At 54.0% G+C, this 43,870-nt stretch carries 63 protein-coding genes and 1 tRNA gene; 37 read left to right on the forward strand and 27 right to left on the reverse strand.

What is annotated here, in order from left to right; genetic code table 11:
- Positions 1-50: 50 nt before the first annotated feature.
- Positions 51-323 (forward strand): hypothetical protein, encoded by a 273-nt coding sequence (locus VGA14_RS04895; protein WP_331002633.1) that lies wholly within the window; start codon positions 51-53, stop codon positions 321-323.
- Here the strand turns inward: VGA14_RS04895 and hisS are convergent.
- Positions 320-1,597, reverse strand: coding sequence for a histidine--tRNA ligase (gene hisS / locus VGA14_RS04900; RefSeq protein WP_331002634.1), 1,278 nt, complete (start codon positions 1,595-1,597; stop codon positions 320-322). The two genes, VGA14_RS04895 and hisS, sit on opposite strands and share 4 nt — an antisense overlap.
- A gap of 127 nt (positions 1,598-1,724) precedes the next feature.
- Between hisS and VGA14_RS04905 the strand changes: the two genes are divergently transcribed.
- Together VGA14_RS04905 and dps are read left to right on the forward strand one after the other, a co-directional pair.
- Positions 1,725-2,153 carry an archease gene (locus VGA14_RS04905; protein ID WP_331002635.1) on the forward strand — a complete coding sequence of 143 codons (429 nt, stop codon included), beginning with the start codon at positions 1,725-1,727 and terminating at the stop codon, positions 2,151-2,153.
- A gap of 45 nt (positions 2,154-2,198) precedes the next feature.
- Positions 2,199-2,783, forward strand: coding sequence for a DNA protection during starvation protein (gene dps / locus VGA14_RS04910; protein WP_331002636.1), 585 nt, complete (start codon positions 2,199-2,201; stop codon positions 2,781-2,783).
- Here the strand turns inward: dps and VGA14_RS04915 are convergent.
- From VGA14_RS04915 to VGA14_RS04935, 5 genes are all read right to left on the reverse strand, one after another.
- Positions 2,780-3,484: an MIP/aquaporin family protein gene (locus VGA14_RS04915; RefSeq protein ID WP_331002637.1), complete on the reverse strand. Its 705-nt coding sequence runs from the start codon at positions 3,482-3,484 to the stop codon at positions 2,780-2,782. The genes dps and VGA14_RS04915 overlap by 4 nt on opposite strands.
- A 55-nt stretch (positions 3,485-3,539) precedes the next feature.
- Entirely contained in the window at positions 3,540-4,565 is a 1,026-nt protein-coding gene (gene fen / locus VGA14_RS04920) for a flap endonuclease-1 (RefSeq protein ID WP_331002638.1), read from the reverse strand.
- 35 nt (positions 4,566-4,600) lie between these two features.
- Entirely contained in the window at positions 4,601-5,302 is a 702-nt protein-coding gene (locus VGA14_RS04925; RefSeq protein WP_331002639.1) for an ATP-binding protein, read from the reverse strand.
- Positions 5,303-5,384: 82 nt separating this feature from the next.
- Complete coding sequence (locus VGA14_RS04930) at positions 5,385-5,705, reverse strand: hypothetical protein (RefSeq protein WP_331002640.1); 321 nt, start codon at positions 5,703-5,705, stop codon at positions 5,385-5,387.
- Between the two features lie 5 nt (positions 5,706-5,710).
- Positions 5,711-6,022 (reverse strand): hypothetical protein, encoded by a 312-nt coding sequence (locus VGA14_RS04935; protein WP_331002641.1) that lies wholly within the window; start codon positions 6,020-6,022, stop codon positions 5,711-5,713.
- Between the two features lie 91 nt (positions 6,023-6,113).
- Between VGA14_RS04935 and VGA14_RS04940 the strand changes: the two genes are divergently transcribed.
- Positions 6,114-6,329, forward strand: a complete 216-nt coding sequence (locus tag VGA14_RS04940) for a hypothetical protein (RefSeq protein ID WP_331002642.1) — start codon at positions 6,114-6,116, stop codon at positions 6,327-6,329.
- Here VGA14_RS04940 and VGA14_RS04945 read toward each other — a convergent pair whose 3' ends face one another.
- Positions 6,330-6,737: a Mov34/MPN/PAD-1 family protein gene (locus VGA14_RS04945; protein WP_331002643.1), complete on the reverse strand. Its 408-nt coding sequence runs from the start codon at positions 6,735-6,737 to the stop codon at positions 6,330-6,332. It lies immediately after the preceding gene.
- Between the two features lie 91 nt (positions 6,738-6,828).
- On the opposite strand from VGA14_RS04945, the gene VGA14_RS04950 reads away from it, so the two are divergent.
- Complete coding sequence (locus VGA14_RS04950) at positions 6,829-7,143, forward strand: PqqD family peptide modification chaperone (protein WP_331002644.1); 315 nt, start codon at positions 6,829-6,831, stop codon at positions 7,141-7,143.
- Here VGA14_RS04950 and VGA14_RS04955 read toward each other — a convergent pair.
- A complete protein-coding gene (locus tag VGA14_RS04955) occupies positions 7,109-7,546 on the reverse strand; it encodes a hypothetical protein (RefSeq protein ID WP_331002645.1) in 438 nt (145 codons plus the stop codon). The genes VGA14_RS04950 and VGA14_RS04955 overlap by 35 nt on opposite strands.
- A gap of 81 nt (positions 7,547-7,627) precedes the next feature.
- Here VGA14_RS04955 and VGA14_RS04960 point away from each other — a divergent pair.
- The 4 genes from VGA14_RS04960 (at position 7,628) to VGA14_RS04975 (ending at position 9,399) form a co-directional block, all read left to right on the forward strand.
- Positions 7,628-7,749 (forward strand) — tRNA-Ser (locus tag VGA14_RS04960).
- A 50-nt stretch (positions 7,750-7,799) separates the two neighbouring features.
- On the forward strand, positions 7,800-8,393 hold the full coding sequence (locus VGA14_RS04965; RefSeq protein ID WP_331002646.1) for a uracil-DNA glycosylase: 594 nt from the start codon (positions 7,800-7,802) through the stop codon (positions 8,391-8,393).
- 8 nt (positions 8,394-8,401) lie between these two features.
- Positions 8,402-9,010 (forward strand): DNA-3-methyladenine glycosylase, encoded by a 609-nt coding sequence (locus tag VGA14_RS04970; protein WP_331002647.1) that lies wholly within the window; start codon positions 8,402-8,404, stop codon positions 9,008-9,010.
- Between the two features lie 53 nt (positions 9,011-9,063).
- Positions 9,064-9,399, forward strand: a complete 336-nt coding sequence (locus tag VGA14_RS04975; protein WP_331002648.1) for a hypothetical protein — start codon at positions 9,064-9,066, stop codon at positions 9,397-9,399.
- Here the strand turns inward: VGA14_RS04975 and cobT are convergent.
- From cobT to VGA14_RS04995, 4 genes are all read right to left on the reverse strand, one after another.
- Positions 9,386-10,474: a nicotinate mononucleotide-dependent phosphoribosyltransferase CobT gene (gene cobT / locus VGA14_RS04980; RefSeq protein ID WP_331002649.1), complete on the reverse strand. Its 1,089-nt coding sequence runs from the start codon at positions 10,472-10,474 to the stop codon at positions 9,386-9,388. The genes VGA14_RS04975 and cobT overlap by 14 nt on opposite strands.
- Before the next feature lie 3 nt (positions 10,475-10,477).
- Positions 10,478-11,098, reverse strand: a complete 621-nt coding sequence (locus VGA14_RS04985; protein WP_331002650.1) for an MBL fold metallo-hydrolase — start codon at positions 11,096-11,098, stop codon at positions 10,478-10,480.
- Positions 11,095-11,775: an NAD(P)H-hydrate epimerase gene (locus VGA14_RS04990; RefSeq protein ID WP_331002651.1), complete on the reverse strand. Its 681-nt coding sequence runs from the start codon at positions 11,773-11,775 to the stop codon at positions 11,095-11,097. The genes VGA14_RS04985 and VGA14_RS04990 overlap by 4 nt, the downstream gene beginning before the upstream one ends.
- A gap of 192 nt (positions 11,776-11,967) precedes the next feature.
- Positions 11,968-12,360 carry a hypothetical protein gene (locus VGA14_RS04995; protein ID WP_331002652.1) on the reverse strand — a complete coding sequence of 131 codons (393 nt, stop codon included), beginning with the start codon at positions 12,358-12,360 and terminating at the stop codon, positions 11,968-11,970.
- A 162-nt stretch (positions 12,361-12,522) separates the two neighbouring features.
- Here VGA14_RS04995 and VGA14_RS05000 point away from each other — a divergent pair, with 162 nt between their 5' ends.
- From VGA14_RS05000 to VGA14_RS05010, 3 genes are all read left to right on the forward strand, one after another.
- Positions 12,523-12,813: a transposase gene (locus VGA14_RS05000; protein ID WP_331002653.1), complete on the forward strand. Its 291-nt coding sequence runs from the start codon at positions 12,523-12,525 to the stop codon at positions 12,811-12,813.
- 2 nt (positions 12,814-12,815) lie between these two features.
- On the forward strand, positions 12,816-13,649 hold the full coding sequence (locus tag VGA14_RS05005) for an IS3 family transposase (protein ID WP_331002654.1): 834 nt from the start codon (positions 12,816-12,818) through the stop codon (positions 13,647-13,649).
- Positions 13,650-14,137: 488 nt separating this feature from the next.
- Positions 14,138-14,530 (forward strand): hypothetical protein, encoded by a 393-nt coding sequence (locus VGA14_RS05010; RefSeq protein WP_331002655.1) that lies wholly within the window; start codon positions 14,138-14,140, stop codon positions 14,528-14,530.
- A 96-nt stretch (positions 14,531-14,626) separates the two neighbouring features.
- Here VGA14_RS05010 and VGA14_RS05015 read toward each other — a convergent pair whose 3' ends face one another.
- Positions 14,627-15,055: a hypothetical protein gene (locus VGA14_RS05015; protein ID WP_331002656.1), complete on the reverse strand. Its 429-nt coding sequence runs from the start codon at positions 15,053-15,055 to the stop codon at positions 14,627-14,629.
- A 10-nt stretch (positions 15,056-15,065) separates the two neighbouring features.
- Here VGA14_RS05015 and VGA14_RS05020 point away from each other — a divergent pair, with 10 nt between their 5' ends.
- Positions 15,066-15,449, forward strand: coding sequence for a hypothetical protein (locus VGA14_RS05020; RefSeq protein ID WP_331002657.1), 384 nt, complete (start codon positions 15,066-15,068; stop codon positions 15,447-15,449).
- 488 nt (positions 15,450-15,937) lie between these two features.
- Here the strand turns inward: VGA14_RS05020 and VGA14_RS05025 are convergent, their stop codons facing one another.
- The 3 genes from VGA14_RS05025 to VGA14_RS05035 are packed head-to-tail and all read right to left on the reverse strand — an operon-like array spanning position 15,938 to position 17,494.
- Entirely contained in the window at positions 15,938-16,258 is a 321-nt protein-coding gene (locus VGA14_RS05025; protein ID WP_331002658.1) for a hypothetical protein, read from the reverse strand.
- Entirely contained in the window at positions 16,255-16,587 is a 333-nt protein-coding gene (locus VGA14_RS05030) for a hypothetical protein (RefSeq protein ID WP_331002659.1), read from the reverse strand. The genes VGA14_RS05025 and VGA14_RS05030 overlap by 4 nt, the downstream gene beginning before the upstream one ends.
- A gap of 19 nt (positions 16,588-16,606) precedes the next feature.
- Positions 16,607-17,494, reverse strand: a complete 888-nt coding sequence (locus VGA14_RS05035; RefSeq protein WP_331002660.1) for a site-specific DNA-methyltransferase — start codon at positions 17,492-17,494, stop codon at positions 16,607-16,609.
- A 140-nt stretch (positions 17,495-17,634) separates the two neighbouring features.
- On the opposite strand from VGA14_RS05035, the gene VGA14_RS05040 reads away from it, so the two are divergent.
- The 5 genes from VGA14_RS05040 (at position 17,635) to VGA14_RS05060 (ending at position 21,321) form a co-directional block, all read left to right on the forward strand.
- Entirely contained in the window at positions 17,635-17,844 is a 210-nt protein-coding gene (locus VGA14_RS05040) for a hypothetical protein (protein ID WP_331002661.1), read from the forward strand.
- Between the two features lie 124 nt (positions 17,845-17,968).
- Entirely contained in the window at positions 17,969-19,681 is a 1,713-nt protein-coding gene (locus VGA14_RS05045; protein ID WP_331002662.1) for a succinate dehydrogenase/fumarate reductase flavoprotein subunit, read from the forward strand.
- Positions 19,681-20,121, forward strand: coding sequence for a succinate dehydrogenase (locus VGA14_RS05050; RefSeq protein WP_331002663.1), 441 nt, complete (start codon positions 19,681-19,683; stop codon positions 20,119-20,121). The genes VGA14_RS05045 and VGA14_RS05050 overlap by 1 nt, the downstream gene beginning before the upstream one ends.
- Positions 20,122-20,143: 22 nt before the next feature.
- A complete protein-coding gene (locus VGA14_RS05055; RefSeq protein ID WP_349257137.1) occupies positions 20,144-20,473 on the forward strand; it encodes a succinate dehydrogenase in 330 nt (109 codons plus the stop codon).
- Between the two features lie 5 nt (positions 20,474-20,478).
- Positions 20,479-21,321: a succinate dehydrogenase iron-sulfur subunit gene (locus tag VGA14_RS05060; protein ID WP_331002665.1), complete on the forward strand. Its 843-nt coding sequence runs from the start codon at positions 20,479-20,481 to the stop codon at positions 21,319-21,321.
- Here VGA14_RS05060 and VGA14_RS05065 read toward each other — a convergent pair.
- Together VGA14_RS05065 and VGA14_RS05070 are read right to left on the reverse strand one after the other, a co-directional pair.
- Positions 21,318-21,665 carry an iron-sulfur cluster assembly protein gene (locus VGA14_RS05065; protein WP_331002666.1) on the reverse strand — a complete coding sequence of 116 codons (348 nt, stop codon included), beginning with the start codon at positions 21,663-21,665 and terminating at the stop codon, positions 21,318-21,320. The genes VGA14_RS05060 and VGA14_RS05065 overlap by 4 nt on opposite strands.
- Before the next feature lie 39 nt (positions 21,666-21,704).
- The gene (locus VGA14_RS05070) at positions 21,705-21,977 is read right to left on the reverse strand and encodes a hypothetical protein (protein ID WP_331002667.1); all 273 of its coding nucleotides are present in this window, start codon (positions 21,975-21,977) and stop codon (positions 21,705-21,707) included.
- 116 nt (positions 21,978-22,093) lie between these two features.
- On the opposite strand from VGA14_RS05070, the gene argH reads away from it, so the two are divergent.
- The 10 genes from argH (at position 22,094) to VGA14_RS05120 (ending at position 31,458) form a co-directional block, all read left to right on the forward strand.
- Positions 22,094-23,572: an argininosuccinate lyase gene (argH, locus tag VGA14_RS05075; protein ID WP_331002668.1), complete on the forward strand. Its 1,479-nt coding sequence runs from the start codon at positions 22,094-22,096 to the stop codon at positions 23,570-23,572.
- Positions 23,573-23,731: 159 nt separating this feature from the next.
- Positions 23,732-24,958 (forward strand): homocitrate synthase/isopropylmalate synthase family protein, encoded by a 1,227-nt coding sequence (locus VGA14_RS05080; protein ID WP_349257138.1) that lies wholly within the window; start codon positions 23,732-23,734, stop codon positions 24,956-24,958.
- Between the two features lie 4 nt (positions 24,959-24,962).
- A complete protein-coding gene (gene lysW/argW / locus VGA14_RS05085; RefSeq protein WP_292641174.1) occupies positions 24,963-25,130 on the forward strand; it encodes an alpha-aminoadipate/glutamate carrier protein LysW in 168 nt (55 codons plus the stop codon).
- Positions 25,118-25,990: a lysine biosynthesis protein LysX gene (gene lysX, locus VGA14_RS05090; RefSeq protein WP_414690227.1), complete on the forward strand. Its 873-nt coding sequence runs from the start codon at positions 25,118-25,120 to the stop codon at positions 25,988-25,990. Before lysW/argW ends, lysX begins: the two co-directional genes overlap by 13 nt.
- Before the next feature lie 5 nt (positions 25,991-25,995).
- A complete protein-coding gene (locus tag VGA14_RS05095) occupies positions 25,996-27,117 on the forward strand; it encodes a M20/M25/M40 family metallo-hydrolase (RefSeq protein ID WP_331002671.1) in 1,122 nt (373 codons plus the stop codon).
- A gap of 31 nt (positions 27,118-27,148) precedes the next feature.
- The gene (dph5, locus tag VGA14_RS05100) at positions 27,149-28,210 is read left to right on the forward strand and encodes a diphthine synthase (protein WP_331002672.1); all 1,062 of its coding nucleotides are present in this window, start codon (positions 27,149-27,151) and stop codon (positions 28,208-28,210) included.
- A 35-nt stretch (positions 28,211-28,245) separates the two neighbouring features.
- Positions 28,246-28,728, forward strand: a complete 483-nt coding sequence (locus tag VGA14_RS05105) for a pentapeptide repeat-containing protein (RefSeq protein ID WP_331002673.1) — start codon at positions 28,246-28,248, stop codon at positions 28,726-28,728.
- 57 nt (positions 28,729-28,785) lie between these two features.
- Positions 28,786-29,397 (forward strand): twin-arginine translocation signal domain-containing protein, encoded by a 612-nt coding sequence (locus VGA14_RS05110; RefSeq protein ID WP_331002674.1) that lies wholly within the window; start codon positions 28,786-28,788, stop codon positions 29,395-29,397.
- On the forward strand, positions 29,375-30,958 hold the full coding sequence (locus VGA14_RS05115; protein ID WP_414690226.1) for a cytochrome b: 1,584 nt from the start codon (positions 29,375-29,377) through the stop codon (positions 30,956-30,958). The genes VGA14_RS05110 and VGA14_RS05115 overlap by 23 nt, the downstream gene beginning before the upstream one ends.
- 41 nt (positions 30,959-30,999) lie before the next feature.
- The gene (locus tag VGA14_RS05120) at positions 31,000-31,458 is read left to right on the forward strand and encodes a cupredoxin domain-containing protein (protein ID WP_331002676.1); all 459 of its coding nucleotides are present in this window, start codon (positions 31,000-31,002) and stop codon (positions 31,456-31,458) included.
- Here VGA14_RS05120 and VGA14_RS05125 read toward each other — a convergent pair.
- Entirely contained in the window at positions 31,455-31,817 is a 363-nt protein-coding gene (locus VGA14_RS05125; protein ID WP_331002677.1) for a hypothetical protein, read from the reverse strand. The two genes, VGA14_RS05120 and VGA14_RS05125, sit on opposite strands and share 4 nt — an antisense overlap.
- Positions 31,818-31,918: 101 nt before the next feature.
- On the opposite strand from VGA14_RS05125, the gene VGA14_RS05130 reads away from it, so the two are divergent.
- Positions 31,919-32,125: a hypothetical protein gene (locus VGA14_RS05130; protein WP_331002678.1), complete on the forward strand. Its 207-nt coding sequence runs from the start codon at positions 31,919-31,921 to the stop codon at positions 32,123-32,125.
- A 68-nt stretch (positions 32,126-32,193) separates the two neighbouring features.
- Entirely contained in the window at positions 32,194-32,826 is a 633-nt protein-coding gene (locus VGA14_RS05135; RefSeq protein WP_331002679.1) for a hypothetical protein, read from the forward strand.
- On the opposite strand, the gene VGA14_RS05140 is transcribed toward VGA14_RS05135, so the two are convergent.
- Entirely contained in the window at positions 32,774-33,277 is a 504-nt protein-coding gene (locus tag VGA14_RS05140; protein ID WP_331002680.1) for a response regulator, read from the reverse strand. The genes VGA14_RS05135 and VGA14_RS05140 overlap by 53 nt on opposite strands.
- 417 nt (positions 33,278-33,694) lie before the next feature.
- Between VGA14_RS05140 and VGA14_RS05145 the strand changes: the two genes are divergently transcribed.
- A complete protein-coding gene (locus VGA14_RS05145; protein WP_331002681.1) occupies positions 33,695-34,492 on the forward strand; it encodes an alpha/beta hydrolase in 798 nt (265 codons plus the stop codon).
- Here VGA14_RS05145 and VGA14_RS05150 read toward each other — a convergent pair.
- Positions 34,489-34,791: an AbrB/MazE/SpoVT family DNA-binding domain-containing protein gene (locus VGA14_RS05150; protein ID WP_331002682.1), complete on the reverse strand. Its 303-nt coding sequence runs from the start codon at positions 34,789-34,791 to the stop codon at positions 34,489-34,491. The two genes, VGA14_RS05145 and VGA14_RS05150, sit on opposite strands and share 4 nt — an antisense overlap.
- An 81-nt stretch (positions 34,792-34,872) precedes the next feature.
- Between VGA14_RS05150 and VGA14_RS05155 the strand changes: the two genes are divergently transcribed.
- On the forward strand, positions 34,873-35,727 hold the full coding sequence (locus tag VGA14_RS05155; protein ID WP_331002683.1) for a DNA-3-methyladenine glycosylase 2: 855 nt from the start codon (positions 34,873-34,875) through the stop codon (positions 35,725-35,727).
- Position 35,728: 1 nt separating this feature from the next.
- On the opposite strand, the gene VGA14_RS05160 is transcribed toward VGA14_RS05155, so the two are convergent.
- On the reverse strand, positions 35,729-35,902 hold the full coding sequence (locus tag VGA14_RS05160) for a hypothetical protein (RefSeq protein ID WP_331002684.1): 174 nt from the start codon (positions 35,900-35,902) through the stop codon (positions 35,729-35,731).
- A gap of 144 nt (positions 35,903-36,046) precedes the next feature.
- On the opposite strand from VGA14_RS05160, the gene VGA14_RS05165 reads away from it, so the two are divergent.
- Entirely contained in the window at positions 36,047-37,207 is a 1,161-nt protein-coding gene (locus VGA14_RS05165) for a cation:proton antiporter (protein WP_331002694.1), read from the forward strand.
- Here the strand turns inward: VGA14_RS05165 and VGA14_RS05170 are convergent.
- Entirely contained in the window at positions 37,143-38,051 is a 909-nt protein-coding gene (locus VGA14_RS05170; RefSeq protein WP_331002685.1) for a Dam family site-specific DNA-(adenine-N6)-methyltransferase, read from the reverse strand. The two genes, VGA14_RS05165 and VGA14_RS05170, sit on opposite strands and share 65 nt — an antisense overlap.
- Before the next feature lie 402 nt (positions 38,052-38,453).
- The gene (locus VGA14_RS05175; protein ID WP_331002686.1) at positions 38,454-38,681 is read right to left on the reverse strand and encodes a histone family protein; all 228 of its coding nucleotides are present in this window, start codon (positions 38,679-38,681) and stop codon (positions 38,454-38,456) included.
- 60 nt (positions 38,682-38,741) lie between these two features.
- On the opposite strand from VGA14_RS05175, the gene VGA14_RS05180 reads away from it, so the two are divergent.
- The 4 genes from VGA14_RS05180 to cgi121 are packed head-to-tail and all read left to right on the forward strand — an operon-like array spanning position 38,742 to position 40,531.
- Positions 38,742-39,509 carry a TatD family hydrolase gene (locus VGA14_RS05180; RefSeq protein ID WP_331002687.1) on the forward strand — a complete coding sequence of 256 codons (768 nt, stop codon included), beginning with the start codon at positions 38,742-38,744 and terminating at the stop codon, positions 39,507-39,509.
- 29 nt (positions 39,510-39,538) lie between these two features.
- Positions 39,539-39,775: a hypothetical protein gene (locus VGA14_RS05185; protein WP_331002688.1), complete on the forward strand. Its 237-nt coding sequence runs from the start codon at positions 39,539-39,541 to the stop codon at positions 39,773-39,775.
- Positions 39,772-40,026 carry a MoaD/ThiS family protein gene (locus tag VGA14_RS05190; RefSeq protein WP_331002689.1) on the forward strand — a complete coding sequence of 85 codons (255 nt, stop codon included), beginning with the start codon at positions 39,772-39,774 and terminating at the stop codon, positions 40,024-40,026. The genes VGA14_RS05185 and VGA14_RS05190 overlap by 4 nt, the downstream gene beginning before the upstream one ends.
- Positions 40,019-40,531 (forward strand): KEOPS complex subunit Cgi121, encoded by a 513-nt coding sequence (gene cgi121 / locus VGA14_RS05195; RefSeq protein ID WP_331002690.1) that lies wholly within the window; start codon positions 40,019-40,021, stop codon positions 40,529-40,531. Before VGA14_RS05190 ends, cgi121 begins: the two co-directional genes overlap by 8 nt.
- Here the strand turns inward: cgi121 and VGA14_RS05200 are convergent.
- Genes VGA14_RS05200 through VGA14_RS05210 form a run of 3 tightly spaced genes read right to left on the reverse strand, consistent with a single transcriptional unit; the run spans position 40,528 to position 43,787 of the window.
- Complete coding sequence (locus VGA14_RS05200) at positions 40,528-41,052, reverse strand: THUMP domain-containing protein (RefSeq protein ID WP_331002691.1); 525 nt, start codon at positions 41,050-41,052, stop codon at positions 40,528-40,530. The genes cgi121 and VGA14_RS05200 overlap by 4 nt on opposite strands.
- Positions 41,039-41,668, reverse strand: a complete 630-nt coding sequence (locus tag VGA14_RS05205) for an L-threonylcarbamoyladenylate synthase (protein ID WP_331002692.1) — start codon at positions 41,666-41,668, stop codon at positions 41,039-41,041. Before VGA14_RS05205 ends, VGA14_RS05200 begins: the two co-directional genes overlap by 14 nt.
- Positions 41,661-43,787, reverse strand: a complete 2,127-nt coding sequence (locus VGA14_RS05210) for a hydantoinase/oxoprolinase family protein (RefSeq protein ID WP_331002693.1) — start codon at positions 43,785-43,787, stop codon at positions 41,661-41,663. The genes VGA14_RS05205 and VGA14_RS05210 overlap by 8 nt, the downstream gene beginning before the upstream one ends.
- Positions 43,788-43,870: the final 83 nt, after the last annotated feature.

The following is a 43,870-nucleotide window of genomic DNA, read 5'->3' on the forward strand; positions in this document are numbered from 1 at the left end:
CTGCAAGAACCTGCAAAAGATTATTAGATGCGCTCAGTCCGCTTTCATGCATGGACCTGAGCCAGTTTCTGATAAGCTCAAACCCCAAGGTGTTTCTTGCGCCAAACACCTCCGATCAGGACCTTGTTTACAGGGCAAAGGGGAGACTCGTCGAGAACGGCCTAAGGCAAGAGGTGATAGAGGTCAACTACGACATGCAGCAGCTGTCCCCAGGCGATCTGTACGTCAGCTACGACCCGCCCGACTTGGTGGTCAGGACTGTTTACGAAAAAAAGCCGAGCGGGATTGTCAAGATGAAGAGCGTGGCCATGATAAAGCTCTAGCCCTGTATGTTCCTGATCATTTCTACGATGCCTTCAAATGGCTGCTTGCTCTCAGTGCCGTCCTTCATCGATCTAACTACGACCTTATCCTCTGCCATGTCGCCTGCCGCGATGATGACTGCGACGGTCGCGCCCCTGCTGGATGCGTCGTCCAGCTGCTTGCGCAATGCCCTTCCAAGGATGTCATAGTCGGCTGGGATGCCGCTATTCCTGAGAAGGGACGCCATTTCAAGCGCCCGTCCCTTTATCTCCTCACTCGCATAGGCGACGTAGACAAGTGGCCTTGGAGACTGCTTGATCACACCGCGCTTTTGGAGCGCCATCAGGATGCGCTCGATGCCGCCGGCGGCGCCCGTCGCGCCGATGTCCTTACGCCCAAAGGCGTCTGTGAGCCTGTCATACCGGCCGCCGCCCACAAGGGCGCCGCCATCCGAGTTGGCATCGAACACTTCAAAGACCGTGCCAGAGTAATAGTCAAGCCCGCGCACGATGCCAAGGTTGAGCGCGGCGTTGTCCACTCTCCTTGATTTGAGCGAGTCCATCAACGAAGTAAGTTTGTCCCACCCTTCCAGGTTCTGAATATCTGGCGAAATCGCCGCATAATCAACGGGGCCCTTTATCTGCGAGAAGTCCAAGAGCGCTTGGAGTTTTACAGGATCGACTGCATCCTTGTATTCTTCCAGGACTGTCGGCGCGCCTTTCTTTGACACCTTGTCTACTGCGCGGAACATTGCAAGCACTCTTTCTTCCTCGGTTACGTCGAGCTTGGTCCTGATGAATTGCTCGACAAGCTGCCGGTCGTTCACCTGTATGGATACTTCCAGCGCAAGCCTTTTGAAAAACGAGGCGACAAAATCTATCACCTCTGCGTCAGATTCCTGCGACTTTGGGCCGTAAACTTCGATGTCCCACTGGTGGAAGTAACGATACCTGCCTGCCTGCGGCTCGTCGTAACGCCACACGCCAGAAAATGACGCGAGTTTCGCCGGCATTTTCATGTCCCGCCGCAAAGCGACGTAGCGCGTGAGGCCTATTGTTAAGTCGAAGCGCAGCGCAACGTCCCGCTCGCCCTTGTCCTTGAAAGCGTAAATCTCGTTTGAAATGGATGCCCCGCTCTTGGCTTCAAGCGTCGACAGCAACTCGATGGGCGAGGGCTCCATCATCTTGAAGTTGAAAAGCCGGGCAGTCTCAAAGAACCTGTCACGCACGTAGTTTATGCCGTCAAGGTCCCCCGGCTCGATGTCCCGCATCCCGCGGGGAAGCTCTATGTTCACACTTTAGGCACGAGTCTGTCTGCATTTAGATTTTGCGATGCATACATACGCGTTTCCAGTGGAAAGTTCCATGTTTAAAAGAGTCGATCCCGGTGCGTTATTATAACATCCCGCCAAATCATGGGTGATGACCGGGGGCTATCACTTTTTGGAGCACATGACAGACGCGGTCATAGAAGCTTACGGCGGGACGCTTGAAGAAGCGTTTGAGCAGGCCGCGCGGGGACTCAATGACACCATGATTGATCTCAAGGGCGTCACGCCAGACCGCGAACTGAGGATAAACGCCAAGGGCCACGACCTGGAGTCGCTCCTGTTTGACTGGCTCGACAAGGTGATGCTCATCCTGGTTGCAGACGGCATCGTGATGTCCGAGTTTTTAGTAAAGATTGACAAAACAAACTGCGACTATGTGCTTGCCGGCGCAGCAAGAGGGGAAAAGCTGGATTTGAAAAAACACGCGTACAAAGTAGAGATAAAGGCTGTCACCTACCACGAGATGTCGGTAAAGCAGGAAGCCGGCAAAACTACTGTAAGGTTCCTGCTCGACCTCTGACAATGCTTATTAGCGCCCCGGCACCGATTGTCCGGTGAAAACGCGATGACCGAGGACAAGATAAACGTCGTAGGAGTAAACGTTCTGAAGCAGAACGGAGTAAACGTTGATGAGGTAGTCAATCTGCTGGTGTACAACGCGTCGGTAGAGTTCACAGCATACTTTTATTTCACGAACCTGCGGGCGCACTGCACGGGACTCGAGGGCGAGGGCATCAAGGGCGTCATCGAGGACGCAAGGATGGAGGATCTAAGTCACTTCGAGTCATGCATACAGCGCCTCTACGAGCTTGGCGGAGCACTTCCAAATGACGCAATTGAATTCATACGGATGTCAGGCTGCGAGTTCTTGCAGCTTCCCATGCCGGCTACAAACCTGCAGGAGATACTGAAAAAGTGTCTACTAGCCGAGCAGGGGGCGATCGTCAACTGGAACAAGATGTGCAATTTGACTATGGGAAAGGACCCGGCGACCTACGACATCGCCAAGGACATACTGAAGGAGGAAATAGAGCACGAGGCGTGGTTCTTGGAACTGCTGTATGGGAGGCCGTCGGGGCACATGCGCAGAAAATACGCCGGCGAGCGGCCGCACACCCACAAGCACTCTAGGGCTCTCTCGCAGCTCTAGTTCTCTTTTTCTGCTTTTTTCACAAAGATGTAGTTCATGACAAACGCCGCGATGAGCGCGCCGATTATGGGGGCCGCCCAGTACATCCAGTGATAGTCCCAGTAGCCTGATACCACCGCGGGGCCGAAGGTCCTGGCTGGGTTCACACTCGCGCCCGTTAATGGGACGCCTACGAGGTGGATCAGGAATATCGTGCCTCCTATAGCTATTCCCGCGAAGCCGGCCGCGGCCTTCTTGTGGACTGCGACCATGAAGATGGTTGTAAGCAGGAAGAATGTGAGTATCAGTTCAACAACAAAGCCCGAGGCGACGCTCGAATCAAGGAATTCGCTTGGGCCTTCCTGCACGCCATAGTTGACTTGCGCGCCAAAAGTCGGGGCTATAGCCGCCAAAGTTGCAGACGCGGCAACTGCGCCTATCAGCTGGAACGCGACGTAGGCTCCACCGTCCTTGACGTTAATGCGCCTTGTAGCCATCATGGCTATGGTGACGGCAGGGTTAATGTGCGTGCCGGAGACGTGGCCAAAGACATAGACCATGAGGCCGATAACTGCGCCGTGGCTGAACGATATTATCAGCAGCGCCTCAGGCCCCATGCTGAGGCCAAACATCGCTATAGCAATAATGATTGAAAGCGGTCCAAAGAAGACCAGCGCGTACGTGCCAATGGCTTCTGCAAGCCACGCTCTTGGGTTTACCACGTGCAATTAACCTCCGGCCAGTCTATATAAAATAATCGACACGTTTCACCGTAGTCTACCCAAACCACTTTTCAAGCGATTGGCTCCTGTTGTACTGGGCTTTGTGCAGGCGGTCAAGGGTGCCGGCGACCCTGTCTGTCGAGAAGCTTTTCTGGACGCACAAGTAGTCCAGCACTTTCTCGCGGTCGACCGGACCAAAGTCGACCCTATCTACGCTTGGAACTTGTGGTCTCAAGAAGATGTCGCGTATCTCTTGGTACGGGATCGCTTGCAGCTGCTCTTTTATCTTCTCGATGTTCTCGATCCTGCCGCTTTCCTTTATCAGCTTGAGTGCGGTCTTGGGGCCTATCCCCTGAAACCCGCCAGGGTTAAAGTCAGTGCCAATCAGTATTCCAACGTCGACCAGCTGGTCGTGGGTAAGGCCGGCCTCTTTGAGAACATTGTCATGCTCGATTATCTCCGGCTCCACGTCGACGTACGCGTTGCGGTTTGGCACCTTGCGCCGGCCGCTCACCGCGAGGTTGCGCACAAGCCTTTTTGCCCCAAAGAGTATCGAGTCATAGTCCTGGCTTGCAGCCGCGTAGGCAAGGCCCGTCTTTGTCAGGTGCGCCGCCGTAGCTTCGCCGTCGGCAGGGGCTTGGATGTGCGGTATGCCAAGCGCCACTAGCAGCTTTTTCGACTCTTCAACCATGGTGTCGGTCAGGACGGAGGTGCGCTTGCCATACTTCACCGCGTCTTCCATCCTGCCTTCTTCTAGCGCCTGATTATACTGCTGCATGGCTTGCTGCTTGACCTGGTGGCGGCGCTCCACTTCCTGCTGCTTCAGCGCGTGCATCTTGCCGTCAAAGACGTAAACGGGCTTGATGTTCTCGATAAGCAGGTTGACATTGCGGTAGAAAAGCCCGCTCAAATGGCTGGTGATCTCGCCCCTTCCGTTCATGAGGGGCTCGCCCGTCGGGCCCCTGATTGTCGCAAGGAACTGGTAGATCGCGTTAAACGCGTCTATCGCAACCACCCTGCCGGAAAGCTCTGCAAGCTTTAGCGGCTGCGCTGTTACAAGCGGCTTTAAGTCGAGTCCCATGCCGCCGTTACTTGCGAAAGGGAAATCTATTATGTTTACTGCCTATAGTTGCGCAGCGTCTGGGCTATCCAGCCGACGTCCTCCCTGCTCTTTGCGAGCCGGCCCAGTTTTATGCAGTCACGAATGTCCCTTGATTTCAGCTTGTTCCACACGGCGTCTGCTATTGCTGCTGAAACGTCGCGAGTCACGCCGTCCCTGCCAAGGATATGGGCGCACACTTCTGCAAAACTTCCAAAGGAGTAGGGCTTGAAGTGGAGCACCATGAACCTCGAGAGAAGCGGAGTAAGCATCCTGTCTGTGCCGTTGCTCGTCGCAAACACCCATGTCTTTAGATGGGTGTTGCGCGTCTTCTGGAACTTGGTCTCTGCCAGGATTCCGGTCTCCATGAGGCTCAAGAGCACTGTCTGGTCCTTTGCCGGCATGTGCTCTATCTCGTCCACTATGAGGTACCTGGGCCTCTTGTCAAACAGGTAGTCTACCATGCCTGACTTGGTGCTGTGGCTTCCAAGCGTGAAAAACGAACGCTCTAGCTTCATGCACTCGAGCATGAAAAGCGTCTTTGCCGAAGCCGGCGGGCCGACAAGCAGTATGTGCACCGGCTTGTCAGAGGCAAGCGACATGCGGAAAAGTCGCTTTACGTCGTCGTAGCCTACTATGCTCTCAAATAATGGCTCGCTGCTCACCGCGCCCTCTACGCGGTACTCAGAGACATCCTCTACGCGCAGGTCTTCTGACACTTGCTTGTGTTCGCAAAGTGTGGTATTAGCGATTCCTGCTAAATATAGGTGCCAACAGGCTCTAATTTTCTAGACCCGAGTATCATGCCGCCGAAAACGAGCGTATCACGGCCAACACGCTCTCACTTAGCTTGAGCGTGTACGCTGCGGCATCGTCTGACGACATCTTTGACAGCTCCTCGAGGAACTGGGTCTTGTCGCGACCGCGCTCGTACATGCCTCCGGATTCTTTTATGCACAGGGGGAATTTCTGCATCTTGATGCCCCCTGAATTCAGGTGCTGGATGAACTTGCGGTACGCGTCCGCGTCGTACCATTCCCGCTTTTGCTCCTCACAGTATGCTATCCACACGTCTATGGTGTTCTGGAAGAACGCCTTGCTGCGTAGCTCTTCAAGAGTCATTCCTGCTAAAAGTCGGCACGCCTCATCTTGGAGCCGCACCTGGGGCAGGCGCCGCCCTTGAACTTGTGGCCGCACGCAATGCATACGTAGCTTATGCCGCTACCGCCGCCCAGCATGCCACCAAATCCGCCGCCCTGGCCGCCCATGCCCATACGGGCCATAGCGCGCCGGCGCACAAAGTACGAGATCCCGAGAAAGACGCCTATTATAGGTATGAGAGTGAGAAATCCGAGGTATGGCCAGAGCAGAAAGTTCAGGGCTATGCTTATCGCAAGCGAAACCATTATCCACATCATTGACTGGGCCATCCAGTTCATATGTCAGAGATAACTTGTCAAGTTTCTTTTATTAAGTTTTCCAAGTCGCAGCCCAAAAGCGCTTAAAAGGACGGCTGGTTCTACCTGCTCCATGCTCCGGGCCCCTGCGCAGCCGGCCATATTTCTGCTCTGCGAGTCGTGCCACTGGTGCGCGACGTTCCTTGACAAGACAAAGGTCAAGGACAGGTGCATAATCTGCTCGGGCGCGTCGCTGTCAAGCTTTCCAATCATGGCCGACGAATCGTTCACCCTCGGCTTTGATGCCAAGCGCGGCCTGGAAATGGACTTTGGCCGGCGCAGGAAATGATCAATTTTCTATCGTGACTTCCAGCCCGTTGCCTTCTCTGTCCCACGCTCCTATCGTCTTGTCCTCGTACGGGAAGCTGATGATTACGGAAACGAGACCGAAAAAGTGATTGAGGTCCTCAAGCGAGGGCCTGTTCGATGCTCCGGGGTGCGAGTGCGCTGTGCCGACGTAGGCTCCGTTCAATGGCAAATCGTATAGCGAGAAGCCGGAGTAAAAAGGCCCGTTTGCAGAAAAGGGCGGGATCACGAGGCCGTCTATTGTCACCACGTTCTCTTTCTTCTTCCCCTGCAGAATCAATATGGCCTCGTTCGGGTGCCAGGTCTTGGCAAAGGAGACGATGCCGTCGGCTGCCTGGCGCGTGATGACTACGCGCCTTCTTGGCCTCTCGCCCTTCTTTTTGAACACCACAAGGATTTTTCTTGCACTGGATATTTTAACATTGCAAAGCAGAATGGATAATAAGCAGAACATCTAAGGGGGAGCTGACGATGACGCGACGATGCTGTTGAAAAAAATAGAGAACAAGATAATCGTCAGAAGGGGCATGGTCGGAAACGACAGGGACGGCACTCCTCTTCTGATAAACGGCAGGGGCGAGGCCTACCGCGTCAACGACACGGCGATTTCATTGTGGCATCTGTGCAACGGCATCACCTTTGACGACCTCTTGCTTGAAGTTTTGCGCATTTCATCCGGCGATGAGGACGACGTGAAAGAGTCGCTTGAGGAAATGGTGTGGCAGTTTCACAAGATTTCTGTCGTGGAAATGAAGGACGGGCTCAGCGCTGCCCACAGATCTGAAACGCGAACATAAAGTAGCCGGCTATTTTTCCGCTGCGCCTGTACGGGTAAAAGTTGCCCCATTCCTTTGGAGCCAGCTCGTGCTTTATCTCCCTGGTCTCTGCCTTTTTCATAGACACCCTGGCAAGCCTGTCTCCAAGTATTGCAGACCACGGCAGCTGCGGCAGCGAATCTTTCTTGTTGACAATCACGGCGACCACGCGGTTGGGGTTTTCCCTGTCAAGGATGATAGAGTAGGCGCAGTCGTCGTTCTCTCCAAACGGGTCGGCGCCACCGAGGGTAAAAGGGTCTATCTGCACGTACTCGCGCAGGCGGTCTCTCAGCGAGTCGGCAAGCCCTGAGGCGATTGCAAGGTCTGTTAGCGTTAGTTTCTTGAGCTCATCAAATGTCGGCGGCCTGGTGGATGTCGCAAGCACGATAGTCCTCTTGAGCACTTGATTATATAATTTTTGAGCCTGCGACAAAGGCATAAATTGACTGGCAATATTACACCGCGTGCCGGGGTACCCAAGCTAGGTAAGTCACGGTAGACCCTAAAAGGGGTCAGCCTCGAGATCTAACAACAGACGCGCTAGCTGATGTCCTTCGGGACTCGAGGGTTCAAGTCCCTCTCCCGGCGCTTTTATCCACAATGAATACCGTTAAAAATGCCCGCGGCTTTGCAGATTCATGGCAAAGGCACCGGACTCGCTTGAGAAGATAGCCGAGGAAGTGACAGGGTGCCCGCTATGCAAGCTGGCAAGGACTAGAAAAAATGCTGTCCCGGGTGAGGGCCAGCTTGCAGCCAAGATAATGTTCGTCGGCGAGGCGCCGGGCAGAAGCGAAGACGACAAGGGCAGGCCGTTCGTAGGCTCAGCCGGGAAGATACTGGACGAGATGCTTGCAAAGGCCGGCATACAGCGATCGCAGGTGTTCATTACAAACGTGGTGAAGTGCCGCCCGCCAAACAACAGGGTGCCGGAAGACGATGAAGTTGCCGCCTGCATGCCGTACCTTGACAGGCAGATCGCGCTGATACGGCCAAGGATAATCTGCATACTTGGCCGGACCGCCTACTCATCGCTTCTGGGCGGGAGCTCTATAACCGCAAACAGGGGCAAGGTCATTGAAAAGGCGGGTCAGAAATATTTCCTGACTATACACCCGGCAGCAGCGATATACAACAAGAGCATGCTCTCGCTCCTTGAGGCCGACCTGAAAAAGCTCGCCAAAGAGGTGCGAAAGGAAGGAAGCGGCGGCTTTTCGCTGGAGGACTTCATGTGACTGCATGCTTGCCAAGCTCATTTTACGGGAGGAAAACGGAAGATGTCGCAAGGGACCTCGTGGGCATGGTTCTTGCCCACACTCTCCGGGTGGGGAGCAAGATGCACCGCCTTGCTGGCGTCATCGTAGAGACAGAGGCGTACGGCCATGCTGACGATGAAGCAAGCCACGCCTATCGAGGCGTGACTCGAAGAAACGCGGTGATGTTCGGGCCGGTGGGCAGGGCCTACGTCTATTTCACCTACGGCAACCATTTTTGTGTCAATGTCTCTGCAAGGCCGCCTGACGCGGCGGCCGGCGCCGTACTGATACGCGGGATAGAGCCCGTTGAAGGAATCGACGTGATGAAAAAGCTGCGCGGCATTGGCGACGTGCGCTTGCTTGCGTCGGGGCCCGGCAGGCTCACGCAGGCATTTGGCATTACACGCGTGCAGAACGGGACCGACATGACAGACTGTGGATCGGAATTGTGCATAGAGAAGGATGCCATGAGGGAGGCGGTAGCCACCCCGAGGGTGGGAATAACAAGAGCCACTGAAAAGAACTGGCGGTTTGTCGACCCCTCAAGTCCCTGCATCTCCCGCAGGATTGCAGGCGTTAGCTGGCAGGTAAAATAGAGCTCCTTTACAGGTTTTTTATGTCAGCCCGAAATGCAATGAAGGTGAAATGATTGACCGCATACAACCTTACAATGGACGACGAGAAATTGGGACTAAAACCTGAAACCCTCTTCAAGATATACGGCGCAATAGAGGCGCAAGCAAGGCAGTCAGCTAAGGCAGACATCAGGCACGAGCTGCGCATATCACAAGACGGCAGAATCAAGACAAGGTTCCACGTGGCCGTGTCTGACCGGATGGCGCCGCACCTGCTGGCTGCAGTGCAAAAGCAGGCAGAAGCCGAATACGGAATCGGATTAAAGTCGTACCTGCACAAGCTACAGGAACAATTGATGGGCCAGATGTTTGTCGGCGCAAGTGACCAGATAAACGTCAAGTTCGGCTAGACCTGCGTTCTATGGAGGACGCGTACTCTTTTTCTATGGCCGCAAGCAACATTTTCCCGTTTATCTTTCCTTTCGACTTTATCATGGCTGCTATTGAAACGCCACCTGCGCCAACTCCTTCCTTGACAAAGCCTTCGGCAAACGCCCTGAGACCCGGTTTTTTTGATTTTTCAAAATGCAGGTCGCACGACAGGACCGGCACTCCGGGAGCAACGGCCCTGACAAGCCCGGCAAGGTCAGACGACCTGTCGGCGGCGACGTATTTCGTGGTTCCGATGGAGATATTTTTCAACGGCAGGCTGAGCCCTTTCAGTAGAGCAAGCACGGCGGCCATCTGGGTGCCGCCTGCAAGCATCACCTTTGCGCCCGACCTGATTGCTCCTGCCGCTATTCCTGCTACCGACGGCATCATAGGGTCGCCGACGAGCGCCACTGCCTCCAGTGGCTTCATTCCACGTCTTGCTTTTGCGCGCGCAAGCGCTTCAACTACCACTTTGTTCTTCAGAGAATGCGGGTTTTCTGGCATGCTGCTGCTCACCTTGAATTTCGCGTTGACGCCAAGCGCCGTCAGGACTGCAAGCGCGGTGGTTGTGCCGCCGGGTATGCTCTCTCCTATCACAACAAGGTCTGACGCTTTTGCAAGCTGCGAGCCGAGCGCTCGGCCGTAGTCAACTGCACTGTGGACATCGTTGATGTCGATGGCATCTTCTGTTGTAATGTTGCCGCCGGGTTTTAGGCCAAAAGAGACTGCCGGGATTAACGGCTTGATCTCTGTCCCTGCCTCAACAACCAAAAGAGGGATTTCTGCCAACGCAAGCACGGCACGGGTTATTATCGCAGGTGTCGGCTTGCCATCTGGAGTAGCAGGCACACCGGGTATACACCTGCATCTGCCATAATGGAGGAACTCTGCGTCTGCCGGCGATGTGCGCTTTACAAGCTCGGGGTTTGCCCCGGCCACCGTCAGGCCGGGTATCTCGCTTGTTGCAGTGTGCGATACGACGCACACAAATGCTGGCCTTGATGCGGCAAACCTTGCAAGTGCATGCTTGGTGCCCTGTATGTCCGGGTACACCGGTCAGTCACCGTGGCCCATGAATTCCAAGAATTCCCTTTCTGTCCGGGGTTGCAGAACATAGTTGAACCTTTTCTCATGCCCTATGGTCGAAGTCGGCGTGGGCCCATAATTGTGCCCCGGATACACTATTAGCTTTTCGTCAAACCCCTTCACCTTTTCAAACAGGCTGCGGTACATCTCTTTTGGGTCGCTTCCCGGTAAATCCACTCTGCCGCAGTTTCCCACGAACAGCGTGTCGCCGGTGAACACGAGCTGGCCTTCCAGGATTAGGCAGATGCTGTCCTTGGAATGGCCCGGTGTGTGCATCACGAGCAGCTTTGTGTTTCCAATGGTTATGATATCGCCGTCTCTAACTGTCATGTCCTTGTCAAGCTGCGATGCTTCATGCTGGACTATTTTTGCGCCTGTCACCTTGGCCACCTGCTCGTTTCCAAGCACATGGTCAAAGTGCGAGTGCGTGTTTATGACGTATTTTGCAGTCCAGCCTTTTTTTTTCAACACGTCGAATATCTCTTCAATGTCCCATGACGGGTCGATAACTGCCGCCTCGTCGGTCTCTTCGTCTGCAATCACGTAGGTAAAGTTGGCCATCTGGCCGACTGGTATCTGCAGTACCTTCAAACCACTCCCCTCTCTGCCTCCGGAGGTATCCCTATATTTTCCACGTACACCGGGCCGGTGTACTTTTTCGCGCTCTTGCCTTCAAGCCCAGCTTTCATGCGGTGGAACGTTACAGTCGCGTCAGCCTTCACGACTTTTTCGTGGATCGCGCCGGTGTTCGGATCGAAGCCCGACGGAACATCAATTGCAAGCACGTACGCCTTTGAGTTGTTGATAAGGTCTATCGCAGCGGCATAGGGCTCACGGATCTCACCGCGTATGCCTGTGCCAAATATGCCGTCTAGGACGATGTCTGCATTTGCAACGCGTTTCTTTATTTCATTGTTGATTTCCCTGCCAAATATTATCTCGACGCTGTCCATTTTCTCGATTATGCCCCAGTTGAGCCGGGCCTCCTCGCTCTTTATGCTCGACGGGTCCCCCAACAGGATGACCGTGGCCTTTGCTCCGTGGCCGGCAAGGTGTCGGCAGGCCACAAAGCCGTCGCCGCCGTTGTTGCCTGTGCCACAAACGGCCACGACTTTCTTGCCCTTGACGTTCTTGAGCCTGCCTACCACAAAATCTGAAATGCCGTGGCCGGCGTTTTCCATCATCAAAAAGCGCTTCATTCCGATAACCATGTGGCCGTTTTCCTCTATCTTGTACATCTGCTCCGACGTTATGGCCCCGCCTTTCATCCGGAAGGCAGCTCATTCTCTAACATAAAAACTAATTATCGTGGAAGCTCCACGGACTTAGGAAGGAATATCGACACTTGATCACCCAATATAATCACTACCACTGTTATCCCCTTCCTTGGTCAACAAAATGGCTAATTATGTGTCAAGGATGAACCTTTATCCATTAGACCGGATGGTATTTCTTGGGTTCTATCCTATCATGACATTGCCATGAGTCATCCTATGCAGCCAGAGCTGTTCTTGGTATGGTGTCAGGTAGTTACACATGTCACAGGTAAGCAAATTCTCCATTAGCTGCCCGGCCTTGGCAGGGACGCCAACGGTGATTATGTCATCAAACTGCATTATCTGGCAATTCTGGTATTCGTGTTTTGATTTGGTGAAAGATCTTATTGCATCAATTACACTATTCTTATCAACAATTGCATTGTGGCTACTTCTAACGAAAATTTCATCAGTTTCCAATACGATGTAGGTTTCATGGTTGACATGTAGATTCAATTGGAGGTAATCATAAAGAGCCTCCGCCAAATCTGGGTCAGTAGAACAGCTAATGGTTAGGCTCGTAGCAGAGTCAGCCATATGACGTTATATATCTATGACTGGCAAGTGATAAATATTACCCACGGGTCGATCCAACGTCGAACATTTCGGGTGTTTGGTACGAAACTAGTCCGGACCCCTCTAGAATGAGAACACCCGTCAATGGAGACATTTTTACTCCACAAGTAGGAGGTCTGACATATGCCGGGTGGTAAATGGACACCTGACGACAAAATACGGATAGTGCTGGAATCGCTGACCACAAACATCACCGTAGCTGAACTGTGCAGAAAGTACAACGTAAACCCAAACCAGTACTACGTCTGGAAACAACGCTTCATCGACGGCGGAAAAGCTGCTTTATCACACAAACCCGGTAAGAACCAGGTAACAAAAGAGGCAGAAATAGAGCGCCTGAAGAAGCTGATTGGCGAGCAGACGATAGTCATAGACGCGTTTAAAAAAACGTTAGAAGCAGCGAGGAGAGGCTAGCCGTGGTACATGAGATAACCAATGCAGGACTGAGCTTGAGAAAGGCGCTGTCGTACGCAGATTGCAGCAATAATCTGTACTACCACAAACCAGAACCAAGGGATGTCCGGTTTGACCAGCAGGTACTGGAAAAGACCCGGGAAATAGCTGTACAGAGACCGACCTACGGTACCCGGAGGATGGCAGCCATGCTCACAAGGACACTTGGAAGGCCAGTCAACCGAAAGCGCGTACAGAGGATATTCCGCAAGCTGTGCTACGTGACGCCATCGAGAACCAAGAGGGAAATCATACGCTCAAAAGAAAAGCCGGTAAAAGCCACCCGGCCAAACGAGGTTTGGGAAGTAGACATGACGTACATATGGTGCGGCATTGACGGCTGGGGATACCTGTTCAACGTGTTTGATGTCTATACACGGGAATGGGTTGGCTATTGCTTTGATTTGTCTGCAGTCAAGGAAAACGCCATAATATCGGTGGAAAATGCCCTGGTGAGCCACGGAGACGTGGTACCGGACAAGCTCACCCTACGCGCAGACAACGGCTCCCAGTACACGTCCAACGCCTTCCGAAAGTCCCTGTTGGTACTGGGACTGAAACTGGAACACACCGCCTTCAACACGCCGGAGCAGAACGGGCACATAGAGTCGTTCCACAAGACGCTAAAGAAGGAATACATCTGGACCATGGATTTCCAGAACTACCAGCAAGCTGAAGCTGCAATCAAAGGAGCGTTCCTTGACTACAACCAGTGCAGGATCCATTCTTCGCTCGGGTATCTGACACCGTACGAGTTCATCGCCCGACTGAAAACACAGGTGATAAATAGTGCCTGAAAGTACCCCTAAACTGATGCAAAAACCGTTCTCAAAGTACGGGGTCCACTCCAAAACATAGTCACTACTTATTCCACGTGCGGAAGCCATTAACAGAGCTAATTGTGCTCAACTCACGCATACTAAGCGATTATGTTGGTAGCATACGACTACAAAACGTTAGTTCTTGTTGGAAACTCCCTCCCGCGATGCCGTCCTATGGATACGCGAAGAGGCGTTGCTAAGAGCATTGGTAGTTGGGATAGCTTTGATGATTTACATGGCTCGATGAATAAAGAAGCGGGAGAGCCAATCGCGTTGATTAGCTCGGACTAGTTCTTTGCTGTTCCCGAGGAGGTAGCTACGCAATGAGTAGTTCAAGCTGGATGGGTGTCAAATTAAACGACGTGCCTGGAAACGCGGCTTCAATTTGGCATTTGATATTTAATGCTAGTATGATTTAATTAGGACTCAACCATTGACCGGTTTTAGGACCAAGTGGTCAATGAGTGGCTCCAGAGAGTGTCCAAGGCGATTCAAGTACAAGGGATAAACTACTGAAAGAACTGGAGAGACTTGGATGCAACGTACAAGAACTTGGTACTCTGTCCACAAAGGCTCTTGAAAGCTTGCGGATGGGCATTCGCTCAAAATTCGCTAATTATGTAGATACTGCAGGCGATCAAGACCTTAGCAGAGCAAAGATCGCAAAAGGCTTGGCTGCCCAATATCGCACCAGCGGAATATCTGGCATAGGAGCCTTCTCAGAAATATGTCATCAGTGGAGAGCAGAGACCACAGCAGCTGTATACCGCCTTCAGCAGATTTTGGAAATGATCGACAATACATATTTTGAATACCTCAATCTCGGTCATGAAGGGTTCGTCAAGAAATATTCCTAGAACTATTGGATACGAAGGGCTTCTTTGGTACCGTGGGTTTGGTGTCCCGCTCTGTCTTCGTGCCCAATGTTGACGTCAAACGCGAAAAATCACCCATTATCTCGGCTGTGTCTCTTTCTTCAGTCTCTCGACGAGAATTTTAGCCAGATCGTTGCCAAGGAAATACAGTAACATCCCTTCAACCTCTTCGGATGAATAGTAATGATTGCTGTCCAAGACAACGCCTCTCCTTTCGATTGCGTCGAAAAACATCTTTGCTACATCCGGCCCCAAAACATCAGGCCAGACGCGGGCTTCTCTGATAAAATCCCCCCGGAAAGTGGATCCTTGATTCGCGTTACTTTGGGGGTTCACTCGAATACTGAATTTTTCCTCTACTAGATAAAGACTTTCATAAGTATCATCTTCTGGGAGGGGTGAATTCTGGAATTTCTCAAAGATTCTCAACATGTTATGTATTGAAGAGGTGCCCTTGCTAATGCACAAAGAAGTGAATACAGAAAGTTTATAGTTCTTCTTGGGCATCTCCGCATCGATGGCGTCGAACCTTGACCAGTTCTGCTCTCAAATATTGAGCCTAAACAGGGGGATAAGGTACGTCGGCATAGCAAATAAGGAGCCCAAGCTTCTTAGTAGCGCCTATCGTAAGGGTCTTACACCGTTATTGACCGTCGAAGAGACCGAGAAATCGATCTTGCAGTCTCTACTTAGAATGGGCACCCGTGAAACACTTGAGAACAAGCTCGGCGAAACTTTCTATGCACTTGCGATGTACAAGAAAGTCAAGCGCGCGAGCATACCAGTGCGACGGGCGTCAAGAATCACTCACATACTGATGGTTTCCTTCGATGTTGAAGTAGACCATGAACCGATTATTCTCAAAGAGATATTACCGGCACTCGAACAGCTTCCTCTGTAGCCAAATCTGAGGCGATGCTACAAAATCACTACTTTTGTTGAACAAACTAATTCCCGAATCTGTGGCCTAGATACCTCGAACTGCCAAACCAGACACCATATCCTATTAACCCATATGTGACGGGTAGCAAGTAAGGTTCCCAGTATCCCAAGGCATACGGCCAATGGTTTTCCAACATAAGCCAAGACATCAGGGTATCAGACTTGCTACCGCCTGCATTGCAAGGGAAATCCGCGCACAAAGCGCTTCCCAGCAATAACCGAAACTGGTGGTAGACAGCCAAACCAGTATTGCGGCAGTTATTGAGGCAGGAATCCCAAACATTTGGCTCCTGGCCGCCGCGATGGCATTCACAGTCTAAGTTATTCACGACATACTGATAAGACTAGAGTTTAGAACGCCCGCCGCACCCTCTTGAGGCCCAATAACGGCACGGTGTAAAATGCATAAAATGACCAGTGTTTTGCGGGGATTTTTACCCTCATAAACTAATTTTCGCTATCCCTGGCTAGGAATTCTTTCAGCCCCGGGTCGATGCTTGCCACGTCGCCAAGCGTCATGTCGCCGGGCCTACCTTTCCTGACCCACGTGATGTAGCCGTCGTTGTCAACGATTATCGTTTTTGAGCGCACCAGGTACCGCAGGATGACATTTATCTTATACGCGCTCATGGACGGCAAGAGCCCACCAAGGTCGCGCAAGCGCGGATAGCCATCAAAATTCCTGACTACTTGAAGAAATTCTTCGACTTCCTGCTCCGTTATCTCGTTTGCCGGCCTTGCTTTCCTGTCGGGCTTTCTGCGCTTCATTTCAGGAACGGGAACTCGAGCGTCGACTTTTCAAGCCCTAACACCGGCACGTAAAGCGACTGGGCGTCGCCGCCAAGGTTGTCGACATAGGAAAAGTCGCCGGTAAGTCTCCTGAGCTGGATGAACCTTTTTGCCGGCTTGCCTTGTTGCACCACATAGTGCACTGTGGAACTTCCGACAGCGCCTGTCTGTATGAAGAGCACGTCCTTGCCGCCGTGGGTTATGTGGTACAACATGGGAACTACGCCTAGCATAGATTGCGACGAGTAGATGATGACCTTGAGCATGTCTCCAAGCTCTTCGTATTTGAGGTAGACGATGTCTGACACGCCGGGGGTATGACGGCTACTACATATTTCCTTTTTGTATGGACTCGCTTATCCGCTTCTCCGCGGCCCTCACATACTCATCGTTAGTGTCAAAGCCGACATAACGCCTGCCTGCCTGCGAGGCGGCGACGCAGGTGGTGCCAACACCACAGAACGGGTCGAGCACTACGTCTTCTGCAAAAGTGTACAGCTGGATGCACCTGTAAGGCAATTCTACCGGAAAGGGTGCAGGGTGGCCGACCCTCCTTGCCGACTCGGCGGGAAAATCCCAGACACTTTTTGTATACTTCAGGAACTGCTCCTTTGAAATGGTGCTCTTTTTGCAGCCTGCTTTACGCGAGAACTCACCCTTTGAAAACACCAATATGTATTCGTGCACGTCCCTCAGGGTGGGGTTTGACGCCGACTGCCAACTTCCCCAAGCGGTAGAGGTCCCAGCGCTTGAGCCCTTGTTCCATATGACCTCTCCGCGCATCTGAAAGCCGGCCGCAAGCATATCTTGTATAACGTAGCTGTGAAGAGGTATGTACGGCTTTCTCCCGAGGTTTGCGACGTTGATGCACACACGCCCGCCGCCAACCAGAACACGGAAAAGCTCTGCAAAGACGCGCCGGAGGAGCGACCTGTACTGGTCGAGGGTGAGGTCGCGGTCGTACTTCTTTCCCGCGTTGTACGGTGGGGAGGTGACTGCAAGGTGGACGCTCCTGTCGGGCAGTTCGCTCATGCTCTCGCTGCTCTTGCAAAACACGCGGTCGACAGATTCCTGCGGCACGCGATTTTCTTGCTCGCCTGCCAAGCTTTCAGCCTTTGGAGGATAGAGCTTGCGGCCGTAAAACGCGGACGAGTCATGGCTTTCCCTCCGCGACACCCCAAAATCACTGGTCTTGGTGGGAGCGCGCCTTGCCAACGCATTCTGGAAGCAGTCTACTCCTTATAACCTTGCAAGGACCGGTGGTTTCGCATAGTACTTCTCTCTATGGCCTGGCTTCACGGCGCGCTTTTATACAATTTTCTTGAAGGTTGGTCGAGCATTGCGGAAGGCAGAGAATGTTGGATGAGGACATCAAGATAGAAAACCCGGGCAAGGAAGATGAAAACTGGTTTGCTGAAGTCCTAAACAAGGCCAAAAAGCTGGCAGGGGTGGATTCGGTGAACGTGAACTCCGGGGAAAGGTACGCGCAATCTGACTATGTCCTGCAGAGTTTATTGGCTTCATTGAATCCTGCAAAAAGTGACGAGCGCAACGCGATGATGTAAAGCACCGCACTGAGGCAGCTGCCGACAAACTCGCGCGTTAGAATAAACGCTGCTGCTGATTGATGAACACGCGGAGTCACAAAGATATTTATGCAATACGTCTTTCTGATAGAAGCGGATACTTTTGGCCGACGCCATATCTCACGACGTTCTGATAATTGGATCCGGCCTTGCAGGCCTGCGTGCCGCGATATCGGCAGCTGCCGTAGACAGGAACCTGAGCGTCGCAGTGCTGTCAAAGGTGCAGGTGATGCGCTCGCACTCTGTGTCTGCAGAAGGCGGCACGGCGGCGGTGCTGTACGAGGAAGAGGGCGACAACGCTGAATCGCACGTGTACGACACGATAAAAGGGAGCGACTTTCTTGCAGACCAGGACGTGGCAGAGCGCCTCGTGCGCAACATGCCCTTTGAGATATACCAGATGGACCACTGGGGTATGCCCTGGTCCCGGCGCAAGGATGGTAGGATAGCACAGCGCAAATTCGGCGGCTACTCGTTCCCGCGTGCAACATTTGCCCAGGACAAGGTCGGCTTTTACCTGATGCAGACGCTGTACGACACTTGCCAAAAGTACGACAACATTCACTTTTACAACGAGTGGTTCTGCACGTCGATATTGCGCGACTCGGCATTCCGGGGCATGTCTGCCATCGAAATGAAGACCGGCGACTTTACCGTCTTCAAGGCGCCGGCAGGGATAATATGCACTGGAGGCGCCGGCAGGATATACAGCTTTTCCACCTACGCGTTCTCGTCGACTCCTGACGGCCTTGACATGGCGTTTCGGGCCGGGCTTCCCATGAAGGACATGGAATTCGTCCAGTTTCACCCGACAGGCATCATGCCTTCCGGGATACTGATAACTGAAGGCGCAAGGGGTGAAGGAGGCTATTTGGTAAACAACAAGGGCGAGCGCTTCATGAGCAGGTACGCGCCCGGCAAGATGGAGCTCGCGCCCCGCGATGTGGTGTCGCGTTCGATGATAAAGGAGATCCAGGGAGGCCGTGGCTTCAAACACGAGACGGGTTACGACTGCCTAAAGCTCGACCTGACACACCTTGGAGCCGAGCGCATAAAGGAGGTCCTTGCAGGCATACGAGAAATAGGCATCAAGTTCTCCGGCGTAGACATCATCGACGAGCCCATAGAGGTGAGGCCTGTGTGCCACTACATGATGGGGGGCATCCACGCAAACGTTGACGGCGCCACGGAGCTTCCCGGCCTCTGGGCCGCAGGCGAGGCTGCCTGCAACAGCACGCACGGCGCAAACAGGCTCGGCGCTAACTCGACTTCAGAGTGTATAGTCTGGGGCAGGATTACGGGCGAACTTGCAGCCAGGCACGCGGCGGCAGAAAAGTTGCGCGTGTCTGACATTTCTTACGAACAAGTCGCCGCAGAAGAAAAGCGCATCTACGACGGGATTTTCCGGGGCGCCGGTGGCGTCAACCCGTATGACGTACGCAAAGAACTGACAGACACGATGGATGCAAAGGCTTATGTTTTCAGGAACGAGGAGAATCTGTCGTCTGCATTGAAAAAAGTGCGCGAGCTCAAGACAGCCATGTGGAAGCACGTCGACGACAAGGCCAAGGAGTACAACACCAACTTTACAAACGTCATGGAGATAGACTCCATGCTCCGCACCGCCGAGGTCGTCCTGGTGGGCGCACTTAACCGCAAGGAGTCGCGGGGCGCGCACGCGCGCATAGACTACCCGACTCGGGACGACGCGAACTTCTTAAGACATACGCTCGCTTACCACACCCCGGATGGACCGCGCATGGACTGGCACCCGGTAACGTTCACACGTTATGCGCCGGTGGAGAGGAAGTACTGATGGAAGTCTATGACCGCAACAACCGCGAGGGGCTCAAGGGCTGGCTAAACCCTGGCCGCTACGGTTGGGAGCGCGTATCTTACTGGCTGCAGCGGCTGACAGGGGTGGGCCTGCTTGTGTATTTTGTCGGTCACGTCTATGAGACCAGCAGCCTCACGCAGGGCTTTGACGCGTGGAACGCGATGCTGGAGCTGACGCAGACGCCGCTGGGCCACATGATACTGTTGCTTGTAATCGGAATGAGTACGTTCCATTCTGCAAACGGTATACGCCTGATATTCACACACGGTGGCAAGGGCCTTGGCAAGCCGGGCAGACCAGACTACCCATACGACCCAGTTTCGCTCAATTATAGGCAAAAGTCCGGCATATGGGTAGCGCTAATATTGGCTGCAGTCGCAATGCTGTACGGAGCTTCAGTTCTGTTTGGAGGCGAATAAGGTGCTCAGAGAAAGCCAGATAATGAAAATCCACTACATGACAGGCATAGCAGCCCTGTTCGTGGTGGCGGTGCACATACTCATGCGACTGGTCATGCCGTTCAACCTCAGCCTCGAGTTCGACAACGTTATCCTGAACTACCACAACCTACCCTACGCCGTTCTGCTGGAGTCGATACTGGTGCTTATTGCGATACACGGCTTTAACGGGCTTCGGGTCATCCTGCTTGAAATGCGGCAGAGCAGGGGTTGGGAGAATTTCGTGACCGTCGTGACGATAGTTGCAATGATGGGCGTAATAGCGTACGGTACGCGCACGATAATCGTAGCCAACGGGCTATCACTTGGTTGATTACAGTGACAGAGACAATAGAAAAAATCGAACGTCTAGACAAAAAGCGTGCAAAGGAGCACGTGGGAAAGGAGATCCTGCGCTCGTCTATAACGCTCAAAGTCTTCCGGGCGAACAGGGCCGTCGGCGAAGCGGCGAGATACGACACGTTTGAGGTGCCGGTCCAGCGTTCGACGACTGTCCTCGACGCGCTGCTCTGGGCAAAGCAAAACACCGATCATAGCATAGGCATCAGGTACTCGTGCAGGATGGCGTCATGCGGCTCGTGTGGCATGAAAATCAATGGCATACCGCGCCTTGCCTGCTACACCAAGATGTCCGAGCTTGAGGGGAGTACCATAACCTGTGAGCCCCTTGCCAACTTTCCACACTTGCGCGACCTTGTCACAGACTTTTCGCAGTTCTTTGCGCACCACAAGGACATGAAGCCCTACATCCAAAACAGTGACGCGGACTTGGACGCCAGCCAGATAACAAAGCTGTCAGAATATTTGCAGATGCCGGAGGACGTGGATAGATTCCTCCAGTTTTCGTATTGTATCAAATGCGGGCTGTGTTATTCCGCGTGCCCTACCGTCGCGATGGACATAAAGTTCCCCGGCCCGCAGGCGCTAGGGCAGGCCTACCGCTACTTTGCTGACAGCCGCGACACCGCACCAAAGGAGAGGCTTGACCTGGTGGACGAAAAGCACGGCATATTCCGTTGCCACTTTGCCGGCTCGTGCAGCACGGTGTGCCCCAAGGGGGTAGACCCCGCGCTTGGCATACAGTTGCTCAGGGGTCACCTGCTTGGATTTTCAAAAAACGAGAAAAAAGTTGCAGAGCTGAAGGACCGAAGCAAGGCCTAGGCGGCCTTTGCAGGGTACTTGCTCTCGTTGACCTGCTTATTTATGGCGTCGGCCATAAAGTGGTTGCTCACCTGCACCTTGACCTCGTTTATTCCTTGCAGCTTGTAGATGTTGTCCCTGACGTCTTGGGCTATCTTGAACCCGAACACCGCCGGGCAGAACGGGCTCGTCAGATGCAGGTCGACTGCGACTTTTCCAGAGTTAATGTCGACCTTGTCCACAAGCTCCAGCTCCATTATCGACACCCCTATCTCGGGGTCAACTATCTTGGTCAGCTCGTCAAAGATCTTCCTGCGTGTCGCTTGTAGGTCGTCGCCCTTTGGGACGGTATCGGTGCCACTCATGATACAAGTACGTCGTGCAAAACAGTATTTATTCATTGACTAGAGGAAGAGTATGTGCGCCTGGCCGCAATCCTGCACCAGCCTGCACGCTATTGCTTCCCTGCTTGCTTCGTTCACGGGCTCTATGAGGTCTTTTGTGACGACATCCTCCTTCTGCCCTGCATAAAATCCGAGCACCACCACAAACTGCGTCCCGCCTGGTTGCGAGCGGAGGAATAGCAGCTGCTTGCCGTCAACTGCAAGTGAGTTGCAGGTTGAGAGGTCGCTCGGGTACTCTATGAGGCGAGTTGGCTGTGCCAGCGCGGATTCCATGTAGACCTTATCACTAGTTGGCTTAACTTTGCGCAAGCTAGCTCGCGTTCACAAAGCGGTGGACGCAAGCTAGCTGCTGTAAAATATTAAAATAAAGCACTCGACGATGCACCTACATGTACCGCTCACGGCCCAAGGGCAGGATGGATGACGACATGCTTGCGTTCCTCTCGTCTATTCCACACGACCAGTCCATACTGTACTACGACATCGTTGGGAGCGAGGCACACTCTGTCATGCTTCACGAGCGGGGCATAATATCGCTTGAAGAGCTAAAAAAAATACTTGTGTCCCTTGAGGAAGCGAAAAAGAGCCCGGGCCTAGTCGACACGGAGGGTGCGGAGGACATCCACGAGGCGCTGGAAGCGTTCGTAATAAAGCAGGCCGGTATGGGCGCAGGCGGCAAGATGCACACCGCACGGTCGCGGAACGACCAGGTTGTGCTTGACATGCGCATGAAAGTGCGCGACGACATCAACGGCCTTTGCGCATCCATCATAGCTCTGATAGACTCGCTGATTAAACAAGCGAGCAAGAACCGCGACGCCGTGATGCCGCTTTATACACATATGCAGCAGGGACAGCTCGGGACATTTTCGCATGTCCTTCTAGCGTACGCGGACGCGCTCTTCCGGGACCTTGAGCGCCTCTACCAGTGCTTTGGCCGGATTAACCAGTCGCCACTTGGAGCCTGCGCAATAGGCGGGACTAGCATCGACATCGACCGCAAGCGCACGGCGGTCCTGCTCGGCTTTGACGGGCTGGTGCGCAATTCAGTCGACGCTACGACTTCACGCGACACGTTCGTGGAATACGTCGCGTCGCTTTCGATACTGTCCACCACGCTTGCAAGGATGGCCGAGGACATGATAATCTGGTCCACGGCTGAATTCGGGTTCGTCGAGCTTGATGACCGGTATAGTTCAACGTCCAGCGCCATGCCGCAGAAAAAGAACCCCGACCCGCTTGAGCTTGTCCGGGCCAAGTCCGCGATCATGGCAGGCCGGCTTGTATCGATGCTCGGGATAACAAAGGCACTTCCCTCCGGCTACAGCCGCGATCTGCAGGACCTGAAGCCGCAGTTGCTCGAGGCGTCCTCGGCTGCTATCAGTACAGTCCAGGTGGTGGAAGACGTCATCGATACTTTGCAGGTGCGCAAGAAGAGGATGCTCGAGGTATCAAAGACAAGCTACGCCGTATCGCTTGACATCGCCGAACTGCTCGTCGCAAAGGGATTGCCTTTCCGCAATGCGCATAAAATAGTCGGCGCGCTTGTAGCAAAAGCAGCCGCTAAAGAAGCGTCGCTTTCAGCAATTACAATCAAGGACGCCGCTGCAGTGCTAAAGAAGGTCAAGCCGGAAAAAAAGCTCGGAGCAGTAGAGCTAGCGCGGATTGTAAAAGGCATGACGCCCGCAAAATCCATAGCATTGCGCAAGTCTGTCGGCTCGCCAAACCCAAAGGAGCAGGACGAAATGATAAAGATGGCCCGGTTAAAACTCGCCGGCTACAAGGCAGGCGTCGGCAAAAGGACGAAATTCGTGCAGGGCTCGCTTACGAACCTGGCAAAAACCGTCGACAAGTACATCCACTCGTGACAAAATAGACTGGCCCCGCACATTTTCCCATTCTTTCGGGTGTTTTTCGTTTTTTCCTAGCTCGATTAGAGCGCTTTCAGTCAGGAAATGTTATGAAATACGCTATTTTAGTTGCGATAAGGTTTATATCGAGTCCGAATACTGTTGGATATAGCAGAAATGTCGCTAAAATCAGACGACCCGAACTATTACGCTCACATGTACAACAGAATGGGGGGCCAGGACGCGGCCACGTCGAGCAGGAAGGTTAGGATACTCGACAGCACGCTGAGGGAGGGCGAGCAGCACCCGGGGGTCGCGTTCACCATCAAGCAGAGGATCCAGATAGCTTGGATGCTTGACTCTTTTGGCGTCGACCAGATAGAAATAAGCCCAGTAGTGTCGCCGGATCACGTCGTGGCGACAAAGACCATAATCAAACAGGGCCTCAAGGCCGACATCGTGGCGCACGTGCGGGCGATAAAGTCTGACGTCGACACTGCCATCAGCTGTGGCGCGACTTGGGTCGCCACCTACATGGGCATTTCTGACATACACCTGGCTGCAAAATTAAGGATAAGCAGGGAGGAGGCGAAAATCCGCGCGCTTGAAGTCGCCGATTACATCAAGGCACACGGGTTGAAATCGCGCTTTACGATGGAAGACGCAAGCAGGACCGAGCCGGAATTTCTTGTGGAAATGTGCAAGGAGATGAACAGGCGGGGCATCGAGAGGATAAGCATACCCGACACGGTGGGCATCATGCGCCCGAGGGGCATGTACCAGCTGGTGAGGATGGTCTACGACAACATCGACAGGTCAAGGACTTCGCTTGACGTGCACTGCCACAACGACGTGGGGCTTGCCCTTGCCAATGCGCTGGCAGGTTGCGAGGCAGGAGCAGACCAGATACACACAACAATCGACGGCTTTGGCGAGCGCACAGGAATCCCGTCGCTTGCCGAGACAGCGGTCGCGCTCTCGCTCATATACAGGTCAAACAACGACCTGCGCCTGCACATGCTTAAGGACCTGTCAAAGACGATTGCAGAATACATCGACCTCGGCATACCCGAATCAAAGCCGGTCGTTGGCGACAGCGCCTACAAGCACAAGGCAGGAACTCACCTTGCGGCCATACTGCGCAACCCCGCCGCGTACGAGATAATCGAGCCAAAGATCGTAGGAAACAGGCGTAAGATCGTGTTTGGCGAACTTGCCGGCAAGAACGGCGCCGCCTATTTGCTCTCGCTGCTCGGCCTTGAAACGACCAAGCATGAGGCAGAGCAGCTTGCGCGGGGTCTCAAGGAGCTGCGTATGGGCGACATACTGGAGCTATACCTGGACGACAGGCTCGAGAGAAAGATACTTAATGACGAGCCGATGAAAGTAGGCAAGAAGGAATAAGGAAATGGTCAGCTGTCCAGAATGCGATGCGGAGATAAAGGTCCCGACTGACTCTATAGAGGGCGAGATTGTCACCTGCCCGGACTGCGGCGCCAGCTACGAGCTGGTCAAGGGCGCAAATGGGTTTGACATAAAACCAGCTCAGGTTGTCGGAGAGGACTGGGGACAGTGAGCGCCGGCAACGGCAACACCCTTGCGATTCTATACGACACCATCCGGTGGGAGGAAAAGGCCCTCCTAGAGGCGGCCAGAAAAAAGGGCGTCTCCGTGGAAAACGTTGACGTCAAAGGTTTACGCTTGAGGCTTGACGGCCATTCTGATTTTGAGGGCAAGGTCGTGCTCCAACGCAGCGTGTCTTACTTCAAGAGCCTGCACGCAACTGCGGCATTGGAAGGGCTCGGGGCGAAGGTGATAAACCCATTAAAGGTGGCAGGCATCACTGGTAACAAGCTGTTTGCCCACATGGAGCTGGAGAAAGCCGGCGTCAGGACGCCAAAGGCGATAACCGCGTTTTCAGAAGAGTCTGCCATTCAGGCGCTTGACGAGTTTGGTTACCCTGCCGTAATAAAGCCAACCATCGGCAGCTGGGGCAGGATGATAGGGCTCTTACGCGACAAGGACGCGGCGCGGGCAGTCATCGAGGATAGGGAGCACATGTTTCCGCTGTACCACATCTACTACTTTGAAGAGTTTGTCGAGCGTCCTCCGCGGGACATCCGCGCAATAGTTGTCGGCGATAAAGTAGTTGCCGCAATCTATCGATACTCCGGCGACGGCGAGTGGAAGACCAACATGGCGCTAGGAGGCAGGGCAGAGGTCTGCCCGATCACGAGCGAGCTTGACGACATCTGCATGAAGGCCACCCTGGCAGTAGGTGGCCAGGTGGTGGGAGTTGACCTCATGGAAGGCAAGGATGGATTGATGGTGCACGAGGTGAACAACACGACAGAATTCAAGAACACCGTCAGGACAACCGGCGTTGACATCCCAGGCCTAATGATTGATTACGCCCTGTCGCTTTACAAAAGGTAGGAAAATTGGTATCGCCAAGCTACGCCGTCGAGCTTTTGCAGAAGGCGCTGGAACTCTACACGCCTTCAAGGTCTGAAGCTGCGCTAGCAAACCTGCTGAAGGACAAGTGCACGAACGAGCTTGGCTTTGAGCAAGTGTCAATAGACAGCGTCGGCAACGTCATTGCTTCAAAGGGGACGGGCGAGCCCCGAATACTGCTCTGCGGCCACATGGACACGGTGCCGGGGCAGGTGCCTGTGCGCATCGAGGATGGCCACCTGTACGGCCGGGGCGCATCTGACGCCAAGGCCCCACTCGTCGCCATGCTCTTGGCCGCATCGCAGTTCCCGAAGCAGAGCGGAACGGTCATCTTTGCCGGCGTAGTCGACGAGGAGGGAAACGCCACCGGCGTCAAGCACCTAGTGAAAAGCAAGCTTGCAGTAGACTATGCGATGTTTGGCGAGCCTTCCGGCATAGAAAACATCACGATTGCGTACAAGGGCCGGCTTGCGTTAAGGCTGACGTGCGACGTGGGCGACAGCGCACACGCAAGCGCGCCTTGGCTTGCCCGCAACTCAGTAGAGGAGATGTATGACTTTTGGGAGGAGATAAAGTCAGAGATAGAGCGCGTTGGGAGCGCACCGAACAAGGCCAACTCTATCAGCTGCAGCCTCACAGAGATAAGCGGCGGCTCCAGCCACAACGTCACTCCGCAAAAGTGCAGGATAACGATCGACATGCGCATTCCAACGATAACGACCTGCCAGAATGTGCTTGACATTGTCGACGGCGTAATAACGCGGGTTGCAAAAGAAAAAGGCGTAAAAGCCACGTACCGCATAGAGGATAATACTGAGCCCTTTGAGGCAGACCATTCATCCGCGCTTGTCAGGGCGCTGTCGTTAGGCGTGCTTGACGTGCGCAAGAAGAGGCCGACGCTTTTGCGCAAGACCGGCACCGGCGACATGAACGTGCTGGGCAACGCGTTCAAGGTGCCTGTAGTCACGTACGGCCCGGGAGACCCACATGCCTCGCACACCGCCAACGAGCGCGTGAACATCGAAGAATATGTCGCCAGCATCGACGTGTTCAGCAGGGCGCTGTTCCACATGTCGCGCATACACCAGATGCGCAAGAACAAAAAGTAACATCATATAGGTCGCTGGCTTTTCATCTCCAATGCTCTGGTTCGTGGGGACTGGCATCAACGGCCACCTTGGCCTTAGCCTTGCCGCAGTTGATGTCCTGAAAAAGTGCGATATCGTCTACGTCGAGAGGTTCACAAGCCTGCTCGGCCAAACCGACCTTGCCGGGCTTGATGCCGTCGCTGGCAAAAAGGCCGTGCCGGTGCAGCGCTGGTTTGTAGAAGACGGCCGGGAGATACTTGACGCTGCACGGGGGAAACAAGTTGCGCTTGTAACCTACGGCGACCCGCTTATTGCAACCACACACAGCGAGCTACGCGCAAGGGCTGCCAAGAACTCGATAAAGACGAGTGTGCTCCATGCCGCGTCCGGCATCGCCTCCATAATGGGCGAGTGCGGACTGCACATGTACAAATTCGGCAGGACCGTGACGATGATGTCAGAGCCCAACTCTGCAATAAGCGTCTACAACACTATCTTTGACAACTTGCTTGCCGGATGCCACACGCTTGTCCTGACGGAGTATAGCCACGACGAGGACAAGGGTGCATTCTTCCTTGACCCGTGCGCCGCGGTAAAGATGCTGCTTGAAGTCGAGCGTGACCAGCGCCACCATGTAATATCAGAGGAAACTTTTGTGGTAGTCGCGTCGCGGATGGGCGCAGAAGACCAGAGCGTCGTGTCAGGCAGGATAAAATCGCTTGCAGGCGTCGGCTTTGGGGAAGGGCCACACTCTGTCATAATACCGGGGCCCCTGCACTTTACAGAAGAAGATGCGCTTGAAGCCCTCACCATGAGCCTCGACCCGCCTTCTGACAATTCTAAAGCCATCAAGCGCATTTCATCACAGATGGTGGAGCGCTACGCACCAAAGGCAAAGGAGGCTCTGCAGCAGATGCACAACATCCTCCGCTTGGAGCAGGGCGATAAGAAGGGCATGTTCGAGGTACTGGACAACGCCGAGCTTTACATCGCCGACGCCGAGCGGTTCCTGTTGCAGGGCAAGCACGAGCTTGCAGTCCTCAGTATGGGGTACGCAGAAGGCCTCATCGACGCGCTGCGATTCCAGAAGGGAATCAACCCTTGGAACCCCTGAAATTATATATATGTGGTTGGCCGGTGGAAGAGGTTGTGTCAAGTCAGGGCGAAAGTCTTCTTATGGAAGGCAAGGTGGCCGGGTTCAACGAATGGAGGATGAAGAACCTGACAGTCAAGCTTGACTTTTCTGGCAGGAACTTTGCAGGCAAGAACCTTGCCGGCGCCCACCTCAACGGCGCGGTCGCGCCAAACGCCAACTTTGCCGGCGCAAACCTTTCAGGAGCAAACTTTGTGCAGGCTGACCTGAACGGCGCAAATTTCGAACGGGCCAACTGCACGGAGACGCTGTTCATGTACGCAGAGATGAAGCAGGCCAAGCTCGCAGGAGCCGACGCGACGCGTGCAAACTTCATGTGGGCAAACCTGCAGGGGGCCAACATGACTTCAATGAAAATGTCCCGGACAGTGTTCGTGGAGGCAAACTTGACAGGGGCTTCAGTTGAAGGCACGGACAGCGCGGGCGCGCACCTGAAGTACGCACGGCTCGAAGGCACGCCTTGGGCCGGCAACCGCTAAGCACGCCTGCACATCTGGACAAACGTTTATTAAGAAATTCAAAGAGGTTTTGGTTGTATGGCGCAGACCCCTCCAGCTGCGGGAGGAAAGGTGTCCCGGCGTGACTTTCTCAAACTAATGGCGGCCGCGGGTACTGTCGTGACGTTTACGCCATTTGTTGATTGGGGAAAGTTCCTTCCAAACCCTGCCGGCGCACAGAGCGAAAAGCAGCCTGCAATTCTCCCAGACGGCAACCAAGCCACAACTCGAGATTTTCCTGTTAACCATTCTGAGGTTATCATTTATCCTAGGAGCGATGATCCTGTTCAGAATAGGGAGCCGTTCAGGACCTGGCAGTTCATCAGGCTTCCTGAGGAGCTTGGGGGTCAGAAGAACGACGCTTCAGCTTTTCGCGTTTACAGCATGATCTGCTTGCATTTGTGGTGCCTGTGGAAGTACTTCCCGCAGGACGGCCGCAAGAGGGGAGAGTGTCCCTGTCACGGCAGCATGTACGACCCGCTAACGGGCAAGGCCTTTGCTGGCCCGGCATCATTGCAAGGCCCACCTTCGAACGTGCTTCCAAAGCTCGACGTAGAGGTGGATGGCCAAGGCAAGGTGTGGATACTTCCTCCTGTGTGGAGTCCCGATAGGAATGGTGTAGTTGGATATGGGCGTTTCCTTAACATATGAAAACAGCCTAACAAGGTTCTTCCGGTGGATGTACGCCGGGGTAGAGCGAACTATATTCATGGGGATGAAGTTCACATTCCCCGGCAGATTCGTAAGCCCGCTAGGCTTCCTCGGAATGCTCACATTCGTGGTATTCATAATACTCGGCATCACAGGCGCGCTCCTTATGCTCTGGTACGAACCCATACTGGACAGGGCGTGGACCAGCGTCGAAAACATCAATGACACAATTCCGTACGGGTTCCACATACGCAACATCCACTACCACGCCTCTAACGGGATGGTCATGCTTGCGCTTCTGCACATGTACTACCAGTACTTTAGCGGGAGGTACAAGATACGAAACGAGATCCTCTGGGTAACGGGAATCATACTTGGAGTGCTTACGATACTCGAGGCGTTCACCGGCTACGATATCATATTCTCCGAGCGCGCCGAGCTCGCCATCTCCATTGCGGCATCGCTGACAAACTCGATACCTATAATGGGACCGCAAATGCGCGACGCGTTCTTCGGTGCCGGATTCCACGACTTTATTCTACGCTTCTACACCTTCCACGTGTTCATGCTACCCATAGCGTTGCTCGGGCTCATGGTGGTTCACTTCCCGCGCTTTCTGGTATTCGACGTTCCAATGGTGATGGCCGTGTCAGGCGCAATGATACTGACAGGCGGCGTATTCCCCGTTGGTCTAGGGTTGCCCTTCGAACCGGAGGTGCCCCCAGGCATCACCGTGCCAGAGTGGTACCTGACCGGGCTGTACGCGTTCCTGCGCACCATGTACGACAAATTCGTAACGGGCGTGGCGTGGCCTGGATTGTTCATCGGTGCATTGCTGCTGATACCATTCGTAGATCGCTACAAAAAGTTCTCCTGGAAGGACCGGCCTATCATCACGGCTGTGGGCATCACTAGCCTTGCGCAAATCATAGTGACGACATATTGGGGGTTCTACATCGACCCCGACAGGGCCAAGCCGCTGCTCGAGCGCCTAGTGATCGACCCGATATTCTTCTATCTGGTAATGATACTGCTCGTGCCGCTCTCGTTCGGGTTCACGTACATGATGATAAAGCTGGCCAAGCATGCCGAGGCAAACGCCAAGGCGCAGCCCAAGAAGGCGGGCAAGCAGTCAATAGAGATATCGCAGAGATGGCTGTACGCGCTGTTCATCGTGCTAATTGGCTTCCAGGTGTACCTCAACATCTCTGCCTACTATGCGATGCTGGACGGCATGAAGAACTATTCGCTCTTCGTAGTCGGCATAATGATGCTAGTCTTTGCGGGCATGTTCCACCTGTACAGGTACGGAAAGACCCAGGCAAAGGCGCCGCCACCCAAGCCGACGCCTCCAGCTCCACAGGCAGCGCCGGCAGCTTCCAGACTTGCTCCAGCGATGCCCGAGCAGGAAAAGCCGCTTGCAGCGCCATCAGGTCAGGCAACGGCAAAGCCCGTGGAAAAGCCGGCAGTGCTTCCGCCGCAAAAAACCACAAGCCCGCCGGCTGGAACCAAATCTGCAGCTGCAGGACCCCAAGAGAATCCTGATGTCAAGAAACCATGATTCTCAAACTTTATATGTGAAAATACAACCAGAGTGGTCGGATGGGCAACAACGCGGGTGGCATCAGCATGGTGGCTTTTGTAATCGCAGTGGGCGTTAGCATCGGTTATTATCAATATGTCTACGTCCCGGAGGTCAATGCCAAGCCCATCTTGCCTGAAGAGGTCATAAATCCACCAGAATTCGAAAAAGTCAATATTGTAGAGGGTGCGAGTCTTGATTCGAACGTTAAATTCTTTGATCCAAGAGATCTGCGCACCACCATTGGCATCAATAACAGGATAGTGTGGGAAAATCATGACACCGTCGCGCATTCTGTGACGAGCGATAACTACACTGACGCCGTTAACGGCAAGTTTGATTCTATGGCCACCATTGGATTGGTTCTACCCGGCCAAACTTTTGAGTTCACGTTTACCAAAGTTGGCGAATACGACTACTATTGCGTGCCTCACCCGCACATGACCGGCAAGGTTCAAGTAATAGAGAACTTTGCCTAGACTTTTACTACCCTGGTGTAGGCAATGTCAGAGAATATCTCCTTGTGCTCCTGTATCAGAGACACGCGGAATTTGACGCTTGAGGATTCGCTTGCGGGCACGTAGTTCGTGGACGAGACAAACTCGACAACTGTCTTGTCTTTCAGCTCGTGCCTGAATATCGAGAGCCTGGCGTAGGGGTGCTTGATCTTTTTGCCGTTGAGGAGGCTGTACGAAAACACGTCGCTAGAATTCTCTATCTGCGAGTTGATGACAACCGAGTCCCACCTGCCGGCGTAGTTTATCGTCACAGTGCCGTGGAGCTCCTGACCTGCGGCAACCTCCTGCTCCTGTAGTGATATTTTTACCTCGTCGCTCAATGCGGTCTTACACCGCAACGGGCGGGATTTAAACTAATTCTAGCAGTTTATTGAAAATCGTTGAGCATCATGGTAGAAAAGCTATCGCGCAAGAGCTCTTCATGTTCGCCCCCTGCCCAGCATGTAGCCGCAGGCTGTTTGAATACCGCGACGGCCACTGGACCGAGCGGATATGCTGGCATTGCGGCCACTATTCCTCAAACACGCCAGCATTCAGCGCCGAGCCCGAGCTTTTCAGGGACGTGGTGCGCAAGAATGGTACGTACTTTATGAAAAAGTATGCCCGCTACGCACGTTGTCTCACATAATTGAACGGCTGGTAAAATTTTTGTGAGCAGTGAGGGCTTAAAGAGGGCGTCCCTTACCAAGTCACGGATTGCGTCTCTCAAGCATCACGATTGATGCCGACGGATCGCCTTCGGGGTACATAGCCTGGTACAACCATTCCACAAACGCAAGCAGAATTCGCGCGCTGAGGCCGTCAGTGAGGAACGACAGGTACGGCGTGCAGCGCATGGAGATGCTTGCCATCTATTTTGCACTTGCGGACAACCAGCGGAACATATGGAGGATGGCCGAAGATCAGAGCAAAAAACGCGTTGTGGTCAACTTACGAAGCGACTCCAAGACTTCTATCGAGCAGCTGCAGGGAATATCCGAAGTGCGCGATGACCTGATGCGGAGGATATACGCTGCAATCAGGAGCCTGCTTGAAAGGATGGCCTACATGATTGTCTTCAACCACCTCGACCGCACGCGCAACATCGCAGGCCTGCTGCTTGAGCAGAGGCGCAGGAAGGAGGAGGAGCGCCGGATAGCCTACTGGTCGGAAAAGGGCATCTACGCGTTCTCGCCCCTCCTGATAACACCGCGCTCTCGTGCAGCATTTCAACCGCATAACTATTCTAATGCACTAGCCAAGGGGCGTTTGCACTTGGACTACGGCGATGCACAAGTCAAGTCAGTCCGATTTTTTGTCTCCTCTTCAGAACGGCATGCAGTTGGGTAATCTGGACATCTGTATGGGTATTGTTACCCCTTACTGTTGGCATCTTGCTTATCTCTGCAAGCTCTCTTAACGTGGAGGCGTCCTCAACTACTTTTGTAAGCAGGTCCGGCACGAAAGGTTTTTCAATAATGGACACGACTTGCCTGAGCTCTTGAACAGATGCTTTCAACGTTTCTCTAACGTAGGCAGTTACAATGATTAGCCTTTGGTCCTTTTTTAGTGCGAGTATGTCCTTTGCCGCCTCAAGCCCGTCCATTTCGGGCATTGCATAATCCAATACAACCGCGTCAAATGGAACCTCATAGAGGTCTGTCTTTGCCATCTCCTCTTTGTATACTCTGACGCATTCCTTTCCATTCCGCGTAGTCGTAACTATATGCCCTTTTGCTCTCAGGGCAACGCGATAAAGATTGTTTTCATCAACGTCGTCTTCGGCTACGAGGACTCTCATTCATCTCATGGAACCAAGATTGTCTATTTGAGCATTATGTAGCCTGGGGTACCTACTTGGTAAAATAACCAATTCTTGGCATTACAGTGGGTATTTTATTCACATTAATATTTGAAAATGGATATTGAACTCTTAACCTTGACTTGGGTGCCTACCTCTATTTTCCTTAGCTAAAGGTTTCCTATATCCTCTTCCTCTTTCTTTTTTCTATCTGGAAAAATAACTTCGTTTCAGCGTCAATTCGGCTACCCTAGATGAATCGCTTAAAGTCCTCCCCTGATCCTTCACGCTCTTGTGGGTTCTGGGATTGGATTCTTGTGCATTGTTACCGCGCTTTTCTGATGGCTAACTATATTAACTGACGCTCGATAGTAGTAACGAAACGTTCTGTTGCAGGAACAAGATACGCCGCAGCGGATGACCAAGGTTGACGATTACATGGTAAGGTACCTCGACTACGGCCCTCCGCGCAGAGGGGCAGAGGACCTGATTCTTCTGCACGGGCTGGGCGCGTCTTCGGAGCGCTGGTTCCGCGTATCTCCTGCCCTATCGCGATACTTTCGCGTCATAGTTCCTGACATCCTCGGCTTTGGCTACAGCGACAAGCCCGACGTGGAATACACGGTGGATCTTTTCGTGGATTTCCTGGATAAGTTCCTGACAAACGTGGGCGCAAGGAGGCCGCACATGATAGCGTCGTCGTTTGGCGGCCACATCGCCGCCGAGTACGCGATAAGGCGCGGCAGAAACATCCGCAAGCTGGTCCTGGCGGCTCCGGCAGGCATGATGAAGACCTCTACGCCGGTTCTAGACGGCTACATCATGGCCGCGCTCTACCCCACGTACGAGAATGCGCTCAAGGCCTTCCGGGACATGGCGCACGACCCGTCGACCGTGTCCGAAGAGATCGTACTCGACTTTGTCAACAGGATGAGGCTTCCAAATGCCAAATACGCGTTCATGTCCACGCTTCTTGGGATAAAGTTCGCCCCGCCTCTCAGGGGGAGGCTATCAGAGATCATCAACCCAACGCTCATAGTGTGGGGAGATTCGGACAAGATGATACCACTCCAGTACTCGAAGGAATTCCGCGAAATTCCCGGAAGCGAGCTTGTCGTGCTCAAGGACTCGGGACACACGCCTTACGTGGAAAAGCCCATGACCTTTAACCGGGTCGTAATAAAGTTCCTTGCAGGAAAGGACCTGGTGGCCTAGCCTTCTTTCTTCCTCTTGCGCTCTATCGGGATGACTATGACCTGTACCAGGTCACCGTCCTCGATGTCAAGCGCCTGCCTCTCTGCTTCAGGAATCGAGATCCTGCCGCCGCTCTGGACGGTGGTCTTGAACATGGCGTTGTAAAAGCTGAGTCCCCTCAGCATGGCAAAGTAGTTCTGCATTGCGTCCATCTGTATCGATGAGACCTGCTTGGCAAGCTCCTTCTGGGCTTCGCTCCCTTTCTCCACGGCCTTCTTGAACACGTCCACCGGATCGGCGGGGTTGTTGCTAGAGCTCATATGCAAGAGCAGAGAGGGGCCGTCATTTATTTAACGTTTAGCGGCGACAAGTTCAATAATACCCGGAACTGGCTAGATGACGTGACGCTGCTCCAGCACCTCAATGCCGAGCTTTCTATCAACAGCGGCCAAGAGTTTCTGTGGGGGCAGATCGGTGATGCATGGTATGGAATACACGGCGGCTCGATAATCAGATTCAAAGCCGGAGAGCCGCTAAAGCTCGAGTCGTTTCCCCAGGGCGTGTCTGCGCAAGAGGTGTTCCGTCTTGGGGACGACATCGGCGCGATATTCGAGGAGATATCTCGCGACTCGCTAGTGAAGGGGTTGCTTGGGAGATATCCCGGCCTGCGGCTGATGAGGCAAGACCCTGAACAATGCCTTTTCTCCTTTCTGTGCGCAAGCAACACCAACATACCCATGATACGCAGGATGCTCCACTCGCTTTGCAAGAGGTTTGGCTCGCCAGTCGAGATTGACGGGCACAGATTCTATACATTCCCTTCAGCAGGTGCGCTTGACAGGGCGAGCGAGGCCGACCTTGGGGCCTCAGGCTTGGGCTACCGCGTAAAGGCGATGAAGGCCGCTGCCAGAGAGATGGCGCGGGGCAGGCTAGACTTGGAATCTCTCAAGAAAGCAAGCTATGACGAGGCCCGGGCGCGGCTCTTGGAAGTTTATGGCGTGGGCCCCAAGATAGCCGACTGCGTGCTCCTCTTCTCGCTTGAGAAGCTGGAGGCATTCCCGATAGACGTGTGGATAGCAAGGGCGCTTGCCGGCCACTATGAGTGGCTTTACGGCAAAAAAATGAGCGACAAACTGACCGCACGCCAGTACGAGGACCTCTCAAATGAAATACGCCACTACTTTGGGAGGCACGCCGGCTATGCGCAGCAGTATCTCTACTACCACATGCGGCAGGCAGCTGGCAAGAGGTGGTAGCTTACTGCGTCAGGTCGCTGATGCTCTTTGCGATTATGGTCTTTGCCTGAGGCGAGACGTTGTACTGTTCGAGAACGCTCGCGGGGTTGTGTATCAGTGAGTTGCGGAATTCTGGCTCGCTTGCTGCCTTTAGCAGGATCTCACTTATTATCTCTGCTTCCCTTTTTGGCTCCAAGCAATCACGAAAATGGGTGGGTTGTATATAATCTTGATGCAAGATTCGTGCATTTGACAACAAAATGCTTGTCAATTGAAAAGTATTGTTGACTTGCCGTTATAAAGCAATTTTATGATTTTTGATGGCAGAACAAACTTGACAGTGGGTATAGAGCTGGTAGGAGACCTTGGCTACCTGCTCCTCATATGTTCCGGAGTTGGTGCGCTTGCGTACATCTTCAAGCAGCCGATGATCCTCGGCTTTCTTATCGCCGGCATACTCATAGGCCCATTCGGCCCCTTCAAGCTCATCCATAGCACAGAGATGCTCAACAGCTTTTCAGACATCGCAATCGTACTCTTGCTCTTTGGCGTCGGGCTTGCGTTCCCACTGAAGCAGCTGCGCGCAATAGGCAGGATAGGGACGGGCATCGCGGTCATTGAAGTGTTGGTGATGCTGGGCATCGGCTTTGGCGTAGGCGCGGCCTTTGGATGGAACTTTTACGACGCCATGTTCCTCGCGGCCGCGCTTTCCATCAGCTCAACTGCAATAATCGTCAAGGTGCTTGAGGACATGGGCAAGATGGAGGCTACGTCGTCGCTTCTCATGATAGGGGTGCTCGTCATAGAGGACATAGTTGCCGTTGTGATAATAAGTGCCATGCACTCTGGCGTGATAAGCGGTTCGTTTGAATTCACTCAGATACTTGCAACTATAGGGCAAATCGGGCTCTTTATCGGCGGAACGATAGTGGCCGGCGTGCTTGTCATGCCCAAGCTCTTTTCGCTCATTTCAAGGCTTGAACGTTACGAGATAACGATAATGTTCGCGCTCGGCACGGCCTTTGGGCTTGCGTTTCTCTCGTACTCGCTTGGCTTTTCGGCGGCTACAGGGGCGTTCCTTGCCGGCGTCATAATCGCAGGCACACGGTTTTCGGACCAAGTCTCTACCCTGATACAGCCTACACGGGAGATCTTTGTTGCCATATTCTTTGTCACGATTGGAGCGCTTATGGACCTTTCCACGATATCGGAATACTGGGCCCCTATCGCGGTGATAACGGTGGTCACGATATTTGGCAAGATAGGGGCGGTCTACGGCGGCGTCAGGCTGTTTGGGTTTGACAAGACGTTTGCGATGGGCATAGGCCTTTCGATGGCGCAGCTAGGCGAGTTCTCATTCATAGTTCTCAAAGTTGGTCAGGATCTGGGGGTTGTCAGCCCGTTCCTCTTCCCAATAGTCGGCACGGTAGTCGCGCTCACGACGTTCGTGGGGCCGATGCTCGTAAAGCTTGGCGCCCGCGCTGTGGCAGTCTACGAATGACCGGCGCCGGCGCGCTGGTGACTACAAGCTCGCTCTGGCCTGTGCGTCTGCTTGCGTTGCAGTTTATCGATCTGTTTATACCCACAGTCTGGATCGCAAAACCATCGTACAGGTTCCTTATCCTGGCCGAGTTGGAATTGGAAAGCACAACCGTGCAGCCAAGGTCTGCCAGCCTATGGAATTCCCTTGCAAGCGCGACATGATCGTCATAGTCGAAACTCTGTGTGGTGTAATCGGTAAAGTTTGCAGTCTTTGTGAGGGGCAGGTATGGCGGGTCCAAGTAGACTAGATCGCCCGCCCTGCAAGCGGCCGTAGCACGAGTATAGTCTGCGCTCCTTATCCAAACGCCGCTCCTGTTCAGTATGTCTGACGCTGCAGCGAGCGTGCGCCTGTTACATATCGCGGGGCGCACGTACATGCCATGCGGCACGTTGAACCTGCCGGACCTGTTCACCCTGTATAGCCCGTTGTAGCAGGTCTTGTTCAGAAATATCATCCGCGCCGCCCTTTCAATTCTTCCCTGCGCCTTGTAGTCGTCCCTAACGCGGTAGTAATGTCTCTCGGGGTTCTTGTAGTACTTCCTCTCATGATCCTCGAGTATCTCTGCCAGCTCGCCCGCGCTGTCCCTGACGCACCTGTACACGTTTACCAGCTCTGCGTTAGAATCGGAAAGCGCTGCTGGAAAACTCGGTCTGGTCTGCGCAAGGTATAGGAAAAGCGCGCCGCTGCCAAGGAAAGGCTCGACGTACCTTTCTATGTGCTCAGGACACAGCGCTGCAAGGGGTCGCGCTAGCCTGCGCTTCCCGCCTGCCCATTTCAAGAAAGGCCAAGTAATGCTGCCCACGACTTGATGGTGGAATGGCACACTTATAAAAAAGAGTGTGGCTCGAGTTGTACGTCGCTACACATATGCAAAGTTTGATCACTTGTGATATCTCGTGACCTGTGTTAACCAACGCTATCATACACATTCCTCTTACAATGCCAGAACACCTGAGACTTGCCGGAAAGAGACAAGGATATCCAGATTCTAAGCGACGAACTTAAGGTCTGCTAGATAAGGCCCCCATGATATTTGGCGACGCTGGCAGGCAGTATATTGTTAACGATCTGCAGAACCACGGCATGGTGTTTAACAAGGAGACAGCTACTCGCTTGCTCAAGTAAGAACAGCGCTGTTGATAATAGGAAGCGACGACACTTCGATTGTTATAGAAAAGCTGCGGAAAGACCTGGCAAAATTCGGCTAGGGCCTTACCACGTTCTTTGTCGCAAAGCGGATGTCTTCAGGCTTGACGGTCTTTCTTCCCGCATGCACGGAGAGTTCAACCGCTTGGCGGGCTATTCTCTCGGCCGCCTCCTCGAGCACCTTTCGAAGCTCGTCTGCGGCGTCGTCGCTCACCCTCTCTGCGCCGGACTTTTTCATTATGCGGTACATGGCGGCAAGGCCAAACTCGGGACCCGATGAAGACATACTCTGATTCTGTGCCCGCCCGTTAAAAGTTTATTTTCGCTCCCGGTCATGATATTGCAGTTGCTTTACGACGTACACGTGCACTTGACCGACAGTGAATATTCCGGGTACATCGATCACGTAGTCGCGTCGCTCAGGGCGATGAAGATAGTCGCCTGCTCTGTCGCAGTTGATCTGGAAACTTCAAGGAAAAGCATCGAATTGTTTGGTGAGGCGCGGGACACCGTCAAGCAGTTTGTGGGGATACACCCCGAGTTTGCAGCCAGAGAAGGCGTACAACAATTGTCAGACCTTGTAAAGTCCAATGCAAATAGCATCGACGGCATCGGTGAGATAGGGCTTGACGGGACTTACGAGGCCGAGCGGGGCGTGCCATACGAAAGACAAAAGCAGATCTTCCGCTCGATGCTTGCGCTTGCCGAAGCCGAGGGCAAGCCCGTGTCGATGCACTCCCGGCGCGCCCTTGACGACATACTTGACATCCTGCCTTCATACCGGCTGCGAGGCGCGCTCTTGCACTGGTTTGCAGGGAGCAAAAAACAGCTTGCGAGGTCGATGGACATGGGGCTCTACGTCTCATACGGGCCGACCCTCGTATATGCTGACGACAAGAAGGTGCTCCTGAAAAACACACGCCGCGACAGGTTTTTGGTGGAAACCGACGGGCCGGTGCGCTATTCACACTGCTTTGAGAACAAGCCCGCGCTCCCAAGCTCTTTTCTTGCAAGTGTTGTCCTGGCCGCGTCAGGAGTGCTCGGGCTCTCCTACGCAGAAACGGCTAGTACCTTGCAGGAAAACACGCAAGCATTCCTTTCACAACAGTTATAAATTATCTGCCACGTGGCTGTTCTGTTCAAATGAACCGCATAAAGCGCATTTCCGGCGAGCTTCTGGAAAAATACCCGAACAAGTTCGGGGTGGAGTTTGACTCTAACAAGAAGGCCCTGAGAGAGGTGGCCGTGGTCAAGTCCAAGGTCCTGAGAAACGAGCTGGCAGGCTACATCACCTCGCACCTGCGCAAAAAGGCCGCGCAGGAAAAGGCATCGTCTGCAATGGCAGAAGAAGAGTCGGCGCAAGAAACCGCTGAAGAATGATAGCCATCAGGCTCCTTGGTGGGGCCAAAAAGGCAGTTGGCAGGTCCCTAGTTGAGCTTGACCGCGACGCCGCCACCGTTTTTGAAATTTTGAAGTTCTTGCAGGGCATCTCGTCCGAGCCCAGCCTGTTGCAACCCGGCAACCTTATAGTGGCGGTAAACGGCGTGGACTCGGCTGCGGTTGCAGGCGCGGATACCATCACAAAAAGCGGCGACGAGGTGACGGTGGTCACGGTGGTGCACGGTGGCTGACGCAAAATGGTCGCTGCTGGTGGCCGGCGTTAAGAGGCTCAAGGAAGATCCGGGCAAACTCATCGACAGCATACGCGCCGCGCACCCCGGAGTGATGGTGCAGGCGGCCGACGCGCAGGCCGTCTACGGGCAGGGCCATGCGATGGGCGTGCTTTTCATCGCTATTGAGGCACTTGAGCGAAAGGTCATGATAGCAAACAGGCCGGAGGCAGAAGTCTTGCTCCGGCTTGCATGCACCGACCAGATATCTGAAGCGCTGAAGAGGGCTGGCCTGAAAAGGGGACGCGCGGGCTGCTTCATCGCGTTTTCAAAGGACGCAGGAGCGCTCAAGAAATTTAGTGAGCACCTTGCGAAAGAGTTCAAGCTGGACGACTCGGTCCTGTCACCGACACGGGGCAAAAAGGCCCGGCTCGCAAAGATGCTCGGCATCCCGCCGACAAAGATGCACGACGGCGAATGCCTTGACTTCTTGCTCGAGCGCGCCGCGATTCTGGTACGGGGCTAGCCGCCGCGCTTTTCGACGACCGCGCTAAATACCTGTTCCTGCCTTACGACTGACACGCCCGCATGCTTGCCAACAATTTCTACCAAAATGACCCAGTCAGGCTTTGTGAGGTTGACCTTGCGCTTGATTGCCCCTGCGATGTACTCTATTATCTCAATGGAGTGAAGCGGATTGTGCCTGTTTTCTACAGTCACGCGGAACGAATCGTCGGGTCCGATGCGCGCCGCCAGGTCTGTCGCCGCGCCCTGTATGTCTTCCAGCTCTGCAGGAACAACCTTTTCGACCGGCATGACGCGCATGACGTAGCGGATCTCCCAGGGCTCGTCAGCCGCAAGTTTCTTCAGGCTTTCGACGGCCTTTAACGGGTCAAGTGCAGTTTTTGCGAGTATTATCCCCTTGACCTCAGTCATCTCGGCTTCTGCGGCCGGGTCGCCAAACGAGTCCAGGAGGTCCAGGATCTCGTCACAGGCGTCCTCTTCCCTGAACCGGGACGAGGACACTACGAGGTTAAAGTCGTTCATCTCTCATCGCTTTCCTGACTGCGCCCGCGCTTATTGCGCCTTCCCTGACTATTCTTAGGCTGGGGCCGGACACGTCGACCACAGTGGATTCTCTGCCACCAAGCGGGCCCTTGTCGACTAGGATCGCGTCAAAGCCGGAAAGCGACTGCAGAGCTGACTGTGCGTCTCTTGGCGCGCCTTTTCCTGACGCATTTGCGCTGGTGCCTACCAGGTACTTGCAGGTTTTTAGCACGGATAGTATGTACCTGTTTGCCGGCATCCTGACAGCTAAATTGCTCTTCCCGGCGGTGACGCCCGGCGATATGTTCCTATCTTTGAGCGGGGCCACAATAGTGAGCGCGCCCGGCCAGAACCTCTCCGCAAGCGCCCTGCCATTTGGGCCAAGCGAGACAATGCTCTCGGCGTCGCTGATGCTTCCGACTAGCACGGGTAGCGGCTTTTTCTCTTCCCTGCCCTTTATTGCAAACACCCGCCTGACCGCCGGGTCGCTGTATGGGTCGCAGCCTATACCGTAGACAGTGTCGGTCGGAAATACCACCACGCCGCCGCTAGTGACTATCCGGGTGCACTCTGCAATTCCAGTGTCCGTGCAATCAAGCGTCTGCAATTCAATCAAGCCTGACTATGGCCGCGACGTCTTTTGACGTCGCGCTTTTCAGCTCGTCCCTCACCGCCTTTGCAACGTGCTCCGGCGCCGTCAGGCTTGAAAAGTCCATCAGTTTCACGCCGTCAAGTATGTGGACCTGCGGGGCGAGGTCCTTGCCCGAGTCCCTGTAGCTACGTAGGACCCTGTCGACGCTGTTAGCGACGCTGTCCGGCGAGCCGTTGAAGATGGCAGCGTTGTCGACAGAAAGCCTGACCCTGCCGTACTTGTCCAGGACCAATACCGGCTGCTTCTTTGATTTCAGGAACAACTTTTTCTTGTTTATCTCGCAGGCAAAGATGTGGTAGTTCTTCATGTCAAATATGCGCTGCACGCCCTCGTTCACGCCGAACAGTTCGCAGGCAAGCACGTGGGCCTCGCTGTCGCCTATCTCCGGCGCGTTTGCAGTGCCGATGTCAAGTGAGACGTTGCCCATCGCAGTAACGCGCAAAAGCGAGCGCTCGCTGACAAACTCTGACTGAATGGTTATCGACTCTGGCAGCGCGCCCCTCTCCAGCGCAGCCTTCTTCACTTCTTCCGCAAGCTCCGAGATGTCCTCCGGCCTCGGGTCGTTCACCGTCTTTTCAACCTCTTCGTGGATCATGGCCGCCGCGACCCCGATGGACGATATGACTTCTGCGTGCTCGGCTATCTTGTGCGACAACTGCATCTTCTCTGCGACGTAGGGGACTAGCACCGCCGCGCCTCCGCCCCCACCTACAAACACGATGCGGTCACGCTTTAGGTTGTACTCCTTTATCATCGGCTCGACTATGTCGAGCACCTTCCTGGCGGAAATGTCAAGGATCATGCCTGCTGCCTGCTCCATGGTGGTGCCGAGCCTGTTTGCAAGTATGGAAAGCGCTGTTTTCGCGGATTCTTGGTTTGCACGTGCATAGTCGCCTTCCGGCACGATCCCAAGCGCGTTTGCCGCGCACGTATTTGTTATCGCATACCGCTTGCCGCCGGCCTCTATCGCGACGTAATCGATAGGGTCGCCTTCCTTGGGGCTGAAGGTGATTACCTGCCCGCCCTCGAGCTCCTCTGGCTGGGCAAAGCAAGAATATGGCAGTCCTGCGATGTGCGCCGACCGCGGCCCCACGTCGGTTATCTTGCGCCCGGACCACCTGACAAGCGATCCCCCCGCAACGCCGGCGACCCTGACGTCAAGCGACCTGATGCACGTCGGGTGCTGCATTATAGTCACGTAGCGGACTTCCGGCCTGCCATCCTTTATGACGCAGACGTTAGTTGATGTCCCGCCCACTTCGATAAACACGCCGTCAATGACGCGCAGGTGCAGGAGCGCCCCTGCAACGCTTGCCGCCGGCCCCGACAGTACCGTCATGATTGGCTTGTTGCGAAAAGTGGACATGCTGGTCACGCCGCCGTCGCCTTTCATGATGAGCACCGGCGCGCTTATCCCTTCGTTTCGCACGGCAGACTCGACAAACCTTGCCGTGCCCATTGCCTTGGGCAGGATGCCTGCGTTGATCGCCGCAGTGAGAGTCCTAATCTCGAGGCCGTAGATGCCTGTGAGCTCGTGACCGCCGGTCGCAGGCACGTCGGACTTTTGCATGACAAAAAGCTCATTTGAAGGGTCGTCGACGCCATAGGCCTCGCTCACGACGATGACCTCCGCGCCCTCTTGCTTTAATCCAGATATTGCCTGCTCCACCTGCGAGTCGTCAAGGTACTTGGAAGTGTCCAAGAACCGGTAGCTTGTGTGCAGGTACTTGTTTGGCGCCAGTTCCACGTTCCTGACGTTTGTCCTCTTTATCACGTTTGACTTTTCAAGGCCGACTCCCATGCCGACGATGCCCACCCGCGCTGTGTCGCCTTCCAAAAGCGCGTTGACCGCCTGGGTGGTGCTGTGTGATATAAGTTCAATTTCAGAGTTCTGGATGGCGTGCTTTTGCATTAGTGTCTTTAGGGCTTGCACTATGCCTGTAGATACTCCCTCTGACGACGAGTGGGTGGTAGGCACTGTCACCTTCCCTATTATGGAGCCTCTGGCCATGTCGATGGCGACTGCCTTGGTGAACGTCCCCCCTACGTCGATGCCAACCCGTATCCTTCTTAAAGCCTGCATAAATGTTAGGCAAGCCTAACTAGCTGCTGATTTGTAATTTAAACCCTGTGTGAGGACACTGGTGAAAATTCGGGTGAAACTGA

It is taken from the genome of Nitrososphaera sp. (genome assembly GCF_036397675.1).
Classification (GTDB): domain Archaea; phylum Thermoproteota; class Nitrososphaeria; order Nitrososphaerales; family Nitrososphaeraceae; genus Nitrososphaera.

Bases quoted from the DNA above. Each gene is read 5' to 3' on its own strand.
- fen (WP_331002638.1), bottom strand. From the start codon at position 4,565: ATGGGACTCGACTTAAAGCCGCTTGTAACAGCGCAGCCGCTAAAGCTT.
- VGA14_RS05040 (WP_331002661.1), top strand. From the start codon at position 17,635: ATGTTGGATGAGGACATCAAGATAGAAAACCCGGGCAAGGAAGATGAA.
- VGA14_RS04905 (WP_331002635.1), top strand. From the start codon at position 1,725: ATGACCGGGGGCTATCACTTTTTGGAGCACATGACAGACGCGGTCATA.
- VGA14_RS05025 (WP_331002658.1), bottom strand. From the start codon at position 16,258: ATGAAGCGCAGAAAGCCCGACAGGAAAGCAAGGCCGGCAAACGAGATA.
- VGA14_RS05150 (WP_331002682.1), bottom strand. From the start codon at position 34,791: ATGAGCTCTAGCAACAACCCCGCCGATCCGGTGGACGTGTTCAAGAAG.
- VGA14_RS04950 (WP_331002644.1), top strand. From the start codon at position 6,829: ATGCTGTTGAAAAAAATAGAGAACAAGATAATCGTCAGAAGGGGCATG.
- dph5 (WP_331002672.1), top strand. From the start codon at position 27,149: ATGCTCTGGTTCGTGGGGACTGGCATCAACGGCCACCTTGGCCTTAGC.
- VGA14_RS05055 (WP_349257137.1), top strand. From the start codon at position 20,144: ATGAAAATCCACTACATGACAGGCATAGCAGCCCTGTTCGTGGTGGCG.
- VGA14_RS05110 (WP_331002674.1), top strand. From the start codon at position 28,786: ATGGCGCAGACCCCTCCAGCTGCGGGAGGAAAGGTGTCCCGGCGTGAC.
- argH (WP_331002668.1), top strand. From the start codon at position 22,094: ATGTACCGCTCACGGCCCAAGGGCAGGATGGATGACGACATGCTTGCG.
- VGA14_RS05070 (WP_331002667.1), bottom strand. From the start codon at position 21,977: ATGGAATCCGCGCTGGCACAGCCAACTCGCCTCATAGAGTACCCGAGC.
- VGA14_RS05130 (WP_331002678.1), top strand. From the start codon at position 31,919: ATGTTCGCCCCCTGCCCAGCATGTAGCCGCAGGCTGTTTGAATACCGC.
- VGA14_RS05190 (WP_331002689.1), top strand. From the start codon at position 39,772: ATGATAGCCATCAGGCTCCTTGGTGGGGCCAAAAAGGCAGTTGGCAGG.
- VGA14_RS05185 (WP_331002688.1), top strand. From the start codon at position 39,539: ATGAACCGCATAAAGCGCATTTCCGGCGAGCTTCTGGAAAAATACCCG.
- VGA14_RS05115 (WP_414690226.1), top strand. From the start codon at position 29,375: ATGGGCGTTTCCTTAACATATGAAAACAGCCTAACAAGGTTCTTCCGG.
- VGA14_RS04995 (WP_331002652.1), bottom strand. From the start codon at position 12,360: ATGGCTGACTCTGCTACGAGCCTAACCATTAGCTGTTCTACTGACCCA.
- VGA14_RS04965 (WP_331002646.1), top strand. From the start codon at position 7,800: ATGGCAAAGGCACCGGACTCGCTTGAGAAGATAGCCGAGGAAGTGACA.
- VGA14_RS04940 (WP_331002642.1), top strand. From the start codon at position 6,114: ATGCTCCGGGCCCCTGCGCAGCCGGCCATATTTCTGCTCTGCGAGTCG.
- dps (WP_331002636.1), top strand. From the start codon at position 2,199: ATGACCGAGGACAAGATAAACGTCGTAGGAGTAAACGTTCTGAAGCAG.
- VGA14_RS05050 (WP_331002663.1), top strand. From the start codon at position 19,681: ATGGAAGTCTATGACCGCAACAACCGCGAGGGGCTCAAGGGCTGGCTA.
- VGA14_RS04895 (WP_331002633.1), top strand. From the start codon at position 51: ATGGACCTGAGCCAGTTTCTGATAAGCTCAAACCCCAAGGTGTTTCTT.
- VGA14_RS05120 (WP_331002676.1), top strand. From the start codon at position 31,000: ATGGGCAACAACGCGGGTGGCATCAGCATGGTGGCTTTTGTAATCGCA.
- lysW/argW (WP_292641174.1), top strand. From the start codon at position 24,963: ATGGTCAGCTGTCCAGAATGCGATGCGGAGATAAAGGTCCCGACTGAC.
- VGA14_RS05210 (WP_331002693.1), bottom strand. From the start codon at position 43,787: ATGCAGGCTTTAAGAAGGATACGGGTTGGCATCGACGTAGGGGGGACG.
- VGA14_RS05020 (WP_331002657.1), top strand. From the start codon at position 15,066: ATGGCGTCGAACCTTGACCAGTTCTGCTCTCAAATATTGAGCCTAAAC.
- VGA14_RS05175 (WP_331002686.1), bottom strand. From the start codon at position 38,681: ATGTCTTCATCGGGTCCCGAGTTTGGCCTTGCCGCCATGTACCGCATA.
- VGA14_RS05140 (WP_331002680.1), bottom strand. From the start codon at position 33,277: ATGAGAGTCCTCGTAGCCGAAGACGACGTTGATGAAAACAATCTTTAT.
- VGA14_RS04935 (WP_331002641.1), bottom strand. From the start codon at position 6,022: ATGAACTGGATGGCCCAGTCAATGATGTGGATAATGGTTTCGCTTGCG.
- VGA14_RS05065 (WP_331002666.1), bottom strand. From the start codon at position 21,665: ATGAGTGGCACCGATACCGTCCCAAAGGGCGACGACCTACAAGCGACA.
- VGA14_RS05200 (WP_331002691.1), bottom strand. From the start codon at position 41,052: ATGAACGACTTTAACCTCGTAGTGTCCTCGTCCCGGTTCAGGGAAGAG.
- VGA14_RS05000 (WP_331002653.1), top strand. From the start codon at position 12,523: ATGCCGGGTGGTAAATGGACACCTGACGACAAAATACGGATAGTGCTG.
- VGA14_RS04990 (WP_331002651.1), bottom strand. From the start codon at position 11,775: ATGAAAGGCGGGGCCATAACGTCGGAGCAGATGTACAAGATAGAGGAA.
- VGA14_RS05080 (WP_349257138.1), top strand. From the start codon at position 23,732: ATGTCGCTAAAATCAGACGACCCGAACTATTACGCTCACATGTACAAC.
- VGA14_RS05015 (WP_331002656.1), bottom strand. From the start codon at position 15,055: ATGCCCAAGAAGAACTATAAACTTTCTGTATTCACTTCTTTGTGCATT.
- VGA14_RS05145 (WP_331002681.1), top strand. From the start codon at position 33,695: ATGACCAAGGTTGACGATTACATGGTAAGGTACCTCGACTACGGCCCT.
- VGA14_RS04930 (WP_331002640.1), bottom strand. From the start codon at position 5,705: ATGACTCTTGAAGAGCTACGCAGCAAGGCGTTCTTCCAGAACACCATA.